The 56,025-nt window shown below is 58.3% G+C and carries 57 protein-coding genes and 1 tRNA gene (1 of these 58 only partly in view); 36 read left to right on the plus strand and 22 right to left on the minus strand.

Translation table 11 applies throughout. From position 1 onward, the window contains the following. From EIEH_RS15365 to EIEH_RS20160, 4 genes are all read right to left on the minus strand, one after another. The coding region (locus EIEH_RS15365; protein ID WP_035610170.1) for a transposase at positions 1 to 270 on the minus strand (270 nt) is incomplete at its 3' end. A 274-nt stretch (positions 271 to 544) separates the two neighbouring features. Then, complete coding sequence (locus tag EIEH_RS18090; RefSeq protein ID WP_071525751.1) at positions 545 to 1,045, minus strand: hypothetical protein; 501 nt, start codon at positions 1,043 to 1,045, stop codon at positions 545 to 547. 143 nt (positions 1,046 to 1,188) lie between these two features. Further along, positions 1,189 to 2,288 (minus strand): IS3 family transposase gene (locus EIEH_RS15370; protein ID WP_107775240.1). Its coding sequence is split into 2 segments (ribosomal slippage): positions 1,189 to 2,036 and positions 2,036 to 2,288, totalling 1,101 coding nucleotides; the frame shifts between segments, so codons are not numbered across the junction. A 162-nt stretch (positions 2,289 to 2,450) separates the two neighbouring features. Continuing rightward, positions 2,451 to 2,609 carry a DUF4160 domain-containing protein gene (locus EIEH_RS20160; RefSeq protein WP_197541341.1) on the minus strand — a complete coding sequence of 53 codons (159 nt, stop codon included), beginning with the start codon at positions 2,607 to 2,609 and terminating at the stop codon, positions 2,451 to 2,453. A gap of 908 nt (positions 2,610 to 3,517) precedes the next feature. Here EIEH_RS20160 and EIEH_RS18100 point away from each other — a divergent pair. From EIEH_RS18100 to EIEH_RS15395, 6 genes are all read left to right on the plus strand, one after another. Next, positions 3,518 to 3,886 carry a hypothetical protein gene (locus tag EIEH_RS18100; protein WP_015872290.1) on the plus strand — a complete coding sequence of 123 codons (369 nt, stop codon included), beginning with the start codon at positions 3,518 to 3,520 and terminating at the stop codon, positions 3,884 to 3,886. Then, a complete protein-coding gene (locus EIEH_RS15380; protein WP_133175604.1) occupies positions 3,834 to 4,289 on the plus strand; it encodes a hypothetical protein in 456 nt (151 codons plus the stop codon). The genes EIEH_RS18100 and EIEH_RS15380 overlap by 53 nt, the downstream gene beginning before the upstream one ends. A 170-nt stretch (positions 4,290 to 4,459) precedes the next feature. After that, on the plus strand, positions 4,460 to 4,582 hold the full coding sequence (locus EIEH_RS19995; protein ID WP_015872288.1) for a hypothetical protein: 123 nt from the start codon (positions 4,460 to 4,462) through the stop codon (positions 4,580 to 4,582). A 29-nt stretch (positions 4,583 to 4,611) separates the two neighbouring features. Continuing rightward, a complete protein-coding gene (locus EIEH_RS20165; RefSeq protein ID WP_081490058.1) occupies positions 4,612 to 4,722 on the plus strand; it encodes a VENN motif pre-toxin domain-containing protein in 111 nt (36 codons plus the stop codon). Between the two features lie 905 nt (positions 4,723 to 5,627). Continuing rightward, positions 5,628 to 5,849 (plus strand): hypothetical protein, encoded by a 222-nt coding sequence (locus EIEH_RS15390; protein ID WP_035610176.1) that lies wholly within the window; start codon positions 5,628 to 5,630, stop codon positions 5,847 to 5,849. A gap of 13 nt (positions 5,850 to 5,862) precedes the next feature. Continuing rightward, on the plus strand, positions 5,863 to 6,408 hold the full coding sequence (locus EIEH_RS15395; protein WP_015872284.1) for an Ail/Lom family outer membrane beta-barrel protein: 546 nt from the start codon (positions 5,863 to 5,865) through the stop codon (positions 6,406 to 6,408). Between the two features lie 329 nt (positions 6,409 to 6,737). Here EIEH_RS15395 and srmB read toward each other — a convergent pair whose 3' ends face one another. After that, on the minus strand, positions 6,738 to 8,084 hold the full coding sequence (srmB, locus tag EIEH_RS15400; RefSeq protein WP_015872283.1) for an ATP-dependent RNA helicase SrmB: 1,347 nt from the start codon (positions 8,082 to 8,084) through the stop codon (positions 6,738 to 6,740). Positions 8,085 to 8,343: 259 nt separating this feature from the next. On the opposite strand from srmB, the gene EIEH_RS15405 reads away from it, so the two are divergent. The 13 genes from EIEH_RS15405 (at position 8,344) to acpS (ending at position 20,505) form a co-directional block, all read left to right on the plus strand. Further along, positions 8,344 to 9,087, plus strand: a complete 744-nt coding sequence (locus EIEH_RS15405) for a tRNA1(Val) (adenine(37)-N6)-methyltransferase (RefSeq protein WP_015872282.1) — start codon at positions 8,344 to 8,346, stop codon at positions 9,085 to 9,087. A gap of 239 nt (positions 9,088 to 9,326) precedes the next feature. Beyond that, on the plus strand, positions 9,327 to 10,697 hold the full coding sequence (gene brnQ, locus EIEH_RS15410) for a branched-chain amino acid transport system II carrier protein (protein WP_015872281.1): 1,371 nt from the start codon (positions 9,327 to 9,329) through the stop codon (positions 10,695 to 10,697). Positions 10,698 to 11,068: 371 nt separating this feature from the next. After that, positions 11,069 to 11,644, plus strand: a complete 576-nt coding sequence (rpoE, locus tag EIEH_RS15415; RefSeq protein WP_015872280.1) for an RNA polymerase sigma factor RpoE — start codon at positions 11,069 to 11,071, stop codon at positions 11,642 to 11,644. A gap of 30 nt (positions 11,645 to 11,674) precedes the next feature. Further along, entirely contained in the window at positions 11,675 to 12,313 is a 639-nt protein-coding gene (gene rseA / locus EIEH_RS15420; RefSeq protein ID WP_015872279.1) for an anti-sigma-E factor RseA, read from the plus strand. Next, positions 12,313 to 13,266, plus strand: coding sequence for a sigma-E factor regulatory protein RseB (rseB, locus tag EIEH_RS15425; RefSeq protein ID WP_015872278.1), 954 nt, complete (start codon positions 12,313 to 12,315; stop codon positions 13,264 to 13,266). The genes rseA and rseB overlap by 1 nt, the downstream gene beginning before the upstream one ends. A 7-nt stretch (positions 13,267 to 13,273) precedes the next feature. Then, positions 13,274 to 13,750: a SoxR-reducing system protein RseC gene (gene rseC, locus EIEH_RS15430; protein WP_015872277.1), complete on the plus strand. Its 477-nt coding sequence runs from the start codon at positions 13,274 to 13,276 to the stop codon at positions 13,748 to 13,750. 139 nt (positions 13,751 to 13,889) lie between these two features. Then, complete coding sequence (gene lepA / locus EIEH_RS15435; protein ID WP_015872276.1) at positions 13,890 to 15,683, plus strand: translation elongation factor 4; 1,794 nt, start codon at positions 13,890 to 13,892, stop codon at positions 15,681 to 15,683. A 73-nt stretch (positions 15,684 to 15,756) separates the two neighbouring features. Continuing rightward, the gene (lepB, locus tag EIEH_RS15440; RefSeq protein ID WP_015872275.1) at positions 15,757 to 16,731 is read left to right on the plus strand and encodes a signal peptidase I; all 975 of its coding nucleotides are present in this window, start codon (positions 15,757 to 15,759) and stop codon (positions 16,729 to 16,731) included. 177 nt (positions 16,732 to 16,908) lie between these two features. Then, entirely contained in the window at positions 16,909 to 17,589 is a 681-nt protein-coding gene (gene rnc / locus EIEH_RS15445; protein ID WP_015872274.1) for a ribonuclease III, read from the plus strand. Then, positions 17,586 to 18,491, plus strand: coding sequence for a GTPase Era (gene era / locus EIEH_RS15450; protein WP_012849548.1), 906 nt, complete (start codon positions 17,586 to 17,588; stop codon positions 18,489 to 18,491). The genes rnc and era overlap by 4 nt, the downstream gene beginning before the upstream one ends. A gap of 8 nt (positions 18,492 to 18,499) precedes the next feature. Next, positions 18,500 to 19,228 carry a DNA repair protein RecO gene (gene recO, locus EIEH_RS15455; RefSeq protein WP_015872273.1) on the plus strand — a complete coding sequence of 243 codons (729 nt, stop codon included), beginning with the start codon at positions 18,500 to 18,502 and terminating at the stop codon, positions 19,226 to 19,228. A 165-nt stretch (positions 19,229 to 19,393) separates the two neighbouring features. Next, positions 19,394 to 20,125, plus strand: coding sequence for a pyridoxine 5'-phosphate synthase (gene pdxJ / locus EIEH_RS15460; RefSeq protein WP_015872272.1), 732 nt, complete (start codon positions 19,394 to 19,396; stop codon positions 20,123 to 20,125). Further along, complete coding sequence (acpS, locus tag EIEH_RS15465) at positions 20,125 to 20,505, plus strand: holo-ACP synthase (RefSeq protein ID WP_015872271.1); 381 nt, start codon at positions 20,125 to 20,127, stop codon at positions 20,503 to 20,505. Before pdxJ ends, acpS begins: the two co-directional genes overlap by 1 nt. A 62-nt stretch (positions 20,506 to 20,567) precedes the next feature. On the opposite strand, the gene barA is transcribed toward acpS, so the two are convergent. Next, positions 20,568 to 23,324, minus strand: a complete 2,757-nt coding sequence (gene barA / locus EIEH_RS15470) for a two-component sensor histidine kinase BarA (RefSeq protein ID WP_015872270.1) — start codon at positions 23,322 to 23,324, stop codon at positions 20,568 to 20,570. Between the two features lie 83 nt (positions 23,325 to 23,407). Here barA and rlmD point away from each other — a divergent pair, with 83 nt between their 5' ends. The 5 genes from rlmD to eno all read left to right on the plus strand — a co-directional run bounded on the left by rlmD (position 23,408) and on the right by eno (position 31,176). Beyond that, on the plus strand, positions 23,408 to 24,724 hold the full coding sequence (rlmD, locus tag EIEH_RS15475) for a 23S rRNA (uracil(1939)-C(5))-methyltransferase RlmD (RefSeq protein WP_015872269.1): 1,317 nt from the start codon (positions 23,408 to 23,410) through the stop codon (positions 24,722 to 24,724). 35 nt (positions 24,725 to 24,759) lie between these two features. Next, entirely contained in the window at positions 24,760 to 27,006 is a 2,247-nt protein-coding gene (gene relA / locus EIEH_RS15480) for a GTP diphosphokinase (RefSeq protein WP_015872268.1), read from the plus strand. Positions 27,007 to 27,101: 95 nt separating this feature from the next. Next, positions 27,102 to 27,896, plus strand: coding sequence for a nucleoside triphosphate pyrophosphohydrolase (mazG, locus tag EIEH_RS15485; RefSeq protein ID WP_015872267.1), 795 nt, complete (start codon positions 27,102 to 27,104; stop codon positions 27,894 to 27,896). 260 nt (positions 27,897 to 28,156) lie between these two features. Continuing rightward, entirely contained in the window at positions 28,157 to 29,794 is a 1,638-nt protein-coding gene (pyrG, locus tag EIEH_RS15490) for a glutamine hydrolyzing CTP synthase (protein WP_015872266.1), read from the plus strand. An 80-nt stretch (positions 29,795 to 29,874) separates the two neighbouring features. Continuing rightward, positions 29,875 to 31,176, plus strand: coding sequence for a phosphopyruvate hydratase (gene eno, locus EIEH_RS15495; protein ID WP_015872265.1), 1,302 nt, complete (start codon positions 29,875 to 29,877; stop codon positions 31,174 to 31,176). Positions 31,177 to 31,241: 65 nt separating this feature from the next. On the opposite strand, the gene EIEH_RS15500 is transcribed toward eno, so the two are convergent. From EIEH_RS15500 to tesA, 7 genes are all read right to left on the minus strand, one after another. Further along, a complete protein-coding gene (locus EIEH_RS15500) occupies positions 31,242 to 31,463 on the minus strand; it encodes an HP1242/YdcH family protein (RefSeq protein WP_015872264.1) in 222 nt (73 codons plus the stop codon). Between the two features lie 160 nt (positions 31,464 to 31,623). Then, entirely contained in the window at positions 31,624 to 32,739 is a 1,116-nt protein-coding gene (locus tag EIEH_RS15505; RefSeq protein ID WP_015872263.1) for a M20 family metallopeptidase, read from the minus strand. A 16-nt stretch (positions 32,740 to 32,755) separates the two neighbouring features. Further along, entirely contained in the window at positions 32,756 to 33,232 is a 477-nt protein-coding gene (locus EIEH_RS15510) for a YjiG family protein (protein WP_015462165.1), read from the minus strand. Beyond that, positions 33,232 to 33,972, minus strand: a complete 741-nt coding sequence (locus tag EIEH_RS15515; protein ID WP_015872262.1) for a nucleoside recognition domain-containing protein — start codon at positions 33,970 to 33,972, stop codon at positions 33,232 to 33,234. The genes EIEH_RS15510 and EIEH_RS15515 overlap by 1 nt, the downstream gene beginning before the upstream one ends. A 279-nt stretch (positions 33,973 to 34,251) precedes the next feature. Then, the gene (locus tag EIEH_RS15520; protein WP_015872261.1) at positions 34,252 to 35,106 is read right to left on the minus strand and encodes a co-chaperone YbbN; all 855 of its coding nucleotides are present in this window, start codon (positions 35,104 to 35,106) and stop codon (positions 34,252 to 34,254) included. A 66-nt stretch (positions 35,107 to 35,172) separates the two neighbouring features. Continuing rightward, entirely contained in the window at positions 35,173 to 35,958 is a 786-nt protein-coding gene (locus EIEH_RS15525; RefSeq protein WP_015872260.1) for an SDR family oxidoreductase, read from the minus strand. 42 nt (positions 35,959 to 36,000) lie between these two features. Continuing rightward, entirely contained in the window at positions 36,001 to 36,663 is a 663-nt protein-coding gene (gene tesA, locus EIEH_RS15530; protein WP_015872259.1) for a multifunctional acyl-CoA thioesterase I/protease I/lysophospholipase L1, read from the minus strand. Here tesA and ybbA point away from each other — a divergent pair. Further along, entirely contained in the window at positions 36,631 to 37,317 is a 687-nt protein-coding gene (gene ybbA, locus EIEH_RS15535) for a putative ABC transporter ATP-binding protein YbbA (protein WP_015872258.1), read from the plus strand. The two genes, tesA and ybbA, sit on opposite strands and share 33 nt — an antisense overlap. Then, positions 37,314 to 39,716 (plus strand): putative ABC transporter permease subunit YbbP, encoded by a 2,403-nt coding sequence (gene ybbP, locus EIEH_RS15540; RefSeq protein ID WP_015872257.1) that lies wholly within the window; start codon positions 37,314 to 37,316, stop codon positions 39,714 to 39,716. The genes ybbA and ybbP overlap by 4 nt, the downstream gene beginning before the upstream one ends. Positions 39,717 to 39,719: 3 nt before the next feature. On the opposite strand, the gene purK is transcribed toward ybbP, so the two are convergent. Both purK and purE read right to left on the minus strand, forming a co-directional pair. Beyond that, positions 39,720 to 40,790, minus strand: coding sequence for a 5-(carboxyamino)imidazole ribonucleotide synthase (gene purK / locus EIEH_RS15545; RefSeq protein ID WP_015872256.1), 1,071 nt, complete (start codon positions 40,788 to 40,790; stop codon positions 39,720 to 39,722). Then, positions 40,787 to 41,296, minus strand: coding sequence for a 5-(carboxyamino)imidazole ribonucleotide mutase (gene purE, locus EIEH_RS15550; protein ID WP_015872255.1), 510 nt, complete (start codon positions 41,294 to 41,296; stop codon positions 40,787 to 40,789). The genes purK and purE overlap by 4 nt, the downstream gene beginning before the upstream one ends. Positions 41,297 to 41,876: 580 nt before the next feature. Here purE and EIEH_RS15555 point away from each other — a divergent pair. Beyond that, on the plus strand, positions 41,877 to 42,143 hold the full coding sequence (locus tag EIEH_RS15555) for a hypothetical protein (protein ID WP_128574067.1): 267 nt from the start codon (positions 41,877 to 41,879) through the stop codon (positions 42,141 to 42,143). A gap of 81 nt (positions 42,144 to 42,224) precedes the next feature. On the opposite strand, the gene lpxH is transcribed toward EIEH_RS15555, so the two are convergent. Both lpxH and ppiB read right to left on the minus strand, forming a co-directional pair. Beyond that, the gene (gene lpxH, locus EIEH_RS15560; RefSeq protein ID WP_015872253.1) at positions 42,225 to 43,004 is read right to left on the minus strand and encodes a UDP-2,3-diacylglucosamine diphosphatase; all 780 of its coding nucleotides are present in this window, start codon (positions 43,002 to 43,004) and stop codon (positions 42,225 to 42,227) included. Positions 43,005 to 43,012: 8 nt separating this feature from the next. Further along, on the minus strand, positions 43,013 to 43,507 hold the full coding sequence (ppiB, locus tag EIEH_RS15565) for a peptidylprolyl isomerase B (RefSeq protein ID WP_015872252.1): 495 nt from the start codon (positions 43,505 to 43,507) through the stop codon (positions 43,013 to 43,015). Positions 43,508 to 43,695: 188 nt separating this feature from the next. On the opposite strand from ppiB, the gene cysS reads away from it, so the two are divergent. Continuing rightward, entirely contained in the window at positions 43,696 to 45,081 is a 1,386-nt protein-coding gene (gene cysS, locus EIEH_RS15570; RefSeq protein ID WP_015872251.1) for a cysteine--tRNA ligase, read from the plus strand. A 63-nt stretch (positions 45,082 to 45,144) separates the two neighbouring features. Here the strand turns inward: cysS and ybcJ are convergent, their stop codons facing one another. Both ybcJ and folD read right to left on the minus strand, forming a co-directional pair. Beyond that, complete coding sequence (gene ybcJ / locus EIEH_RS15575; RefSeq protein WP_015872250.1) at positions 45,145 to 45,357, minus strand: ribosome-associated protein YbcJ; 213 nt, start codon at positions 45,355 to 45,357, stop codon at positions 45,145 to 45,147. Between the two features lie 108 nt (positions 45,358 to 45,465). Beyond that, positions 45,466 to 46,323 (minus strand): bifunctional methylenetetrahydrofolate dehydrogenase/methenyltetrahydrofolate cyclohydrolase FolD, encoded by an 858-nt coding sequence (gene folD / locus EIEH_RS15580; RefSeq protein ID WP_015872249.1) that lies wholly within the window; start codon positions 46,321 to 46,323, stop codon positions 45,466 to 45,468. Between the two features lie 198 nt (positions 46,324 to 46,521). Here folD and EIEH_RS15585 point away from each other — a divergent pair. Next, positions 46,522 to 46,598, plus strand: a tRNA-Arg gene (locus EIEH_RS15585). Between the two features lie 492 nt (positions 46,599 to 47,090). Here EIEH_RS15585 and EIEH_RS15590 read toward each other — a convergent pair. After that, the gene (locus EIEH_RS15590) at positions 47,091 to 47,384 is read right to left on the minus strand and encodes a hypothetical protein (RefSeq protein WP_035610181.1); all 294 of its coding nucleotides are present in this window, start codon (positions 47,382 to 47,384) and stop codon (positions 47,091 to 47,093) included. A 393-nt stretch (positions 47,385 to 47,777) separates the two neighbouring features. Between EIEH_RS15590 and EIEH_RS15595 the strand changes: the two genes are divergently transcribed. Both EIEH_RS15595 and EIEH_RS15600 read left to right on the plus strand, forming a co-directional pair. Then, the gene (locus EIEH_RS15595) at positions 47,778 to 49,043 is read left to right on the plus strand and encodes a chloride channel protein (RefSeq protein ID WP_015872247.1); all 1,266 of its coding nucleotides are present in this window, start codon (positions 47,778 to 47,780) and stop codon (positions 49,041 to 49,043) included. 385 nt (positions 49,044 to 49,428) lie between these two features. Then, positions 49,429 to 49,761: an HdeA/HdeB family chaperone gene (locus EIEH_RS15600; protein WP_015872246.1), complete on the plus strand. Its 333-nt coding sequence runs from the start codon at positions 49,429 to 49,431 to the stop codon at positions 49,759 to 49,761. A 116-nt stretch (positions 49,762 to 49,877) separates the two neighbouring features. Here EIEH_RS15600 and gss read toward each other — a convergent pair whose 3' ends face one another. After that, positions 49,878 to 51,752 carry a bifunctional glutathionylspermidine amidase/synthase gene (gene gss, locus EIEH_RS15605; protein WP_015872245.1) on the minus strand — a complete coding sequence of 625 codons (1,875 nt, stop codon included), beginning with the start codon at positions 51,750 to 51,752 and terminating at the stop codon, positions 49,878 to 49,880. A gap of 484 nt (positions 51,753 to 52,236) precedes the next feature. Here gss and pagP point away from each other — a divergent pair, with 484 nt between their 5' ends. The 5 genes from pagP to EIEH_RS15625 all read left to right on the plus strand — a co-directional run bounded on the left by pagP (position 52,237) and on the right by EIEH_RS15625 (position 54,958). Then, the gene (gene pagP / locus EIEH_RS15610) at positions 52,237 to 52,794 is read left to right on the plus strand and encodes a lipid IV(A) palmitoyltransferase PagP (RefSeq protein WP_050977470.1); all 558 of its coding nucleotides are present in this window, start codon (positions 52,237 to 52,239) and stop codon (positions 52,792 to 52,794) included. A gap of 152 nt (positions 52,795 to 52,946) precedes the next feature. Then, positions 52,947 to 53,759 carry a response regulator gene (locus EIEH_RS19865; RefSeq protein WP_015872241.1) on the plus strand — a complete coding sequence of 271 codons (813 nt, stop codon included), beginning with the start codon at positions 52,947 to 52,949 and terminating at the stop codon, positions 53,757 to 53,759. Then, positions 53,725 to 54,192: a SpoIIE family protein phosphatase gene (locus tag EIEH_RS19870; RefSeq protein WP_226092348.1), complete on the plus strand. Its 468-nt coding sequence runs from the start codon at positions 53,725 to 53,727 to the stop codon at positions 54,190 to 54,192. The genes EIEH_RS19865 and EIEH_RS19870 overlap by 35 nt, the downstream gene beginning before the upstream one ends. After that, positions 54,189 to 54,542 carry an STAS domain-containing protein gene (locus EIEH_RS15620; RefSeq protein WP_015872239.1) on the plus strand — a complete coding sequence of 118 codons (354 nt, stop codon included), beginning with the start codon at positions 54,189 to 54,191 and terminating at the stop codon, positions 54,540 to 54,542. The genes EIEH_RS19870 and EIEH_RS15620 overlap by 4 nt, the downstream gene beginning before the upstream one ends. Continuing rightward, positions 54,539 to 54,958: an ATP-binding protein gene (locus EIEH_RS15625; protein ID WP_015872238.1), complete on the plus strand. Its 420-nt coding sequence runs from the start codon at positions 54,539 to 54,541 to the stop codon at positions 54,956 to 54,958. Before EIEH_RS15620 ends, EIEH_RS15625 begins: the two co-directional genes overlap by 4 nt. A gap of 234 nt (positions 54,959 to 55,192) precedes the next feature. Here the strand turns inward: EIEH_RS15625 and EIEH_RS15630 are convergent, their stop codons facing one another. Continuing rightward, on the minus strand, positions 55,193 to 56,025 hold the final stretch of the coding sequence (locus EIEH_RS15630) for a potassium transporter Kup (protein WP_015872237.1). The gene runs 1,048 nt beyond the window's last position; 833 of the gene's 1,881 nt are visible here — the last part of the coding sequence; its start codon lies off the right edge, out of view; the stop codon is at positions 55,193 to 55,195.

Consider the following 56,025-nt stretch of genomic DNA (forward strand, 5'->3'; position numbering starts at 1 on the left):
TGGTTCGAAAGAGCCATCACGATCACGCGGCGTGCGTAGTTCCAGAGGGCCATCACCGGTGGTAACGGTCTTTGTGGAATAGCCATTGCGGGAGTTGGCACCCGGTTTAGGCTGATTTTTATCGTAGCCCAGATGGTGGGACATTTCGGCGTTGAGAGCCGCCTCAACGCTGATTTTCTTCAGCAGGCGATCGAACTGGCTGAGATCGTCAGGGGTTTTGAGATTTTTGGCCAGTTCGTTAGCCAGAGCCTGCAACTGTTTTTCGTTCATAAAGTAACCTGCTTTTGATGTTGGATTGAACATATCAAAATCAGGCAATTACACAAATTTATGTACAGGCTCGGATAGAACCAGGCTATTTTTAACCGCCAGTGATCCCGGCATCAGCGTCGGGATCGTTTTATCAGCCGCTACACTTACCCAATAAGAGAAAATGGATTTGCTGTTAATTGCAGTATAACAAAAAGTTAATATTTTCTTTCATCTTATCATGCTCATACCATATTACTGCCGCAGCACGACGCTGTGGCGAATTAATAATTTATTATTCACACTCATCTTGTCCAAATGTTTTGTATGTGGGGAAGTGAAAATTATCGTTATATAGATACCTAAATGCCGAAACTTCAGGTAATAGATTTCTTCTGTTACCCCAATTATAGACATGTGTCTCTAGCGGAATATCATTACTGACGGTATTTATGTTTGAAGAGTTCAATGCGGGAGAGTGCGTGAAGATGAGTAGCTTTTCTGCTACAGAGATCTGCTCGCTCCACTCCTTATCGGAAACTTCCTCATTTCCAGCAAATCGTCCAACATAAAATTTTAGTTCATTTTCATCTTGCACATATCCCCATTTGGCATGTTGAGGAATACGAACGCCAAATGTTTGATATGTGGCTTGACCTATGTATAATAAGACGTTTGAACCATAAACCGTATGAACTCCATAGGCTTGGTATAGGCCATAGTCTTTTCCAGAGTTCATGTTCTTAATTTGTTCTAGTGAGTATGGGCCATTCCATTGGATATGTATCTTTTTCATATTATTAGCATTAACCTTCGCTATAATTGTTTATTGATTCGATATAATCGATTTTTGTAATTTGTTTGTGAGGTAAAGTGTGGTTTTTTATGCGCTAGTTGTTCTCACTTTTGATCTCCCCCCAATATTAGGGCATGGCTAAATCAGAGATCCGGGCCTTTTTGCAGGATTTGGATGAATTCCTCCGGAGTCTGGTTATTTAACGATGAATGGGGTCTGCTTCGATTATATTCCTGTCGCCACTGCTCGATCTTTTCCTGCGCATCGTCCAGTGACAGGAACCAATGAACGTTCAGACACTCATCCCGAACACTGCCGTTAAATGACTCGATCAGCGCATTATCCGTCGGTTTTCCCGGCCGTGAGAAGTCCATTGTTATACCATTTTCATATGCCCAGTGATCCAGCGCTTTAGATATAAATTCACTGCCATTGTCTGTCTGAAGCCGTTCGGGAACCCGCTGTCTTAACGCTTTTAAACGCGCCATCACCGTGACGACATCTTCCCCACGTAGCCCCTGACCTACATGGATCGCCAGGCACTCACGACTAAAATTATCGACTACAGTCAATGCACGGATACGGCGTCCGTTGAACAGATTATCAGCAACGAAGTCCATGCTCCAGCACTGGTCTATGGCCGTCACTTCCGGACGGACGCTTCTCTGCCGGGCTGTCACATGCCGTCGGGGGCGTTTCGTCCGTAAATTCAGACCTTCCTGACAATAAATTCGGTGTGTTTTCTTATGATTAATCAGCCAACCTTCGCGGCGTAGAAGAATATGAATACGCTGAACTCCGTAGCGAATGCGGGTTTCAGCTATTTCCCTTATCCGTAAGGTGACGGCCCGATCATCACGGCAGCTACGATAGTTATACACCGTGCGGCTTTGCATCATCAGACGGCAACCCCGACGTAACCCGATACGGTAGGCCTCCAACAGCCAGGCGATGGCCTCGCGCTTCTGCGCCGGCCTTAGAACTTTTTTTTGATAACCTCCTGCAGCATCTCTTTGTCCAAACTTAAATCTGCCACCAGACGTTTCAAACGTAGATTTTCTTCCTCGAGCTGGCGCAAACGACGCAATTCGGTTACGCCCATGCCGCCAAACTTTTTTTTCCAATTGTAAAAAGTGGCCTCAGAAATTCCCATCTTTCTGCAGACTTCCTCCACTCGAGTGCCGGTTTCGGCCTGTTTCAGAGCAAAAGCAACCTGTTCCTCGGTATAACGTGTCTTTTTCATGCCAGATAACCTTCTTTTTTCAGGAAAATGAAGGCCGAAAGCTCTACTTTACACTGGTCCTTAACAAAGGGAAGAGATCACTAAGACTTCAGCCACTGAAATGTTTACTCCAAGCTGCTCTGATTTCATCGTCATGTTTCCTAACACTTTGCTCTAACTTGCTCAGGTTAACGATTGAACGGTTATAGCTGGTGGTTGGTTTTTAATCCAGAATTTTGCCTCTCCAACCTTACCCACTACGTGGATGTGCGTTTTTTGCTCTTCGCGGGAGGAGAAGAAATAGAAGCGAAACCCTTTCTCGTTATATACCGCTGGACCCATGATGTTTTCTGATAACTTAAACCAGAATGGTAATTTACCATATATGGTAAATATTGCTGATTTGGCATCACACTTTCATCCAGTGCGTTCAGCATCATCTTTTTTGATGACGGGCGGTCAAATTACCACCGCTGATTTTTCAGCGTAATGATAAATTCAAGCGGTGTCCGATCGTTGTCAATACCGTAGCCAGCGGGTCAAAACTGCAAATATGGCATCCCTGCGTGGAGGGGGGAGCACCGCCCTGAAGGTCGTGTAAGATCAGAGTGTGCTTGCCGGGGCTGCCATGGGCGAAATCGTGGGTATGCTGGCGACAGAGATTGGCAGAAACCGGTCGATAAACTGAGCGAGAAACAGACGGTCTCGCCCCTGGCTGCAGCCTTATAGGACACGCCGGGGGCTCCGTTTGTGACCGTGGTTCAGTCGGGTAAGACGACGGTTTGGAATGACTATTTTGGCTTGAGTTAGTCACTCTGACATTAATTATCTCTGGTGACGCTCATCTGAATAATAATAAATAATTATGCTTACTTAGACACCAATGTGATATCACAATAGACAAGCCTCCAAAAACGCTGTATTTAAGAGTGGGTTCACTTAGTTATCCGGCGTTCCCGGGAGAGATCGGGGGAGAGTGGGGAAAACCGGAAATCGGGGGCAGCATGGTGGGGCGGTCTTATGAACCCGGCAACGTGGCTGAAGGTTTTGCCGACACCCACGGCTTTATAGGCAGTCAGCTGCCCGGATTTTATAAGTCAGAAGAAAGCGCCTCCCACGGTCGGGGGCTAATGACGAATGTTGTCGCAGATGCTTGGGCGGCGCGACCATTCCGCTGGCGGCACGTTTTGTCGTGAGTGGAGTCGTCTCATCAGAATTGCTGAAATTTATTTTTGCGACGGAGAAATAAGATGAAAAGAATTTTACCGTTGGCAGCAGTATGCCTGTTGGCAGGTTGTCAGACTTTCTTTATCGGCAGCGGTATGGATTCAACCAATAATACCTCTGTGCCTTATATTCAGAGAATCCAGAAAGCCGACACGGTTGGTCATACTGATCCAGAACAACGTAAAATGGATATTTATGCCTGTGGAGTAGGGCCTTCTGCAGATTTAAATGATAAGCGCTGGCAGCCAGCTAATGGATATCCAAATCTTTCTGTAAAAGACAGGGCTGGAAAAAGGGATAAGCTAGAACATTGCATGGAAGGTAAAGGGTATATTGTATTTGGCTTTGAAGAATGTGGATCACAAAAAGACCCAACCGGGCTGTGCAATTAGCGGCCTGAATTTCGGCATTCTGGGTTACTTGGCTGAATTCTGTGTGGCTGATGCCAATCATAATGGACGCGCCTGCGGTATGACGCAGTCAGCCGTCTCTGACGGCGCGATCATCGTGCATGATCGGGCTAACCAGCAGCAGAATGTCGACACGCTGGCGCGTGATATTATCCGTGTATACTGGTCCTATCCCCTACCTTTAACAAGGATAAAACGCAGGCGTGCCTGCTGCAGGTCTCACCTGATTGGTGAGATAGGTAATCAGGTGGCAGGTATTGCGCGGAGACAGGGTGAGATTGCCGGTGAGAAAACGAAACGTGATCCGGCAGCCCTGATTCAGGCCCATACCGAGCCGGCAGCTACCGACAAACCGCTCATCGGGCAGAATATGGCTGGTGTATAGCACCGGCAGGGCGTCTTCGGGAATGGGAAAATACCAACAGGGTATTCAGGCGGCCACTGCGGCGACATCCCATATATTGCAGATGTGGTGAAAGCGATGACTACAGGCCGATCACTGGAGAGTTGAATAAGACTGCAACTATAGCGGTCCATACGGTGGTGAACGCCGCCATGAAGGTCGCACAAGGTCAGAGCGCGCTTTCCGGGGCTGCCACGGGCGAAATCGTGGGTATGCTGGCGATAGAGATATACCAGAAACCGGTCGATAAACTGAGCGAGAAGCAGACGGTTTAGTCCCCGGTGACTGTTGTGCTGCCGGACTTATTGGCTGTCTTATAGGCAATGCTGGGGATTCCGTTTTGACCATGGCCCGGTCGAGCAAGGCGGCGGTTGAGAATAACGCTCTGGGATTTAACCAGTCATGTCGATATTAATCATTCCTAGTGATGAGCTGCAGAATAATAATAATTTGTTATGCCTATTTAGATACCAATGCAATATCGCAATATGACATGCCATTAAAAACGCTGTATTATCATATCTCAGTTCATTTGTTAGCCAGCCAATAACCAGCTGGCATTTATTTTATTATCTATCCGTTGTGGGTAATAGGGTAATAGGGTAAGAGATTTTCTCTTTTCTCTGATTAGCACAATACACATAATTTCTAAGAAATGCAGATTGCTCTGCGTCAGCATGAACAAGGGCAACGGGGTTAAAAAAGGCAACACCGCTACGTCACGCGGATAGAACGCTGAATGCGCGCCTGAACCACTACACAGAAAGGTGTATAGATAGGGAGGATTTGTGGTGGCGAATGTTAGTAATAACCTGAACCTAAAAGCCTATCCCAGTAGGCATATATTGTTGCAGCCCGTTTGGATACAGGCAGCGAGCAACAACCGGAGCATACACGCAGTATATGAAAATGATGAGCACAGCCCCGGCCCGAAATGGTAAATCAAATAGCAGAATGGGATAGTCCCTAAGCAGTGAGCAGTTCATTGATAATTATAAAACCAGACAAGCTCGCCTCTGCGCTGGGGGAGCATCGGTTTCGCCGCCAGCCGCGATAAGATGCAGCGTACGTATGCCTCGCTAGATAGCGATACCGGTATTTTTACCGCTAAAGGCGGTTTTGATATCACCGTGGATAATCATACCCAGCGGGACGGGGGGTTATCGCCTCTACCGTCAGCGGTAACAACAATAGAACAATAGGTTGGAGACAGGCATGCGCGGCTGGACGGATATCCGTAACGAAAGTAAAACATCCGATGATCGCCATACCGTAGTGATGTTGGGCCGAGTGGGGGGGTGAGGTGATGAAAACCGCGACGTGACGTCGGCTATCGGGACCGTGCAGGCGGAGGATGTTCATCGTCAGATAAGTAAGTATATCGGTGATAAACAGGCTACGGCTCGCCTGGAGTTAAGGGAAGATTTGGACAGTCAGGATGAGGTGAAACGCCAGTGGGCGCTGGAGAATATTTACAACCTACGGTATCAGCGGCGTTTATTTGGCTGGTATTGCACGATTTATGCGGAGAATTATCAATAATAAGGAGATGATAATGAAAAAAATGTTGGTTATACCGTTGATTGCAGCGGGTTTTATGGTGAGTACTCTGGCATTGGCGGAGACGCAAACCGTCTCTCTGGGTTACGCGCATATCAAGCCTCAGGAAGAAAAGGCCTTGAACGGTGCAATACTTGGCTATCGGTATGAGTTTGACGATGACTGGGGCGTGTTGGGCAATGTTACCTTTGCCAAAGGTGACACAAAAGAAACCGACGATTTCGCTAAAGGCGATTTTAAATATTATTCACTGATGGCCGGGCCAACTTACCGGATTAATGAATACATCAGCGTATACGGCCAGCTGGGTCTGGCCTACTTCAACGCCAAATTTGAAGCCAATTATGACGATGGCTATAGCGAACACAGCAGCGCCTCAGTTACAGCGCTGGGCTGGGGGGCAGGATTCATTGTGAACCCGATGGATAATCTGGCCATTACTGTAGGTTATGAAGGAAGCCGGTTCAACTTCAATGGAGATAACGACGGCAGTAAGGTTTCAACCAATGGCTTTAACGTGAGCCTGGGATACCGTTTCTGATACTGATAGTACGTTGTTGGTAACAGGGTGAAGACCCATACGCAATAGCAAGGCAACGCATTGCGTGCTACGCAGGCAGTCTTCGCGGCTGCCTGTCGGATAAGGTGATCCAACGTAATCTCATTCTGGTAACACTTTTAAAAGCGTTATCTCGGTTATCTTGATATAATGATTGAGATTTATGTCATGTAACATAGCGTTACGCTACGGTCATCATGAAACACTACGTAGATCACAACTCTCTATGTCCGCCTTTATTTATGGGGGAGCCATCAGGTCTAAGGCTCCTTTTTTATCGCCCGCATCGCGCGGGCGGCGGTGACACGGGCTTATTCGCCGCTATCCTCGGCGCCCGCGGTGGCGGGATTGCTCTGGGCGTTGGGCTGGCGGCGTTTTCCGATGTTTTTACTGTCGCGGTGGCGCACTTTGGTCTTGACCTTTTTCTTCTGCTCGTCGAGCTTTTTCTGCGCCCGCTTGGCCTGCACCTTCTTCGACGGTTTACCCTTGTTCTTCAGGCTCGGCGCTTTGGTTTCCGGGCGCAGATTATCGACGACGCGTGACTTCAACGGTTCCTGCACATAGCGGCTCACCTTGCCGAGCAGCAGCTGGTCGTGTGCCTCGATCAGGGAGATGGCGGTGCCCTTACGCCCGGCGCGTGCGGTACGCCCGATGCGGTGCAGGTAGACATCGGCGCTGCGTGGCATGTCAAAGTTGAACACGTGGCTGATATCCGGAATATCCAGACCGCGGGCGGCGACGTCGGTGGCGACCAGCACGTTGACCCGGCCGTCCAGCATGCGCTTAATGGCCTCGTTACGCTTGGCCTGCACCATTTCGCCCTCCAGGAAACAGGCCTGGATACCGGCCTGATGCAGCCAGGTGACCAGCTCATGCACGCGCTCACGCTTGCGCACAAAGATAACGGACTTGGTGACGTCCGGCTGGCGCAGCAGATTACACAGCAGGGCGGTCTTGTGTTTCAGGCTATCGGCACGATAGTACCACTGCTGGATCTTCTTACGCTCACGGCGCGGCGGCTCGGCGCTGACGTCAACGGGATCGTTGAGCAGGCGAGCGGCAAAGTCGTGAACCGCGTCGGACTCCAGGGTGGCGGAGAACAGCAGGGTCTGCCGACGCCAGCGGGTTTCGGCGGAGACGGTTTCGATGTCGCTGGCAAAGCCCATGTCCAGCATGCGGTCAGCTTCATCGAGGATCAGGGTCTCTACCGCCCGGCAGTCAAAGTTCTCTTCTTTGATATACTGCAACAGACGCCCCGGCGTGGCGACCACCAGATCCTGGTTGGTGTTAAAGATCTCGGCGTGGTTAATATAGGAAACGCCGCCGGTGATGGTGGTGATGTCCAGGCTGGTGTGGCGTGCCAGCTCCCGGGCCTGATCGGCCACTTGCATGGCAAGTTCGCGGGTCGGCGTCAGGATCAGAACGCGCGGCGGGCCGGACTTCTTACGCGGGAAGTCGAGCAGGTGCTGCAGCGCGGGCAGCAGGAAGGCGGCGGTCTTGCCGGTTCCTGTTGGTGCGGAACCCAAAACGTCCCGTCCGTCCATGGCGGGCGGGATGGCGGCGATCTGGATGGCGGTCGGGCGCTCATAGCCTTTGTCGCGCAGGGCGTCGAGCAGGCGCTCGTCGAGTTCGAGTTCGGAAAAGTTGGTTGCTGTCATGGTCTACCTCTGCTTGGGGCGCAGATTATAGACGGGTTGGCGACTATATTCATCCATTAAAGCGCGATGTGCGCCTCCCCCATGCCCTGCAGCGCAGCCGCCGCGTCGTCTGCAGGGCTGTGCTGGTCTGCCTTTATTACACTGACTACACTGCAGTCGCGCAGTCGCGCAGTCGCGCAGGCGCGGCGATGGCCATTCCTTTTTTACGGCGGCGCGGGTATGTTATGCGCGTTACTCTCTCAGTCCCAAGGAGCCTGCTGTGCCGCATCCGCCCTCCGCCGCGCTGTCCCTGCCGCGCAACGGATTTACCCTCAAGCGTTTCTTTGTCGCCCACGATCGCTGTGAAATGAAGGTCGGTACCGACAGCATTATGCTTGGGGCCTGGCTACCCCTGCGCGGCGATGAGCGGCATATTCTGGATATCGGCAGCGGCAGTGGGGTGCTGGCGCTGATGATGGCGCAGCGCAGTACGGCGCAGGTCGACGGCGTGGAGATCGAGCCCGGCGCGGCGACACAGGGGCAGGAGAATTTTCTGGCTTCGCCCTGGCCGACGCGGCTGACCATGCATACGCTCTCTCTGCAGGCGTTTAGCGCCGGGTGCGGACGACGCTATGATCTGATCGTCAGTAATCCGCCCTACTTTGCGCCGGGCGTCGCCTGTCGTACGGCGGCCCGGGCGACGGCGCGCTATACGGACTCGCTGGATCACGCGGCGCTGCTGCGACATGCCGCCGAGTTGAGCTGCGAAGACGGGCGTCTGGCGCTGGTACTGCCGGTCGAGGCCGCCGAGTCGGTGGTCAGCAAGGGGATGACGCACGGTTGGCATCTGCTGCGCCGGACAGCGGTGCGCGATCGCGCCGATAAGCCGGTGCGCCGGACGCTGTTGTTGTTTGGACGCATCCCCGCGGCCGTACAGTCGAATACACTGGATATTCGCGATGATTCCAGCGAATACTCCTGCATCTTTCGCAACATGACGAAAGATTTCTACCTTTTCTTCTAGTGCTGTTGCTTTAATTAGCACGATATTCCAATATTCCTCTTGGGGCAGGCGTATCCTGCCCATAATATCCTGGCCTGAGGGTAGGGGTATTTAAGGGATTCAGGGACAAATCCAATACATCGCACCCGCTTTATTGCCACATACCTGAGTTTACTTCTGGACAGACAGCATTTTAATGCGGTACCCCCGTGCGTTTCTGCGGCGTAGACGGTTGGGTAAGCGAGATAAGAGGGCAGAATATGCAACAACGTTTATCGATGGCTGACACTCTGGGGCTGGGATTAATGACCTTTGCCTTTTTTCTGGGCGCCGGAAACATTATTTTTCCGCCGCTGGAAGGCCAAATGGCCGGTGAAAATGTGCTGTATGCCATGGGCGGCTTCCTACTGACCGCAGTCGGTCTGCCGCTGGTTTCCATTATCGCCGTCGCCAGCGCCGGCGGCGGCCTGCCGGCGATGACCCGCGATTTACCGCGCGGTACTGGCACTTTTGCCGCCGTGCTGCTGTTTATCATCATCGGGCCGGCCTTTGCCGCGCCGCGTACCGGTCTGGTAGCCTTTGAAATGGCGATCCGTCCGCTGCTGGGCAGTCAGGGCGAAAGCGCACTGCAGGTAGGTGCCGTGACCCTGGACGGGGTACAGATGGCCGTTACGGCGCTGTTCTTTGTCGTAACGCTGGCGCTGGCCTGGAGCCGCGGCAAGCTGATCGACAGCGTGGGCAAGTTGTTGACGCCGATGTTGTTCCTGCTGCTGGTCGTGCTGGCGCTCGGGGTGCTGCTGCGCCCGCAGGGTGAGATCGTTGCTCCGGTCGAGGCCTATCAGACCATGGCCTTCAGCAAGGGCTTTATCGGTGGCTATAACACCATGGATACCTTCGCCGCGCTGATGTTTGGCATGCTGCTGGTGGACGTGCTGCGCGGTAAAGGGGTCACTGCGCCGCGCGCCTGCTTCCGCTATCTGAGCATTGCCGGAGTGATCGCGGCTATCGGTCTGGCTTTTGTCTATGTTTCCCTGTTTTGGCTGGGGGCGACCTCGTCTGGCGTTGCTCCGGGTGCGAGCAACGGTGGGGTGGTGCTCGCGGCCTATGTACAGGCGCTGTTCGGACAGCCGGGGCAGTGGATCCTGTCACTGGTGGTGCTGCTGGCCTGTCTGACCACGGCGGTGGGGTTGGTGAGCGCCTGCGCCGACTACTTCTCAACCCTGACGCCGCTGCGCTACCGTCAGTGGGTAGTGTTGCTGTGTGCGATCTGTGCAGTGGTGGCCAACGTGGGATTAAGTCGTTTGATTGCCCTGTCGGTGCCGGTGCTGATGGCGCTCTATCCGCTGGCTATCGCTTTGGTGGTGCTGACCTTCATCCGTCGCTGGCTACGTAACCCGGTAGTGGGCTACCGCTTGGTGATGCTGGTTGCGCTGTTGTGCAGCCTGATGGATGGCGCCCGCGCCGCCGGCGCCGAGAGCGGTTGGCTGGGCGAGCTGTTGGCATGGCAGATGCGTACCATGCCTCTGGCCGCTGATGGTATGGCCTGGGTACTGCCGTCTACGCTGGCGCTGCTGGTTGCGCTGCTGTTGCCGGCGGGAGCCCGCAACGCCGGCGCGCCGCAGGCCGCCTGAGTCAGGTCGCTGTTTCTGGAAAACCGTCGGGCGCCTCAAGGGCGTCCGATTTTTTTGTCTCTTGTCCCCCGTCTATGCCCTGAATTTTGTTGCCGCCGCGGTCAGGGTGCAGCCGAATGAGAAAAATCGTGTTAGGCTGTTACATTATGTCATTCAGTGCCGAGGCGTATCGATTCTGCATCGGGTGGCGGAGTACTGTCAGGCGGAGGCCAGCGCTCCAGCCTAGGGGTAGATCGCTTGCCCGCAGGATAAAAATAATGGGCAGGGAACTTTTGGGCGCGTATGAATTCTAATTGCAGGCTTGCTCAGTTTTTTGACGACTGGCGATATATTTCATGCGTGGAGGCAGATTTGGGGAGACATTACCTCGAATGAGCGAGCAGTTAACAGATCAGGTATTGGTCGAACGCGTTCAGAAGGGTGACAAGAAGGCGTTTAATCTGCTGGTAGCGCGTTACCAGAATAAGGTCGCGAGCTTGGTGTCCCGTTATGTTCCGCCCGGTGATGTGCCAGATGTGACGCAGGAGTCGTTCATCAAGGCCTATCGCGCTCTGGCGTCGTTCCGCGGTGACAGTGCGTTTTATACCTGGCTCTATCGTATTGCCGTGAATACGGCTAAAAATTATCTGGTTGCTCAGGGGCGCCGCCCACCGTCCAGCGACGTGGACGCCGTCGAGGCCGAAAACTTTGAAGGCGCCAGCGCGCTGAAAGAAATTTCGAACCCCGAGAACTTAATGTTGTCAGATGAGCTAAAGAAGATCGTTTTTCGCACCATTGAGTCGTTGCCAGAGGATTTGCGCCTGGCGATTACGCTTAGGGAGCTGGATGGTCTCAGCTATGAAGAGATAGCGGCTATCATGGACTGCCCGGTCGGTACGGTACGTTCACGTATCTTCCGCGCCAGGGAAGCGATCGACAGTAAAGTTCAGCCGCTGATTCAGCGTTAGTCATGCGGACACAGCAAAGGGTATTAAGGCATGCAGAAAGAAAAACTTTCGGCTCTCATGGATGGTGAATTGCTGGACAGTGAGCTGATGGGCTCCCTGAGCAGTGACCTTGAGTTGCAACACACCTGGCAGCGTTACCATCTGATCCGTGACACTCTGCGGGGTGACATGGGTGAGACGGTACAGATTGATATTACCGATCGAATTGCAGCCGCACTGGACGATGAGCCGGTGTGCCTGGTGCCCGGTGCAATTCCTGAATCTCAGCCACAGCCCTCCGCCTGGCAGCGTATGCCGTTCTGGCATAAGGTGCGTCCCTGGCTGGGGCAGATCTCCCAGATGGGGATCGCCGCCGGGGTTTCGCTGGCGGTCCTGTTGGGGGTTCAGCACTATAACCGTCCCGCAGACGGTGTTTCCGATCCGGAGTCTCCGGTCTTCAATACCTTGCCGTTGGGTGGTCAGGCATCGCCGGTCAGCTTCGGTGTACCGAATGAAGGTAGCAATGCCCAGCAGCAGATTCAGCAACAGCGCAAGCGCATCAATGCGATCCTGCAGGATTATGAGCTGCAGCGTCGTCTCCACGCTGAACAGCTGCAGACCCAGGATAGCAACGTGCAGGCGTCTATCCAGGTGCCCGGTACGCAGTCATTAGGAACTCAGCAGCAGTAATGAAGCACATTTGGTTTGCTCTTAGTCTGTTGACTGGCAGCCTATTTATCTCCTTTTCCGCTCTGGCCCAGGATACTGCGCCGGGGCTGATGCTTCAGGAGATGAACAAGGCCAGCCAGTCACTCAATTACGAACTGGCGTTCATCAATATCACCAAGCAGGGCGCCGAGTCGCTGCGCTATCGTCATGCACTGGAAAACCAACAGGTTTTGGCACAGCTGCTGCAAATGGATGGCCCGCGGCGCGAGGTGGTGCTGCGTGGCAATGAGGTCAGCTACTTCGAGCCGGGTCTGGAGCCCTTTACCCTGACTGGCGATCACATTGTTGATGCGCTGCCGTCGGTGATTTTTGCTGATATTAACCAGCTGACACCCTACTATAATTTTATCTCCGTCGGACGTGCCCGCGTCGCCGATCGCCCCTGTGAGGTGATCCGGGTGGTGTCGCGCGACGGTATGCGCTTTAGCTATATCGTCTGGATCGATGAGGAGTCCAAGCTGCCGCTGCGGGTGGATTTGCTCGACCGTGACGGTGGGACTCTGGAGCAGTTTCGGGTCATCGCTTTCGACGTGGGACAGCAGGTAGCCAATGAGATGCGCAGTTTTAGCCGTCTGACTCTGCCGCCGCTGCTGCGTCTGCCACCCGCTGAGCACGTCAGCTTCAACTGGCGCACCACTTGGGTGCCTGATGGTTTTAAAGAGGTTTCCCGCAGCCGCCGAACTCTGCCTTCCCTGTCCGAACCCGTTGAGTCCTGCCTGTACAGCGATGGGCTGTTCAGCTTTTCCGTCAACATCAGTCCGACAACCGGCGACAGCCGCGACGATCAGTTCTTGCGTCAGGGGCGGCGAACCATTCATACCGAAACCCGCAATAACACCGAAATCAGCGTGGTGGGTGAGCTGCCGCCGATGACCGCCAAGCGCATCGCTGCGTCTGTCCGTTTCAGCCGGTAATGCCACGATGATGCGTGAGTGGGCAACGGTGATCAGCTGGCGGCAGGGGGAAGCTCTGCTGCAGTGCGAGTCGCATGCCGGGTGCAGCGGCTGTCGGGCCCGTCAGGGGTGCGGCAGCGCGGCGCTGGCCGAGCTGGGGCCGCAGACCCGGCATCAGCTGAGGTTGGCCGTTAGCCAGCCGCTGCAGCCGGGGCAGCGGGTTGAAATCGGCCTGCAGGAGGCCAGCGTGCTACGCTCTGCGCTGTTGGTTTATATTACGCCATTGGTCGGGCTGCTGGGCGGCGGTGGCGGCGGTCAACTGTGGCTTGGATCGGACGGCGCCAGCGCGCTCGGTGCGCTGATCGGCGGCGTGCTCGGTTTTGCCTTGGCGCGCAGTTTGGCGCGCCGTATGGTGCAGGGCGAGGCCTACCAACCGGTACTGCTGCAGGTGGCGCTGCCGCCTACCCAGCTGCGCAGCATAACGAATCCACCCAATCGCGAGTGAAGCGCTAGGTTTTGGCCTATGGGCTGTGTAAAATGCAGCGATTCGGCGCCTGGCGCCACTTAACCCAAATCATCGCTTTGAGCCCGTCCGCGTGTCCTTAGGCGAGTAATTCAGAAATCATCAGGCATATATATTAATAATGAAGAACATACGTAATTTCTCCATTATCGCGCACATTGACCACGGTAAGTCGACGCTGTCTGACCGTATCATCCAGCTCTGCGGCGGTCTGTCTGACCGTGAGATGGAGGCCCAGGTTCTGGACTCCATGGATCTGGAGCGCGAACGCGGTATCACCATCAAGGCGCAGAGCGTCACGCTCGACTATAAGGCGCAGGATGGGCAGGTGTATCAGCTCAACTTTATCGATACGCCGGGACACGTGGATTTCTCTTATGAGGTCTCCCGTTCGCTGGCCGCCTGTGAGGGGGCGCTGCTGGTGGTTGACGCCGGGCAGGGGGTCGAAGCTCAGACCCTGGCCAACTGCTATACCGCCATTGAGATGGATCTGGAGGTGGTCCCGGTGTTGAACAAGATCGACCTGCCCGCCGCCGATCCGGATCGCGTGGCGCAGGAGATCGAAGACATCGTTGGTATTGATGCTACCGATGCGGTGCGTTGTTCGGCCAAGACCGGGGTCGGTGTCGGCGATGTGCTGGAGCGTCTGGTGCGCGATATTCCAGCACCGGAAGGAGAGCCAGAGGCGCCGCTGCAGGCGCTGATTATCGACTCTTGGTTCGATAACTATCTGGGCGTTGTATCGCTGATCCGCATTAAGAACGGTACGTTGCGTAAGGGCGATAAGGTCAAGGTGATGACCACCGGGCAGACCTATAACGCCGATCGCCTAGGGATCTTTACCCCGAAACAGGTCGACCGTGACGTACTGAACTGCGGTGAGGTCGGCTGGCTGGTTTGCGCCATCAAGGATATTCACGGTGCGCCGGTTGGCGATACTCTGACCTTGGCCCGCAATCCGGCGGACGTCGCCCTGCCGGGCTTTAAGAAGGTGAAGCCGCAGGTTTACGCCGGGCTGTTCCCGGTCAGCTCCGACGACTACGATGCCTTCCGTGATGCGTTGGGCAAGCTGAGCCTGAATGACGCCTCGTTGTTCTATGAGCCGGAAACCTCAACGGCGCTGGGCTTCGGCTTCCGCTGTGGCTTCCTGGGTCTGCTGCACATGGAGATCATTCAGGAGCGTCTGGAGCGTGAATACGATCTGGATCTGATCACCACCGCGCCGACGGTGGTGTATGAGGTGGAGACCACCCGTAACGAAGTGATCTACGTAGACAGCCCCTCCAAGCTGCCGGCGGTGAACAATATTCAGGAGCTGCGCGAGCCGATCGCCGAGTGCCACATGCTGCTGCCGCAGGAGTTCCTGGGCAACGTGATTACGCTCTGTATTGAGAAGCGTGGCGTGCAGACCAATATGGTCTACCATGGTAATCAGGTGGCGCTGACCTATGAAATTCCGATGGCTGAGGTGGTGCTGGACTTCTTTGACCGCCTGAAGTCTACCTCGCGCGGCTATGCGTCGCTGGATTACGGCTTTAAGCGCTTCCAGGCCTCGGATATGGTGCGGGTTGATGTGATGGTCAACAGCGAGCGCGTCGATGCGCTGGCGCTGATCACCCACCGCGCTAACGCCAACGTGCGTGGCCGTGAGCTGGTCGAGAAGATGAAAGAGCTGATCCCGCGTCAGCAGTTTGACATCGCCATTCAGGCGGCGATCGGCAACCAGATCATCGCTCGATCCACGGTGAAGCAGCTGCGTAAGAACGTACTGGCCAAGTGTTATGGCGGCGATGTCAGCCGTAAGAAGAAGCTGCTGCAGAAGCAGAAAGAGGGTAAGAAACGCATGAAGCAGATCGGTAACGTTGAGCTGCCGCAGGAAGCGTTCCTGGCCATTCTACACGTCGGTAAGGACTGATCGTTAGCCTGTCGGGCGCGGTGGATACCGCGCCCGCTGCGTTTATAAGCATTGATTTTAAGGAGTAATGGACATGGCAAATATGTTTGCCTTGATCCTGGTTATCGCCACGCTGGTAACCGGTATCGTGTGGTGCATCGACCGTTTCAAACTGGCACCGGCGCGGCGTGCCCGCCTGGCACAGATTAACAGCCAGACCGAGCAGGGGCTGGATGCGCAGAGCGCCCGTCAGGCCGTCAAGGCGCCGGGCTGGATCGAGTCCTGCGTATCGGTGTTCCCGGTGCTGGCCCTGGTATTGGTGATCCGTTCCTTTATCTACGAACCGTTCCAGATCCCCTCCGGTTCGATGATGCCGACGCTGCTGATCGGCGATTTTATTCTGGTGGAGAAGTTTGCCTACGGGCTGAAGGATCCGGTGACCCAGACCACCCTGATCCCGACCGGGCACCCCAAGCGCGGCGATATCGTGGTGTTCAAGTATCCGCTCGATCCGCGCCTGGACTATATTAAGCGTGCCATCGGTCTGCCGGGCGACAAGGTGGTGTATGACCCCTACAGCAAAGAGCTGACGGTGTATCCGGCCTGCCAGAAGGGTGAGCGTTGCGAGCGGCGGTTGCCGATCACCTACAGTCCGTCGCACCCGAGCGAGTGGGTGCAGACCTTTAACCAGATGAGCAGCAATGAGCCGAGCAGTGGTTTCCATCAGTATCCCATCGACGAGAGTGTGCCGAACGGCTACCGGATGTATCAGCGTCAGGAGACGTTGGGTACGGTGAGTCACAACATCCTGACGGTGCCACAGGCGCAAGACATGGTCTCCCGCTACTACCAGCAACCGGGGCAGCCACTGGGGACCTGGGTCGTCCCGCCGGGCCACTACTTTATGATGGGTGATAACCGAGATAACAGCGCCGACAGCCGTTACTGGGGCTTTGTGCCGGAGAAAAATCTGGTGGGTCAAGCCACGGCTATCTGGATGAGCTTTAAGAAACAGGAAGGCCAGTGGCCAACTGGCGTCCGGCTGGATCGGATTGGTGGAATTCATTAAATAACCCCCGTAATTACGCAGCAATCTCCGGTCAGTCGTTGTAGAATATTTCCGTGACACGTTTGGCCCCCCGCGCGGGGGCCACTGCAAACGAAACAGCTTTGGATTGGCTTATGGCAAGGCAGGCCTGTTCCGTATGCTGCGGTTTTTGACGCATTCTGAATTTATTGGTATCTCATGAACCCCATCGTAATAAACCGGCTTCAGCGTAAGCTGGGCTACACTTTTAGACAGCATGATCTGCTGATGCAGGCGTTGACCCACCGCAGCGCCAGCAGTAAACATAATGAACGGCTTGAGTTTCTGGGTGACTCGATCCTGAGTTTTGTGATTGCTAACGCGCTCTATCACCGCTTCCCGCGCGTGGATGAAGGCGATATGAGCCGGATGCGCGCCACGCTGGTGCGCGGCAACACCCTGGCCGAAATGGCGCGCGAGTTCGATCTGGGCGAGTGTCTGCGTCTGGGGCCGGGAGAGTTGAAGAGCGGTGGTTTTCGCCGTGAGTCTATCCTGGCGGATACCGTAGAGGCGCTGATCGGCGGTATTTTCCTCGACAGCGATATTCAGACCATTGAGCGTCTGATCCTCGACTGGTATCGCTCCCGCCTGGAGGAGATCAGCCCGGGCGACAAGCAGAAAGATCCCAAGACACGTTTACAGGAGTTTCTGCAGGGGCGCCATCTACCGCTGCCCTCCTATCTGGTGGTACAGGTGCGCGGTGAGGCGCACGACCAGGAGTTTACCATTCACTGCCAGGTCAGCGGGCTGTCCGCGCCGGTAGTTGGTGTCGGCTCCAGCCGGCGCAAGGCCGAGCAGGCCGCCGCCGAGCAGGCGTTAAAACAGTTGGAGCTTGAATGAGCGAAGAAAAAACCTACTGCGGCTTTATTGCCATCGTTGGCCGTCCCAATGTCGGTAAGTCAACGTTACTGAACCAGTTGCTGGGGCAAAAAATTTCCATCACCTCGCGTAAGCCGCAGACCACCCGTCACCGCATTATGGGTATCCATACGGAAGGTCCGTACCAGGCTATCTATGTTGATACCCCGGGGCTGCACATTGAGGAGAAACGGGCCATTAACCGCCTGATGAACCGTGCGGCCAGCAGCTCCATCGGCGATGTCGAACTGGTGATTTTTGTGGTGGAAGGCACCCACTGGACGCCGGATGATGAGATGGTGCTCAACAAGCTGCGCGACCTGAAGTGCCCGGTGATCCTGGCGATCAACAAGGTAGACAACGTGGTCGACAAGACTGCACTGCTGCCGCACATTCAGTTCTTGAGCCAGCAGATGAACTTTTTGGACGTGGTGCCGATCTCGGCAGAGAAGGGCACCAACGTGGACGCTATTGCCCGCATCGTGCGCCAGCGCCTGCCGCAGGCGGAGCACCATTTCCCTGAGGAGTACATCACCGATCGCTCCCAGCGTTTTATGGCCTCTGAGATCATCCGTGAAAAGCTGATGCGCTTCCTCGGCGAGGAGCTGCCCTACTCGGTCACCGTAGAGATCGAACGCTTTGCGCCAAACGAGCGCGGTGGCTATGACATCCACGGTCTGATCCTGGTGGAGCGCGATGGCCAGAAGAAGATGGTCATCGGCAACAAAGGTAGCAAGATCAAAACCATTGGTATCGAAGCGCGCCAGGACATGGAGGCGATGTTTGATGCCAAGGTGCATCTTGAGCTGTGGGTTAAGGTGAAATCCGGCTGGGCGGACGATGAACGTGCGCTGCGTAGCCTGGGTTACGTCGACGATCTGTAAACCGTACCATGGACGGCTGGCAACGCGCCTTCGTGCTGCACGCACGGCCCTACAGTGAAACCAGCCTGATGCTGGACACGTTCACCGAGGGGCATGGCCGGGTACGTCTGCTGGCCAAAGGGGCGCGCAGCCGTCGCTCTTTGCTTAAGGGGGCGCTGCAGCCCTTTACGCCGCTGCTGATCCGCTGGGGCGGCCGGGGCGAGGTAAAGACCCTGCGCAGCGCCGAGGCCGTCTCCCTGGCGCTGCCGCTCAGCGGCATCACTCTCTACAGCGGCCTGTACGTCAACGAACTGCTGGCGCGGGTGCTGGAGCAGGAGACCTGCTACAACGCTCTGTTCTTCGATTACCTGCACTGCATTCAACATCTGGCCGCCCACGCGGGCTCACCGGAGCCTGCGCTGCGCCGCTTTGAGCTGGCGCTTCTGGCTCAGCTGGGCTACGGCGTCGACTTTTTGCACTGTGCGGGCAGTGGTGAACCGGTAGCCGATACAATGACCTACCGTTACCGTGCAGAGAAGGGATTTATTGCCAGCCTGGTGGTGGATCAGCTCAGCTTCACCGGACGCGATCTGAAAGCGCTGGCCAGCCGCGAATTCCCCGATGGTGCAACCCTGCGCGCCGCCAAGCGCTTTACCCGCATGGCGTTAAAGCCCTACCTGGGCGGTAAGCCACTGAAAAGTCGTGAGCTGTTCCGTCAATTTTCCCCGCGTCGCCCGGCTTCGCCGGGTATCTCCTGACGTCGGCTGTCCCCCTGCTTTCCCCGCCGCTGTCCTGCCCGCGGCGGCGCGCGCGGCGTTACACTGCATCAGGCCAGTCCGGCGGCGCTTGTCAGCTGCCCATTGGCGGGTAATATGATGTCTGATAACCGGGGTATCCCGACCGATCATCCTTGAGGAGCTGTCATGGCCGATATTCTGCTGGGCGTTAACATCGATCACATCGCGACCCTGCGCAACGCGCGCGGGACTCAGTATCCCGATCCGGTCCAGGCGGCCTTTGTCGCCGAGCAGGCCGGAGCGGACGGTATCACCGTACACCTGCGCGAGGATCGCCGTCATATTACCGATCGCGATGTTCAGCTGCTGCGCCAGACCATCCAGACCCGGATGAATCTAGAAATGGCGGTGACCGAGGAGATGGTGGCGATCGCCTGTGAGCTGCGGCCGCACTTCTGCTGCCTGGTGCCGGAAAAGCGCCAGGAGGTGACCACCGAGGGGGGGCTGGATGTGGCCGGTCAGCGCGACAAGATCGCGGCAGCGGTGGCGCGCCTTAGCGCTGCCGGTATCCAGGTGTCGCTGTTTATCGATCCCGATGAGCGCCAGATTGAGGCTGCGGTGGCTGTCGGCGCGCCTTACATTGAGATCCACACCGGCGCCTATGCCGATGCGCCCAGTGCGTTGGCGCAGGCGGCGGAATTGGAGCGGATTGCCGCGGCGGCGTGCTTTGCGCACGCGAGGGGCCTGAAAGTCAACGCCGGGCACGGCCTGACCTACCATAATGTGCAGGCAGTCGCCGCCCTGCCGCAGATGCATGAGCTGAACATAGGCCACAGCATCATTGGCCGTGCGGCCCTCGATGGGCTGAATCTGGCGGTGCGCGATATGAAACGGCTGCTGCTGGATGCGCGTCGCTGATGGCTATTCTGGGGCTGGGCACCGATATCGTCGAGATCGCCCGCATCGCGGCGGTGGTTGAACGCAGTGGCGATCAGCTGGCGCGGCGTGTGCTGGCGCCGGCGGAGTGGCAACAGTATCTGACGCATGCTCAGCGGGTGCGCTATCTGGCTAAACGTTTCGCCGTCAAAGAGGCGGCGGCCAAGGCGCTGGGGACCGGTATCCGTCAGGGATTGGCCTTTGCCCAGTTTGAGGTGGCCAATGATACGCTGGGTAAGCCACGGCTGATCCTGCACGGACGTGCAGCCGAACTGGCCGCCGACTTGGGGATCGCCTCGCTGCACGTATCGCTGGCCGATGAGCGGCGCTATGCCTGTGCGACGGTGATAGCGGAGGGGTGATCCCCGGGCGCAGGGCGGGCGCGCTGACGGCGCATAGACGGCGGGCCTTGGCCCGCCGTTTTTTATTGTCCGTCGCCCGGTGGTGTGAGGTAGTCCCGGGCCGCGCGGGTTACGTTGTCCATTTCATCCAGCAGCTCCAGCCACTCCGGATCCAGATCGCTGGCCGGTGTGCCGTGACGCAGCTGCTGTTCCAGATAGTGGCACAGCCTGCGCAGGCGCGGCACCCCGCTGTAACTGCTGCTGCCGTGCAGCTTATGGATCAGGCTGCACAGGTCACCGTCCTGATCGCCCGCCAGCTGGCGGGTGATCTGCTCGCGTACCTGGGGCAGGAATTCGATCAGCATCTGTAGCATGTCGCGCGCCAGATCCGCTTTGTTGGCCGCCTGGCGCAGCGCGAGCCCCCAGTCGAGGGAAACATCGGGGTCATCCGACGTCTGCGGGGCGGGTGCACTGGCTGCTGTGCTGGGGCGCTCACCGCTGTAGCGGTTGAGTAGCTGGCGTAACATATTTTCGTCGATCGGCTTGGCCAGATAGTCATCCATGCCGGCACGCAGTAAACGCTCTCGCTCACCGTTAATTGCATGGGCGGTGACGGCGATAATCGGCGTGGTGACGTGGCGCGACTGCTGACGTAGCAGCTCCGTGGTGCGGATACCGTCCATCTCCGGCATCTGAATATCCATCAGAATAATATCAAGATGGCGATCGCGCGCCGCCGCCAGCGCCTCTTCGCCGCTGTGACACAGCAGGATATGCTGCACCAGCTCGCCGAGCAGGGCGCCGATGAGTTTCAGGTTGGCCGGGTTATCGTCTACTGCCATCACCGTCAGCGGCAGGCGGGCGCCGTGCGGCGAGATCACCTGTGGCGCCCGCAGTGGCAGGGCGTTGTCCAGCAGGGCGGGCAGCAGTCGGCTGCTGGCGAGCGGCTTGAACAGACAGCTGCGGATGCCTGCAGCCTTTAAGGTATCGCTGTCGTGCAGAGTGTGGCTGGGCAGCGCCAGGATCACCCGGTCGGCCAGGCGCAGCGCCAGGCTCAGCTTCTCCTGCATCGACTCCGTACTGAGAGAGGTCTTGACCGGCAAGCCGAACAGCAGGATATCGTAGTGGCTATCCGGGATCACCTGGGTAAACTGCGGGCAGTAGGTGACCTGCAGCGGCGTGACCTTCAGCATATCGAGGGTACACTGTGCCGCCACCGGGTTACTTTCGATGTACAGCAGAGTCTGACCCTGCAGCCGCTCCACCGGCAGGCTGGCGGGGGGGGCGTTATGGTTCAGCTCCAGGCGGATATGGAACCAGAAGGTCGACCCTTTGTGGGGCTGGCTGTGGAAGGCGATATCGCCGCCCATTTCGTTGATCAGTTTCTGGGTGATCACCAGCCCCAGGCCGGTGCCGCCGTGGCGGCGGGTGATGCTGGCATCCGCCTGGCGGAAAGCCTGGAACAGCTGGGACTGCTGACGCTCGGAGATGCCGATGCCGGTGTCGTGCACCTGTATCTCCAGCTCCACGGCCTGGCTGGTCTGGCTACGCAGCTCGATGCGGATGTCGATATTGCCCTTTTCGGTAAATTTAATCGCGTTGCCCAGCAGGTTAGTCAGCACTTGCTGCAAGCGCATCGGATCTCCCAGGACATGTTCCGGCACGTCGTTGTGTACGTTCAGCGTCAGCTCCAGCCCCTTGTCATGGGCGCTGGGGGCCAGCAGGGTCGCCACCTCGTCAATGGTTTCACGCAGCATAAACGGGATGTGCTCCAGCACCAGTTTACCGGCCTCCAGCTTGGAGAAGTCCAGCACGTCGTTGATGATGGTCAGCAGGTTGTTGGCCGAGCGTTCAATAGTGTGCAGGTAGTCTATCTGGGTTGCGCTCAGCGGCGTTTTCATTACCTGGCGGGTGAAACCGATCACGCCGTTAAGCGGAGTGCGCAGCTCGTGGGACATGTTGGCCAGGAATTCGGACTTGATGCGTGCGGCCTCTTGGGCGCGTTTCTTGGCCAGGTCCAGCTCGACGTTCTGGATCTCCATCTGCTCCAGGGTCTCGCGCAGGTCGGAGGTGGCCTGATCAATGTTCTGCTGCATCTCCTCATGGTAGGCGGTCAGCGACATGGCCATGGAGTTGATACCATTTTTCAGCATGTCCAGCTCGCCCAGCATGTGCCCCTCTACGCGGCTATCCAGCTGGCCGCGGCGGATGCGATCGACGGTGTTGACCATGTTGCGGATGGGGCCGGTGACATCGCGCATCAGACGGTAGGAGAACAGCAGGGCAATGCACATGCTGATCAGCAGCAACAGCGTGGCGACAAACACCTCTTTATACTGCTGCAGGCGCACCGAGCGCAGATCCAGCTCGATGGCGATATAGCCCATCGGCGCGCTGACGGCGCTTTTATCTTCTTCCAGGCGGTTTTCGGCGATGATCGGGGTTCGTAGGATCAGCGCGTCACCGCGTTTGCTCAGCATCAGATCTGTCAGCGGTGGACTGCCATCCGGCAGTTGCAGCATGGCATAGTTATGGTGATAGTTTGAGGTAACGAACAGATTATTCTGACTGTCAAAGACTGCAATGGTGCGCACAATGTCCGAGTGACGCCGATGCAACAGGTCGATTAGCTGGCGCACCGCCTCTCGGTTACGGAGGGTCATGCCGTATTCGGTGGCGACGGCCAGTGGTTCGATGATGCTGGCACCGGCGTCGACCAGCTGATCCTGCAGTTCATTGTAGCGGTGCACGACGAAGAAAGTGCTGAGCAGCAGCCCGATCAGCAGCGTCGGGGCCAGGGTCAGGATCATCATGCGTGCCCGCAGGCTGTATTTGGTCATGGCGTTCCGATGTGGGAGAATTGGCGGCAAACTATTATTGGGGTAAGCCCCGGCTTAACCCACCGCACAGATAAGCAATCGACATGGCTCAATTTTACACACCGGGGCGCCGTACCGCGACCCGGAAAATCCTGATTGTGACCGCAACCGATCTGGATGCCTTTGGCCAGGGGGTGGCTCGCGAGCAGGGCAAGACGCTGTTTATCAGCGGGCTGCTGCCCGGTGAGCAGGCTGAGGTTATCCTGAGCGAGGAGAAACGTCACTTTGCCCGCGGACGGGTTACGCGTTTAATCAGTCACAGCCCACAGAGGGTTGCGCCGCGTTGTCCTCACGCTGGCGTCTGTGGTGGCTGTCAGCAGCAGCATGCGGCGATCGCCCTACAGCAGCAGAGCAAGTCGCAGGCGCTGCAGCGTCTGATGGCGCGTGAGACCGGGGTGGATATTGCGCCGCAGGTGATCGCCGGAGAGCCTTATGGCTACCGGCGGCGGGCCCGTTTTGGGCTACAGTTTAACGTGAAAACGCAGCGGGTGGTGCTGGGGTTCCGTCAGGCGGCCTCTAACGATCTGGTGGCCCTGAAAGCCTGCCCGGTGTTGGCGCCCGCGCTGGAAGCGCTGCTGCTGCCGCTGGGCGAATGCCTGTCGGCGTTACGTGCGCGGCGCCGTCTGGGACACCTGGAGCTGGTGCTGGCCGACAATGGGCCGCTGATGGTGTTGCGCCATCTGGACCCGCTCTCTTTGTCGGATCGGGAGGCTCTGAGCGCCTTTGCCCGCCAGCGCGGACTCACGCTGTACCTGAGCGACGGCGGCGCACCGCAGCGCCTGCTTGGCGAGGCACCCTATTACCAGATAGACGGGAGCCGCCTGGATTTTAACCCGCAGGATTTTATCCAGGTGAATGCCGCGGTAAATGCGCAGATGGTCGGACAGGCTCTGGCCTGGCTGGATGTCAGGGCTGATGAGCGCGTGCTGGATCTGTTCTGCGGCATGGGTAACTTTACCCTGCCGCTGGCGCGCCTCGCCCTGCGGGTGGTGGGCGTCGAGGGGGTTCCCGGGCTGGTGGCGACGGCGCAGAATAATGCACGTAACAACGGGCTGAGTAATGTAGAATTCTTCCATCAGAATCTGGAGGAGGACGTGACGCGTCAGGCCTGGGCGTCGCAGGGATTTGACAAGATTTTGCTCGATCCGGCGCGTGCCGGCGCCCCCGGGGTGATGCAGCATATCGTTCGCCTGGCGCCGCGTCGGGTAGTCTATGTCTCCTGTAACCCGACCACGCTGGCCCGGGACAGTCAGACGCTGCTGCAGGGCGGCTATCGGTTGACGCGTTTATGTATGCTGGACATGTTTCCCCACACGGGGCATTTGGAGTCGATGGCGCTGTTTGAATCTGCGGCGCAATAGGCATTTGATAGGCAGTAGTCGAGAGGGAGAGAACCATGGTCGCGGTAAGAAGTGCTCATTTGAATACGGCTGGTGAATTTGTCCCCGAGCAGTGGGTGGCAAGCCTGAACCTGTCCAATTCTGAGTCGTGTGAGCGTCTCACCGCCACCTGGCGCTATTGTCAGGAGAAGACCGCCGGTAACGCCGCGGCGCCGCTGCTGTTGTGGCGCGGCGTTGAAATGGTCGAGATCCTCTCTACCCTGAGCATGGATAATGACAGTATGCGCGCCGCGCTGCTGTTTCCGCTGGTGGATGGCGCGGTGATCGATGATGCCCGGGTGCGCGAGGACTTTGGTCTGGGCATCGCCGATCTGGTGCGCGGTGTGCTGGAGATGGACGCCATTCGTCAGCTGAAGGCTACCCAGGATGGGGCCGTCGGATCGGAGCAGGTGGACAATATCCGCCGGATGCTGCTGGCTATCGTAGAGGACTTCCGCTGCGTGGTGATCAAGCTGGCGGAGCGCATTGCCCACCTGCGCGAGGTGAAGGATGCGCCGGAAGAGGAGCGCGTGCTGGCGGCCAAGGAGAGCTTCAATATCTATGCCCCGTTGGCCAACCGTCTGGGGATCGGCCAGCTGAAGTGGGAGCTGGAGGACTTTTGCTTCCGCTACCTGCATCCGGAGGAGTATAAGCGCATTGCCAAGCTGCTGCATGAGCGGCGCATCGACCGCGAGCAGTTTATCGATGACTTTGTGCGCGATCTGCGCAGGGCAATGGCCGAGGAGGGGATCAAGGCGGATATCTACGGTCGCCCCAAGCATATCTACAGCATCTGGCGCAAGATGCAGAAGAAGTCGTTGGCCTTTGACGAGTTGTTCGACGTGCGCGCGGTGCGGGTGGTGGTCGATCGCCTGCAGGACTGCTACGCGGCGCTGGGGATAGTGCATACTCACTACCGTCACCTGCCCAGCGAGTTCGATGACTACGTCGCTAACCCCAAGCCCAACGGCTACCAGTCGATCCATACGGTGGTGCTCGGGCCGCACGGCAAGACGCTGGAGATCCAGATCCGTACCCGCCAGATGCACGAGGATGCCGAGCTCGGCGTGGCGGCGCACTGGAAGTACAAAGAGGGGCCGCAGGCGGGCGGCCGCTCCGGCTACGATAACCGTATCGCCTGGCTGCGCAAGCTGCTGGCCTGGCAGGAGGAGATGGCCGACAGCGGCGAGATGATCGATGAGGTGAGAAGTCAGGTGCTGGACGATCGGGTGTATGTCTTTACCCCCAAAGGCGACGTTATCGATCTGCCCGCCGGCTCCACGCCCCTCGACTTTGCCTACCATATTCACAGCGACGTCGGCCACCGCTGTATCGGCGCCAAGATCGGCGGGCGGATCGTCCCCTTTACCTACCAGCTGCAGATGGGCGATCAGGTGGATATCATCACCCAGAAGCAGCCTAACCCGAGCCGTGACTGGCTGAATCCCAACCTGGGGTATGTCACCACCAGCCGCGGGCGCGCCAAGATCCACAATTGGTTCCGTAAGCTCGATCGCGATAAGAATATCCAGGCCGGGCGCCAGATCCTGGATGACGAGCTGGCCCGTCTGGGGATCAGCCTGAAAGAGGCGGAAAAGCTGCTGCTGCCGCGCTACAACGTGCATACCCTGGACGAAGTGCTGGCCGCCATTGGCGGCGGCGATATCCGCCTGAACCAGATGGTCAACTTCCTGCAGGGCAAGATCAACAAGCCCAGCGCGGAGGAGGCCGATCGCGAGGCGCTGAAGCAGCTGACCCAGAAGGGGCAGTCCAGCGTGCGCAGCGACAAGAGCAGCGGCCGGGTGGTGGTCGAAGGGGTCGGTAACCTGATGCACCACATCGCCCGCTGCTGTCAGCCGATCCCCGGCGATGAGATCGTCGGTTTCATTACCCAGGGGCGCGGGATCTCCATTCATCGCGCCGACTGTGACCAGCTGGACGAGCTGCGCCGCCACGCGCCGGAGCGGATCATTGACGCGGTATGGGGTGAGAGCTACTCCAGCGGCTATTCGCTGGTGGTGCGGGTGACCGCCAACGATCGCAGCGGGCTGCTGCGCGACATCACCACCATTCTGGCCAACGAAAAGGTCAATGTGTTGGGGGTTGCCAGCCGCAGCGACACCAGGCAGCAGATGGCGACTATCGATATGGAGATAGAGATCTATAACCTGCAGGTGCTGGGTCGGGTGCTGGCCAAGCTGAATCAGCTGCCGGACGTGCTGGATGCGCGTCGTCTGAACGGCGGACGCGGCGGCGCGGAGTAAGCACGGGGCCTCCTGACCACGATCTGAAGCGCCGACCCGGGTAGGGGCGGCAGGCGTCGCGTGCGGCGCCCCATTTTTCTGTTGGAATAACATCGATGACCACATCTGCCATACAACGACTGTTGATGATTATGCGTACGCTGCGCGATCCGCAGCGGGGCTGTCCTTGGGATCTGCGTCAAACTTTTGCCACAATCGCCCCTTATACGCTGGAAGAAACCTATGAAGTGCTTGACACGATTCAGCGCAACGATTTCAATGGACTTAAAGAAGAGTTAGGCGACCTGTTGTTTCAGGTGGTGTTCCATGCGCAGATGGCCCGGGAGCAGGGGTTATTCAGCTTTGACGACCTGTGCCAAAGCATCTGTGACAAGCTGGAGCGCCGCCATCCCCACGTGTTCGACGCGGAGTATGACGGGACGGCGCAGGCTTCCGTGGCGCGCTGGGAGCAGCGCAAGCAGCGGGAGCGGGCGCAAAAGGCGATGGACTCCGTGCTGGATGACATTCCGCAGGCGCTGCCGGCGCTGATGCGCGCTGACAAGATCCAGCGGCGCTGCGCTTCGGTGGGATTTGACTGGGACACCCTGGGGCCGGTGCTGGACAAGGTTTACGAAGAAATAGATGAAGTGATGGATGAGGCGCAGCAGGCGGTGGTGGATCAGGCCCGTCTGAGTGAGGAGGTGGGGGACCTGCTGTTCGCCACGGTCAATCTGGCGCGTCATCTCGGCTGCCGTGCAGAAACCACGCTGCAGGAGGCCAACCGTAAGTTTGAACGTCGTTTCCGTGCGGTCGAGCAGGCGATAAGCGCCGGTGGACAGACGTTGGAAAGCGCCACGCTGGAAGAGATGGAGGCGGTGTGGCAGCAGGTAAAACAGCAGGAAAAACAGTAGGGTGGCACGCCGCGTCGGCGGGGGTTTTCCGTTTTGTTTTGGCTGTTTGATGCGCTGCGGCAGAGAATAATGGGATTTTTGGGTATTTTTTCTCTATATCCTTTTGTTTCAGAAGTAAAAGAAGATTATTGCAGGCGGTGTTTTAGCGCAGAAAACAGCGCGGACGGGATCAGATCGTTTGTGGCAAATAAAACCTTCGGGTATACTACTGTCCCGTCCTGGTTCTTCCATCGTCTTTAAACCTAACTCTCAGGTTCAGCATGACAACGAATTATATTTTTGTGACCGGCGGGGTCGTATCCTCTCTGGGTAAAGGCATTGCCGCAGCCTCCCTGGCGGCCATTCTTGAAGCCCGTGGCCTCAATGTATCCATGATGAAGCTCGATCCGTACATCAACGTCGATCCGGGTACCATGAGTCCGATCCAGCACGGGGAAGTTTTCGTTACCGAAGACGGCGCGGAAACCGATCTGGACCTGGGTCACTATGAGCGCTTCATCCGCACCAAAATGTCCCGTCGCAATAACTTTACCACCGGACGTATCTACTCCGATGTGCTGCGTAAAGAGCGTCGCGGCGACTATCTGGGCGCCACCGTTCAGGTGATCCCGCATATCACTAACGCCATCAAAGAGCGCATCCTGGAAGGGGGCGAGGGCCACGACGTGGTTCTGGTTGAGATCGGTGGCACCGTCGGTGATATCGAATCGCTGCCGTTCCTGGAGGCCATCCGCCAGCTGGCGGTCGACGTTGGTCGTGAGCACACCATGTTCATGCACCTGACCCTGGTACCGTACATGGCGGCCGCCGGTGAGGTGAAGACCAAGCCGACCCAGCACTCCGTGAAAGAGCTGCTCTCTATCGGTATCCAGCCGGACGTGCTTATCTGCCGCTCCGACCGCGCCATTCCGGCCAACGAACGCGCAAAGATCGCGCTGTTCTGTAACGTACCGGAGAAAGCGGTTATCTCCCTGAAAGACGTGGATTCCATCTACAAGATCCCGGGGCTGCTCAAGTCGCAGGGGCTGGATGAGTTTATCTGCAAACGTTTCAATCTGGCTTGCCCGGCGGCGGATCTCTCCGAGTGGGAACAGGTTATTTTTGAAGAGGCCAACCCGGCCGGAGAAGTGACTATCGGTATGGTCGGCAAGTATGTCGAGCTGCCGGACGCCTATAAGTCAGTGATCGAAGCGCTGAAGCACGGTGGGTTGAAAAACCGCGTCAGCGTTAATATCAAACTGATCGACTCACAGAATGTTGAAACCAAAGGCACCGAGATCCTCAAAGATCTGGATGCCATCCTGGTGCCGGGCGGTTTCGGCTATCGCGGCATTGAAGGGAAGATCGCCACCGCACGCTATGCGCGCGAAAACAATATCCCGTATCTGGGTATCTGCCTGGGGATGCAGGTTGCCCTGATGGAGTTTGCCCGCAATGTGGCGGGCATGGAAGATGCCAACTCAACGGAGTTCATGCCGGACTGCAAATACCCGGTCGTAGCGTTGATTACTGAGTGGCGTGATGAAGAAGGTAACGTTGAAATGCGCAGCGAAGACAGTGATCTGGGCGGCACCATGCGCCTGGGTGGTCAGCAGTGCAATCTGGTGGACGGTACGCTGGCGCGCCAGCTGTACGGTGCGCCGAGCATTGTGGAGCGTCACCGTCATCGCTACGAAGTGAACAACATGCTGCTGAAGCCGATCGAAGCCGCGGGTCTGCGCGTCTCCGGCCGTTCAGCGGACCATAGCCTGGTGGAGATCATCGAGCTGCCTAACCACCCGTGGTTCGTCGCCTCGCAGTTCCACCCGGAGTTCACCTCCACCCCGCGTGATGGACACCCGCTGTTCTCCGGCTTTGTTAAGGCGGCGGCGGAATACCAGAAACGTCAGGTGAAATAAGTGATTATGGGCAGGCGCGGGACTTGGGTTCCGCGTCTGTCGTCTGGAGTTTTAGTTTAACTTGTATCGAGGAAAACCTAATGTCCAAAATCGTTAAAGTTATCGGTCGCGAAATCATCGACTCCCGCGGTAACCCGACTGTAGAAGCCGAAGTTCATCTGGAAGGCGGTTTCGTCGGTATGGCTGCTGCGCCGTCAGGTGCTTCTACCGGTTCCCGCGAAGCGCTGGAGTTGCGCGACGGTGACAAGTCACGTTTCCTGGGTAAAGGCGTTCTGAAAGCGGTTTCCGCCGTTAATGGCCCGATCGCTGAAGTCATCATCGGTAAAGACGCCAAAGATCAGGCAAACATCGACCAGATCATGATTGAGCTGGACGGCACTGAAAACAAATCCAAGTTTGGTGCCAACGCCATTCTGGCGGTTTCCCTGGCCAACGCTAAAGCAGCCGCTGCCGCTAAAGGCATGCCGCTGTACGCTCACATCGCCGAGCTGAACGGTACTCCGGGCAAATACTCCATGCCGCTGCCGATGATGAACATCATCAACGGCGGTGAGCACGCCGACAACAACGTCGACATCCAGGAGTTTATGATTCAGCCGGTTGGCGCTAAGACCCTGAAAGAAGCGGTACGCATCGGTTCTGAAGTGTTCCACAACCTGGCTAAGGTGCTGAAGTCTAAAGGCATGAACACCGCTGTGGGCGACGAAGGCGGCTACGCGCCGAACCTGGAGTCCAACGCGGCAGCGCTGGCGGCCATCAAGGAAGCCGTTGAGAAAGCCGGTTACGTGCTGGGTAAAGACGTTACCCTGGCGATGGACTGCGCCGCCTCTGAGTTCTACAACAAAGAAACCGGTATGTATGAACTGAAAGGCGAAGGCAAATCCTTCACCTCCAACGAGTTCACCCACTACCTGGAAGGTCTGACCAAAGAGTACCCGATCGTTTCTATCGAAGACGGTCTGGACGAGTCTGACTGGGATGGCTTCGCTTATCAGACCAAAGTGATGGGTGGCAAGCTGCAGCTGGTGGGTGACGATCTGTTCGTGACCAACACCAAGATCCTGAAAGAGGGCATCGAGAAAGGCATCGCTAACTCCATCCTGATCAAGTTCAACCAGATCGGTTCTCTGACCGAAACCCTGGCTGCTATCAAGATGGCGAAAGACGCTGGCTACACCGCCGTTATCTCTCACCGTTCAGGTGAAACCGAAGATGCGACCATCGCCGATCTGGCGGTAGGTACCGCGGCTGGCCAGATCAAGACCGGTTCCATGAGCCGTTCTGATCGCGTAGCCAAGTACAACCAGCTGATCCGTATCGAAGAAGCGCTGGGCGCGGCTGCACCGTTCAACGGTCTGAAAGAAGTGAAAGGCCAGCATTAATCTGCCGCTTTTCTGATGTAAAAAACCCGCCATCCGGCGGGTTTTTTATGTCCGTGGTGTAACGGTTAACTGATCGCCTCTTCAGTGAGCAGGATTTGATACAGCTCATCCTTGATCCGCAGTTTTTCGCGCTTCATCTCTGAAATTTGCTCGTTGAAGGCTGCGCCGGGTCTGTTTTCAGCCCTCCTAATCTCATGGTCGAGCTGGTTATGCTCATGGAACAGGGTGGCAAATCGGACGTCTTCGGTTTTCAGACGGGAGATAAGATCACGATACTCTGGGAACATAAGCCCTCCTTTTGGTCAGAACCCATGCCTACTATGACACAGAAGCGCTGTTTGTTTTGTAACCAGTGTCTCAGGTTGCCGGTGAAGTTTACCGGGCATTAAGATGATAAAAATAAGGGGCCGCAGAGTGCGGCCCCTTGGGGTATGACACAGTAGAGCGTTACAGCCCGGCGATCACCCGGCGTAGCAGACGAATGCGCGGGGCGACGCTCTCCAGCTCCAGGTATTCGGCCGGGCTGTGGAAACCGGCACCGATAGGGCCAAAGCCATCCAGTGACGGGATCCCCAGCGCCGCGGTGTGGTTGGCATCAGAGCCGCCGCCCACCGCCTGCCAGGTGATGGCGATCCCCTCTTCCCGCCCGGCCTGTTCGACGCGGGCCATCAGGGCTTCGGTATCGCTTGACGGCGCCATGGCCGGGGTGTGGGCATCCTGCTGCAGCGTGCAGCTGACGCCGTCCAGGAACGGCTGCTGACAGCGGGCCTGCAGCGCCTGATTGACGCGCTGATACTCATCGTTGCACCAGAAGCGCAGATCGACCACTGCCTGAGCGTGGTCGGGCACGATGTTCGCCGCGTCGCCGCCGCTGATCACCCCGACGTTGAGTGTGGTGCCCTTGTCGCTGTCCGCCAGTTGGTTGACGGCGATGATGGCGTGGGCCAGGGCGGTGATCGCCGAGCGTCCCCTCTCCGGATCGTTGCCGGCGTGGGCGGCGACGCCCTGCAAGCTGAGGCGATAGCGGGCCATGCCTTTCCGGGCCTTGACCAGGGATCCATCGGCACGCGCTGATTCACACACCAGAACACAGCCGCTGCGCTTGGCCAGCTCGCCAATCCAGGCGTGGGAGTGGACGGAACCGGTCTCTTCATCCGGGTTCATGGCGACGGCGATGCGCAGGCGCTGACGATCGCTCTCTTCCAGACCACGTAGTGCCCACAGTATATTGAGCAGACCGCTCTTCATATCCGAGACGCCCGGCCCGTAGGCGCGGCCATCACGTACGCTCAGCGGACGCTCGGCGGCGGTGCCCGGTGGGAAGACGGTGTCCAGATGGCCGACCAGCAGCACATCGTAGCGATCGGCTTGCGGCTGATTGGTGACAAAGACCCCCGGCCCGACCTGGTCGCCCAGATCGACCTGCTCCGCGTGCCAGCCAGCGTCGCGGTACAGGCCGGTAAAGACATCAGCGACCCGGGCGACCCCGTCGCGGGTCTGGGTACCGCAGTCGACGTTGACTACGCTGCGCAGTTCGTCCAGATACTGTTCCAGTTGTATCATCCTATCTCTCCCTGAGTTACAGAATTACGCGCATGAGCAGCATGGCGATGAAGGCGTTGATGACGGAGATGCCGATCATCACCGGAATACGTTTGGCGGCGGTGCCAATAACGCCGAGGATACGCCCGGCATACTGGATCTGGGAGCCCATCAGGTAGATGGCCGGCGCCAGAATCGCCAGATGGGTCCCGGTGAGGATACCCTGGTCGAACAGTGCCACGGCAACGCCCACGCCACCGCCCATGGACATCCAACCACCGATCAGTACGGCAGCGGCCTCACCCGGCAGGCCAAACAGCCCCATCAGCGGGCCAAATACCAGTGCCATCCCTTTCAGGGCGCCGGTGATCTCCAGCGCCTTGATCAGCACAAAGGCCATCAAGACGTTGGGCAGGGTGCTGGTGGTGGCAATATTCCAGCCTTTACGCGCACCGGCGACAAAGACGTCGGTGATCATCGGCTTCGATGCGGAGGTAGAAATAGGTGCAGACATTAGGCTTCTCCCTGTGCCGGATGGGTTGCAGTTTTGGCGCTGTTACGTGTCGTAAGGCGCAGGTACAGGCGCATCAGGTTGGCGCCGAAGATTTTCATCACGAACATCACCGCCACACACAGGCCAATGGAGGTCGGTACCGCCGGGGTGCCGTCGAGGGTCATCAGGGTGAACAGCACCGCGCCGGAGGAGAAGAAGTTGGTGATCATGGCACCGGCGGAGAACTGGAACATGGTGAAGACGTCACGTTCGTGCTCGGCGATCTGCCCTTCGTCGGAGAGGTTGCGGGTCAGCGAGGCACCGACGTCGGTGCTCTGCAGTGAGCCGATCATCGCCAGACCGGCGGCGCCGGGGATCCCCAGCAGCGGACGCAGCAACGGCGTCAGTAACTTACGGGCCGCATTGAGCGCGCCGTAGTGCTCCAGCACGTTAATCATTCCCAGTGCGAACATCACCGCCGGGATCAGACCAAAGGCGAACAGAAAGCCGTCCATTGCGCCGGAGCCGCCCTTGCCGCGGAAGGTGCTGGTGGCGGCATTCACTGCGTCGCCGGCGCTGCTGACGCCGCTGACCACCTTACCAAATGCACCGTTGAGGGTGGTGAAGTCAAAAACGCCGTACCATTCTTTTCCGCCCAGCAGGCCGGAGAAAAATACCATTGCGAAGATCAGCGCGACATAGGCACCGAAGCCGACGCGCTGTTCAGTGGGCGGGGCGCTGGGTGGGATTGGACTACTCATGGAACATTTCCTTATGCCAGGTGTGAAGTGTTACAAAAGACAAGAATATGAATATTCAGTAATGCTTTTTTAGAATATATGACTTGGAGCAATAAAAGTATTGGTTATTTATACGACTAATTAATAATTTGAGATATCGCACGTGGAAAAATCGGAATTCCGTGCTAACAGTTCGGAATAGCGGAAATGTTACCGGGAGCCTGTGCACGGGTGACGGCCATAAAAAATCCCTGTCGGCGTCAGCGGGCAGGGATTGCGGGGAGGTGCCGAGCGCGGCGATCAGTACATCAGGGAGTAGAGCTGGCGGCGGAACTTAGCGGCCAGCGCGTCGCCGGTGCCCAGGGCGGCCAGAATGTCCATCAGCGTCTTGCGGGCTGCACCGTCACCGGCGGCCAGATCGTGACGCAGGTGATCCATCAGCAGGGTCAGCGCCTCTTCGTTGCGTCCGACCTGATGCAGCTGTAGGGCCAGCTGGACGGCCAGCGCCACGTTCTGTGGCTGTTCGGCGACCTGCAGCTGCAGCTGCTGGATTTCCGGGGTGTCGGCGGCCTGCTTCATCAGCTCGATCTGGGCGATCAGGCTCTGGTAGTGGGTGTCCTGATCCTGCAGCGGAACGGTGGTCAGCAGGGTGCTGGCCTCGTCGCTGCGGTTCAGGGCGATCAGGGTTTCGGCCAGCGCCAGCGTGATATCACTGCGGGTCGGCGCCAGGGCGTGGGCCTCTTTCAGCAGCGGCAGGGCCTCCGCCATATTGCCGGCGGCCATCAGCTCCGCTGCCTGGGCGGCCTTTAGCTCTTCTGGCTTGGGCAGAACCCGGGCCAACAGATCGCGGATCTGCTCTTCCGGCTGCGGTCCCTGAAAACCATCGAGCGGCTGACCATCCTTAAACAGATAGACCGTCGGGATGGCGCGCAGCCCGAACTGGGATGCCAGCATCTGTTCGGCGTCGCAGTCGACCTTGGCCAGGATGAACTGCCCGGCGTACTCGGTGGCCAGCTTTTCCAGCACCGGCGTGAGCTGTTCACAGTGTTGGCTGCGGGCAGACCAAAAGTAAAACAGCACCGGCACCGACATGGATTGCTCCAGCGTCTGGTGCAGGTTGGCTTCGGTAATATTGACTACGGTGGCGTTGATCATGGTGATTTCTCTCGATCCCTTCGGCTAGATAAAACGGATATGGGGGCGGTGGCGGCAATTACAAGGTCAGTGTGCCGTCGAGTGGCCACTCAGAATGCGATCCAGCGCGCGGCCCGGCAGGATCCGCCGCAGCAGGCTGAGCACATGAGCGATGACGGTGACCGGATAGCGCAGGCGCGGACGCGGACTCTCCAGCGCGTGGCGCAACTTGGGCAGCACCGCCTCCGGGGTCAGGGTGAAGCGGGCGGCGATGCCGGGGTTGGTCACCGGCCTGGTGCTGTCGCACTGGTGCACGTTGTGGGTAAAGCGCGAGCGGATGGGGCCGGGCTCGATCAGGGAGACGTGTACCCCGCTGCCACGCAGCTCCATGCGCAGCGCATCCGACCAGCCCTCCAGCGCATACTTGCTGGCGGCATAGGCGCCGCGTCCGGGGGTTGCCACGATACCCATGATGGAGCTGGTCTGGATGATGCGCCCCTCGCCCTGGGCCAGCATCGCCGGCAGCAGCAGCCGGGTCAGCTGATGGGTGCCGAACAGGTTGGTGGCAAACTGGCGCTCCAGCCCCTCGCGGCTGATCTGGCTGAGGGGCCCATAGAGACCGAAGCCGCCGTTATTGAACAGGGCATACAGACGCCCGCCGGTCAGCGCCAGCACCCGACGGGCGGCCTGCTCTACGCTGTCGGCGCTGTCGAGATCCAGCGTGATGCCCTCCATCCCCATGGCCTCCATCGCCGCGACGTCCTCCGCTTTACGGCAGGCGGCCAGCACCCGGTAGCCCCGCTGGTGCAGATCCTTGGCCGCCGCCAGTCCGATGCCGCTGGAACAGCCGGTGATTAAGATGGCTTTTTGCATAAGTTTACCTAAGTTGCCCTGTTAGTCGCTGAATATTCATGTTTAATTAATAGACGGCGCGCCGTCCTCCGCGCGCGTTAGCTGCGGCAGCAGGCGCTGCGCCATCCAGTCGGCGATAAATGGCTGGGCCAGCGCGTTGGGGTGCAGGCCGTCATTCTGGATCCAGTCGGGATGGCCGACCACCGCCTCCATATAAAACGGCAGCAGTGTAGCGTTAAAGCGCGCTGCCAGCTGAGGGTAGATAGCCGCAAAGGCGTCGCCGTAGCGCCGGCCGTAGTTGGGCGGCAGGCGGATCTGCATCAGCAGCGGCGTGGCGCCAGTCTGCTGCACCTGTCCGATGACAGCGGACAGCGTCGCGGCGATGGCGTCAGGAGCAACGCCGCGTAGCCCATCGTTGGCCCCCAGCTCAATCAGCACCCAGCGCGGCCGGTGCTGCTGCAGCAGCGCCGGCAGGCGCAGCAGGCCCTGCCCGGCGGTATCGCCGCTGATGCTGGCGTTGATCACCGTCAGCGGCGGGGTACGCCGCTGCCATTGCTGTGCCAGACGTGCGACCCAGCCCTGCTGCTCCGGCAGGCGATAGGCGGCGCTCAGGCTGTCCCCCAGCACCAGCAGTGTATCGGCACGGGCTGCCGTCAGGCCACACAGGATCATGACCACTATCAGGAGTATCCGATGCCAGCGCAAAACGTCATTGAAGTTCATCATGTCGCCAAACGGGTTGGTGAGGGTGAAAACCAGATCTCCATCCTTACTGCTGTCGACCTGGTTGTCAAACGCGGACAGAGCCTGGCGCTGATCGGTGAGTCGGGATCGGGAAAATCGACGCTGCTGGGGATCTTGGCCGGGCTGGACGATGCCAGCGATGGCGAGGTGCGTCTGCTGGGGTACCCCCTGTCACAGCTGGATGAAGAGGGGCGCGCCGCCCTGCGCGCCCGCGATATCGGCTTTGTGTTTCAATCTTTTATGCTGGTGCCGACCCTGACGGCGCTGGAGAACGTACAGCTGCCCGCGCTGCTGCGCGGCGAGGGGGAGCGCGACAGCCGCCAGCGTGCCGCGGCGCTGCTGACGCAGCTGGGGCTGGGGCAGCGTCTGCAACACCTGCCGGCCCAGCTCTCCGGCGGCGAGCAGCAGCGGGTCGCGCTGGCGCGCGCCTTCAGCGCCCGGCCGCAGATCCTGTTTGCCGATGAACCGACCGGCAACCTGGATCGCCAGACCGGCGAGCGTATTGCCGATCTGCTGTTTGAGCTGAACCAGCGCCAGGCGACGACGCTGGTGCTGGTGACCCACGATGTTCAGCTGGCGGCACGCTGCCAGCGGCGTCTGCGGCTGGTGGACGGAACGCTGCGGGAGGTCGCGTGATCCGACGCTGGTTCTGGCGTGAATGGCGTACGCCGTCGCTGCTGATCGTCTGGCTGGCGTTGGCGCTGGCGGTGGCCTGCGTGCTGGCGCTGGGGCGCATTGGCGATCGTCTGGATCAGGGGCTGCAGCGGCAGGGGCGCGAGGCGATCGCCGCCGATCGGGTGCTGCGCAGCTATACGCCGGTGCCGGAGGCGTGGCTGGCACAGGGGCGGCAGGAGGGGATCCGGATCAGCCGGCAGTGGGTGTTTTCTACCATGGCGTTTGCCGGTGGCCGACTGCAGCTGGCGGAGGTGAAGGCGGTGGACGACGCCTACCCGCTGTATGGGCGGCTGGAGACGCGCCCGTCGCGCCAGATGCCGCGCCCCGGCGAGGCGCTGGTCGCGCCACGGCTGATGGCGCAGCTGGATCTGCGCCCCGGCGATGCCGTGGAGGTGGGGGATATAACGCTGCGGGTGGCCGGCGAGGTCGACCGGGAGCCGGACGGCGGGTTCAGTCTGCTGAGCAGCGCGCCCAGGATGCTGATCGCGCTGGCGGACGCCGAGCGCAGCGGAGTGGTGCAGCCGGGTAGCCGGGTGAGCTACCGCTATGGACTGGCCGGCAGCAGCGAGGCGCTGGCGCGCTATGACGCCTATCTGACGCCGCGCTTGCAGGCGGATCAGCGTCTGACTAAGGCCGCACAGGGCTCGAACGTGTTGGCGCGTACCCTGCAGCGGGCGCAGCAGTTTCTGCTGCTGTCGGCGTTGCTGACGCTACTGCTGGCCATGGCCGCCGTCAGCGTGGCGATGGGGCACTACTGCCGCAGTCGCCATGAGCTGATGGCGCTCTTGAAGACGCTGGGCGCCGGGCGGCGTCTGCTGCTGAAGTGGGTGGTCGGACAGTGGCTATGGCTGCTGGGATCGTCGCTGCTGGTGGGGGCGGGGCTGGGGCTGCTGGTCGAGCGGGGGCTGCTGTGGCTATTGACACCGCTGCTGCCCGCCACGCTGCCGTCGCCCGGCCTCTGGCCCTGGCTGTGGGCGTTAGGCGGTATTCCGCTGGTCGCCCTGTTGGCCGGTTTACGTCCTTACCGTCAATTGTTGGCGGCGCCTCCGCTGCGGGTGCTGCGTGCCGATGCCCTGAGTCCGCTCTGGCCTTTACGCTATTACCTGCCATTGATAGCGCTGCTGCTGGGCGCCGGGCTGCTGTGGCTGGTCGGCACCAGCGCGCTGATCTGGTCGCTGCTGCTGGGGATGGCTCTGCTGGCCCTGCTGTTGGCGCTGTGCGGCTGGCTGGGGCTGTGGAGCGTGCGCCGACTGGCGCCGGGCAGCCTGACGCTGCGTCTGGCGCTGGGGCGTCTGCTGCGCCAGCCGGGGGCAACCCTGAGCCAGCTGGCGGCCTTTTCACTCTCCTTCATGCTGCTGGCTCTGCTGCTGATGCTGCGCGGCGATCTGCTCGATCGCTGGCGTCAGCAGCTGCCGCCGGACAGCCCCAACTACTTTCTGTTCAACATCAGCGAGGCGCAGCGCGAGCCGTTGCAGGCGTTCCTGCAGTCGCACGGCGTTGCTCCACAGACGTTTTATCCCATTGCGTTGGCGCGCCTGACGGCGATCAACGGACGCCCGCCGGTGGTGCAGGGGGGCGATGAGTCCCTGAACCGTGAGCTGAACCTTACCTGGCTGGCGTCGCTGCCGCCTGGAAACCCGCTGCTGGCAGGAAAGTGGCCGCCGGGTGTGGGGGGCGTCTCCGTGGAGCAGGGGGTGGCTGAGCGTCTGGGAGTGATGCTGGGCGACAGCCTGACGTTTAGCGGCGACAGTCGGCAGTTCAATGCCCGGGTAACCAGCCTGCGGCGGGTGGACTGGGAGAGCCTGCGCCCCAACTTTTACTTCATCTTCCCACCCGGTGGGCTGGAGGGGCAGCCGCAAAGCTGGCTGACCAGCCTGCGCTATGACGGCGATACGCGGTTCTTGGCTGAGCTGAACCGCCGCTTTCCGACCCTGACGCTGGTGGATATGGGGGCTCTGCTGCTGCAGGCGCGCCAGATACTGGATCAGGTGGGGCGGGCGCTGGAGGTGATGGTGCTGCTGGTGGTGTTGTGTGGGGTACTGCTGCTGTTGGCGCAGGTGCAGGTGGGAATGGATCAGCGCCGTCAGGAGCTGCAGATTTACCGGATCTTGGGCGCATCGCGGCGGGTGCTGCGGCGCACCCTGTATGCCGAGTTCATGCTGCTGGGGCTTGCCGCAGGCACGGTGGCCGCCGCTGCCGCCGAGGGGGCGCTGTGGCTGCTGCAGCGGCAGGTATTTGACTTTCCCTGGCAGCCCGCCTGGTCGGTGTGGCTACTGCTGCCGCCGGGTGCTGCGCTGCTGTTAGGGGGGTGTGGCGCCGGGTTGGGGAGAGGGCTGCTGCGCCGCCCCCCTGCGCGCTGACGCTCAGCTCAGCCGTGTACTGGCCCAGGCCAGGATGTCCCGGTACTCTGCCGGCAGCTGGCCGCGCAGGGTATCCAGGGCGCTGACCAGCCGCTGGGATTGAAAGTGGTTCAGGTTGAGGTGGCCCACCTTGCGTCCCGGATGGACCGCCTTATCATACCAGTGCAGGTGTACCAGCGGGCCATCCAACCACGCGTTATTCAGCGCGGTGCCGATCAGGTTGATCATCACGGAGGGGGTGGAGACATCCGGGTGCGGCAAAGGCAGGCCAAGCAGTGCACGCAGGTGCAGCTCAAACTGGCTTATCGAAGCGCCGTTCTGTGTCCAATGCCCGCTGTTGTGTACGCGCGGTGCCAGTTCGTTAATCAGCAGCGTGTCATCATCCACCACGAAACACTCCATCGCCATGACGCCGACGTACTCCAGATGCTGCATGATGCGCTGTAGCATCATCTGCGCCTTCTCCTGTAGAAAGCTTTCCGGCTGTGGAAAGACCAGGCTGGCGCGCAGAATGCCCTCCTGGTGCAGGTTATGGGTGAGGGGATAGAAGACGCAGCGGCCATCCTGAGCGCGGGCGCCGATCAGTGAGACCTCGCCGATGAAGTTTATCCCTTGCTCGACGATACACTGCCCGTAGATCTCGTCATCAAGCTGGGTTTCATTGCCGGGACGAATATGCCATTGACCGCGTCCGTCATAGCCGCCGGTGCGGCGTTTGACGATGGCCAGCGGGCCGAGACGTTCAAGCAGGGCGGGCCACTGTTCTGGCGCGGCCAGCAGCGCCCAGGGCGCCGTCGGCAGGCCCAGTTCGTCCAGCAATTGCTTTTGGCTGTAGCGATCGGCCAGCAGTGGGAAGATGTCGCGGTTGATAAAGCCCGGGTGGCGGGCCAATTCGCGGGTCAGTGGCGTATCGGGCCAGCGCTCGATTTCGGCACTGATCACCGCCTGCCGCCAGGGGACGCTGTGCGGATCGGCCTCGATACCCACCGGGTAGACCGGGATCCCCAGCGGCTCTCCGGCCTGACGCAGCATGCGCCCCAGCTGACCGTCGCCCAGTACGCAAACCGGCTTCATGCGTCCTCCCGCGGGTCGGGGTGGTTGAGTACCTCATCTGTCTGCGCCTGGCGCCAGGTGGTCAGGCGGCGGCTCAAGTCTGCATCATGCAGTGCCAGGATCTGGGCGGCCAGCAGGGCGGCATTGGCCGCCCCCGCCTTGCCGATGGCCAGAGTGCCAACCGGAATGCCGCGCGGCATCTGTACTATCGAGTAGAGGCTGTCGACGCCGCTCAGCGCGGCGCTCTGTACCGGTACGCCCAGCACCGGCAGCAGAGTCTTGGCCGCCAGCATGCCGGGCAGGTGGGCTGCGCCGCCGGCGCCGGCGATGATCACCTGCAGCCCGCGCGCCGCAGCCTGTTCGGCAAAGTGAAACAGCTTATCCGGGGTACGGTGTGCTGATACCACCTCAATGTGGCAGGGCAGTTCAAGCTGAGTCAGAATTTCGGCGGCGAACTGCAGGGTGGTCCAATCGCTTTTGGACCCCATGACGATGGCGATCCTGGCCGGTGCGGCGCTGGCGGACATGAATGGTGTACTCCTCTAACCCGGTGGCGGTGAATGGCCACCCGATCCCGGCGGCCTTACAAATTAAGAGGGAAAAGCATAGCATAGCTTTTTAGACGAGGAAAACGTTTGCGTATTCGCTGGGAGGGGGGACATCAGTGCTGTTACGTTATCGGTTAGCGTAATGCGTTGACAACATCTACTCTAAAAGCAGTCGTCCATGGAGGGGGGCTTTGGCTGCCTTAACCGTTCAACGGCAGAGAGAGTCTGAGGCAAGACTGTAGCAATCAGATCCGCCAATCACCTAAAGGTTCGATGTATTCGACAAGAGCCATTGCCGCGGTTATCTACAAAGCTGGACACAATGCAGATAACCGTGATCGGCCATGTAATCACGAGAGCGATTAAGAGCCTATCCCATTAGGCTATTTGATTTGCCATTGTGGTTTTGGACCGTGCTCACAATCTTTACATACTGCGTGTACGCTCCGGTTGTTGCGTGCTGTCCGTGTCCAAACTGGCTGCAACAATATATGCCTACTGGGATGGATTGCGAATGCAGAATGATGTTGTTTTATTTTAGTTAATCCGCGATAGCGGAATGGCAATGTTGTCTCTGGATGCGCTGTACCTCTACCGATGGAAGGCGAAAGATGTCGTCCCGTCCGGCCCGGTGATGGCGCTGAGCATGACCATGACCGCCGCGGGAGCGCTGGACGAGGCGGACCTGGCTATCGGCAGGGTCCGTCCAGAGGGCGTAGTGACGCGCGTCGGTGAGTTTTGCGTGCTGCTGTACCGCACAGGCGCGCGGTGGCCGGGCGGATCTGTCGCGCGGTGGCGGCGCGGGGCAATACTCCGCCGGGTATGACCCTCAGCTTCGCTGGTTTTGTCTGCGGGAAGGACAGGATGAGCACCGGACGGGCATGGTGCAGGCAGACATAACGTTGTATCAGACCAGGTTGGCGGAGCGCAATCGCGTCGTGATGATCTCGTCCTCGGCGGGGTGAGCAGGCAGCTCGATCAGATGTATCCCCTGTGCATCGACCCGGATCATCGAACCGTGGGTATGCCAGGCACCCAGTACCGCACGCAGGGCGCAACGGCCATCGTCGAGACTGAAGTGGTGCAGGGCCGGGCGGTGGGTATGGCCGTGGATCATGCGCTGAACGCCGTGGCGCCGCAGGGTGGCGCAGACCGTCTCCTGGTTGACGTCCATGATGGTCATCGCCTTGGCGCTGTTGCTGCGCTGGCTCTGTTGGCGCATGCCGACGGCGATCTTCAGGCGCAGGCGCAGGGGAAGGCGGCGGAACAGCCATTGTAGCAGGGGGTTGTGAACCCGGCGTCGGTAGCGCTGGTAGTCGCGATCGTCGCTACACAGGGTATCGCCGTGCAGCAGCAGAATAGGCTGACCGTACAGCGTAATGATCTGTTCGTCGGGCAGCAGGGTCATGCCGCAGCGCTTGGCATAGGACTTACCCAGTAAAAAATCGCGGTTGCCGCAGATGAAGTAACAGGGAACGCCGTTGTCGCTCAGCTGGCGCAGCGCCCCGGCGACTTGCCGGTGCAGTGGCTGGGGGTCATCATCACCTATCCAGTAGTCGAAAAAGTCGCCCAGAATGTACAGGGCTTCTGCCTTGGGGGCCTCTTCGGCAAGAAAACGCAGAAAACCGGCGGTGATCGCCGGTTCCTGTTGGCTGAGGTGTAAATCAGCGATGAACAGCGTTGCCATCCGGGCGATTATTCGCTCACGGTAACGCTTTGGATGATCACGTCTTCACGCGGAACATCCTGGTGCATGCCGTTACGGCCGGTGGAGACGCCCTTGATCTTGTCGACCACGTCCATGCCTTCCGCCACTTCGGCGAATACGGCATAGCCCCAGCCGTCCGGGCGCTCGGAGCGGAAGTTGAGGAAGTCGTTATCAACGACGTTGATGAAGAACTGGGCGGTGGCAGAGTGCGGATCGTTGGTGCGCGCCATGGATAGCGTGCCGCGGGTATTCTTCAGGCCATTGTTGGCTTCATTCTTGATCGGTGCCTTGGTGGCTTTCTGTTTCATGCCCGGCTCGAAACCGCCGCCCTGGATCATGAAGCCATCGATCACGCGGTGAAAGATGGTGTTGTCGTAGAAGCCGTCACGGCAGTATTCCAGGAAGTTGGCAACGGTAGCCGGCGCTTTGTCGTCAAAGGTTTTGATGACGATGTCACCATGATTGGTGTGGAAAGTAACCATAACAATAATCCTGTTTTATGATGATTGAAGCAAGCGGAATGATTGTAGCCGATGCCCCTGCCGCTGGCACCTCTTTCTCCGGGAATATTCGCCGGGCGCCGCTCCCGGGCTTCATTCTCTCCGGGCGCTGCGTTAGTATAACCTTTACGTTTTTATCCTGTTATCAGCAACTATCACGGATACCCCCGATGCTTAAAATCTTTAATACACTCAGTCGCCAGAAAGAGGAATTTAAACCCATCCATGCCGGTGAAGTCGGTATGTATGTGTGTGGGGTAACCATTTACGACCTGTGTCACATCGGTCACGGCCGTACCTTTGTCTGTTTCGACGTGGTGGCCCGCTACCTGCGCTATCTGGGCTACAGGCTGAAGTATGTGCGTAACGTCACCGATGTGGACGATAAAATCATCAAGCGTGCGCTGGAGAACCAAGAGAGCTGTGAGCAGCTGACCGAGCGTATGCTGGCAGAGATGCATCGCGATTTCGATGCCCTGAATATCGCCCGTCCCGACGTAGAGCCGCGGGCGACCCACCATATCGCCGAGATCATCGCGCTGGTGGAGCAGCTGATCGCCCGCGATCATGCCTATGTGGCCAGCAACGGCGACGTGATGTTCGCCGTCGATACCGATCCGGACTACGGCGTGCTGTCGCGTCAGGATCTGGAGCAGCTGCAGGCCGGTGCGCGGGTGGAGGTGGCCGACGTGAAGCGCAACCCGATGGACTTTGTGCTGTGGAAGATGTCCAAGCCGGGCGAGCCGAGCTGGCCGTCACCGTGGGGCGAAGGGCGTCCCGGCTGGCACATCGAGTGCTCGGCGATGAACTGCAAGCAGCTGGGATCGCACTTTGATATTCACGGCGGTGGCTCGGATCTGATGTTCCCGCACCATGAAAACGAGATCGCCCAGTCGACCTGCGCCCACGACGGCGCCTACGTCAACTGCTGGATGCACTCTGGCATGGTGATGATCGATCGCGAGAAGATGTCCAAGTCGCTGGGCAACTTCTTCACCATTCGCGACGTGTTGGCGCACTATGACGCGGAGACGGTGCGTTACTTCCTGATGTCCGGCCACTACCGCAGCCAGCTGAACTACAGCGAAGAGAACCTGAAGCAGGCGCGTGCGGCGCTGGAGCGTCTGTATACCGCGTTGCGCGGTACCGATGTCGCGGCGCAGCCGACGGCAGATGAGACCTTTACCACTCGCTTCCGGGCGGCGATGGATGATGACTTCAACACGCCGGAGGCCTACTCGGTACTGTTTGACATGGCGCGTGAGATCAACCGCCTGAAAGGGGAAGATATGGCGCAGGCGAATGCGCTGGCGGCCCAGATGCGCGGTCTGGCCCACGTACTGGGGCTGTTGGAGCAGACGCCGGAGCACTTCCTGCAGAGCGGCGCCGCGGCAGGCGATGACGAGGTTGCGCAGATCGAGGCGCTGATCAGGCAGCGCAACGACGCCCGCGCCGCCAAGGCATGGGCGCTTGCCGATGAGGCGCGTGACAGCCTGAATGCGATGGGGATCGTGCTGGAGGATGGGCCGCAGGGTACCACCTGGCGGCGTAAGTAAGGCCGGGCGATAATGCGCAAAAAGCCGGACCCGGGTCCGGCTTTTTTACGTCTGGCGTTCAGCTTAGGCGATGACGCGCGCCTGCTGCCCGGCGAAGTCGACCAGCTGGCCTGCGACAATCTTTGCGCGCTTGCGCGTTTCGACCGCGCCGTCGACCTTAACCTGCCCCTCGGCAATCAGGTTTTTGGCCTGGGCGCCGCTGTCGCACCAGCCCTGCAGCTTCAGCAGATCGCACAGCTCGACGTGCGGATGATTGTCCAGATGGAAAGTTTGCATGGTCTTTTCTCTTGCCTTAAAAATTAACCGCCGCGCGGGCGGACACGCCGCTATTGTGCCAGTCTGCAGCGCCCGGCGCACGGGAAAGCTGCGTCTGGGGTCGGGGGCTTAGTCGTCGTGAAACGCCTCACAGGCCTGCAGGGTGTTCTGCATCAGGGTGGCGACGGTCATCGGCCCGACGCCGCCGGGGACCGGGGTGATCCAGCTGGCGCGCTGGGCGGCACCGGTAAAGTCGACGTCGCCGACCACCTTACCGCTCTCCAGCCGATTGATGCCGACATCGATCACCACTGCGCCGGGCTTGACCCATTCGCCGGGGATAAAGCCGGGTTTACCGACGGCGGCGACGATCAGATCGGCGCGCTCGACGTGCTGCTGCAGGTTACGGGTGCGACTGTGGGTGATGGTGGTGGTGCAGCCGGCCAGCAGCAGCTCCAGCGCCATCGGTCTTCCCACGATGTTGGAGGCGCCAACCATCACGGCATCCATCCCCTGGGTCTCGATGCCGCAGCGCTCCAGCAGGGTAATGATGCCGCGCGGGGTGCAGGGACGGAGCTTGGGGGTGCGCTGGCACAGGCGCCCCAGATTGTAGGGGTGAAAGCCATCCACGTCTTTGTCCGGATGGATGCGTTCCAGCACCCGGCTGTTATCGATGCCGGCGGGCAGCGGCAGCTGTACCAGAATGCCATCGATGGCCGCGTCGGCGTTGAGCGTATCGATCAGCGCAAGCAGCTGGGCCTCATCGGTGCTGTCCGGCAGTGCATAGGAACGGGAGAGAAAACCGACCTCTTCACAGGCGCGCTGCTTGCTGCCGACGTAGATCCGGGAGGCCGGATCGTCACCGACCATGATGACCGCCAGTCCCGGTGCCCGTTTGCCGTCCGCCAGGCGTTGTCGCACCCGTGCCGCCACTTCACTTCTGACTTGTCGCGCAATCGTTTTCCCATCAATAATTTTTGCTGCCATGGTGAGTTGATCCATCCTGGTTATGTTGCGGGGATGGCACTATTGTCGCAAATGGCTGGCTTGCTGTCAGGTGAATATTGATCTTAATCAAGGCCTGATGTATGTGTTTTACCGTGAAAGGCATTGACTCACCCGAGTTGGGCCGTATAATCCAATTCCGCCTGAAACATCAGGCAGATGCACCGGTTACCTTTCGATGCGCCCTTAGCTCAGTCGGATAGAGCAACGGCCTTCTAAGCCGTGGGTCGCAGGTTCGAATCCTGCAGGGCGCACCAATAATACGTCTAGTCAGTTTTCTCAATGTCTATAAAATCACATAAAATCAGTAAGATAATCGAGAACGTTGTCTCGTGGTGCCGCGCGTGGGCGATTGAAATCTCACCGTGCCGGGGTGTGTTCCGTGCAGCGATAAAAGCGATGTTTCCATGTGGTGTCGTGTCTGCCACCGTTGACTTGCCGTCTGTTGGGCAGCGATAGGAAAGGTCTACGCTGCGTCGATGATAGCGTCGTTTACTGTGTGTGGCGCCACCGATCCGGAAAATTTCACCAAAGGGGGCTCACTGACCGTGAATTCGTGGTATCACCTTCACGCGACATTATTGTGCTGGAGACTGGATAATGGAATTGCTCTGGAAGCTGCAATATTATTGATAGGGTATCTGGCTGTGATGATAATGAATCGTCAGACGTGCCACGCTCTGCTGATTGATAAATCCTCTTATAGTAGAATAATACCCCATCGCGTTCAGCGATGGGGTTATTACCGGTTAGGCTATCTTTTCAAAATTTCCGATAGCATACTTGGCAGAGCCCTCTCTTTTCTTCAGCGCACCGGGGTGGCTGGCATCAATATAGCAGGTGCCCTTTGCACCAAAGCCTTTGCTATCAGGAAGGTCTGCCCAGGTTAATACAACGGCTTGATCTTGTGGGTCAATAACACCAAAGCCTACGTTATGGCAGCCGTTGCCCGAGCCGGAAACAAACACTGAATTTCCATCTTGCGTAATATGATAGGTCATTCCATCGCCATGACATAACCATTTTCCAGTTAAATTCTGCATATGAGCTTCCTTTGGGGATAGAGAAGTTTTCCTACTCAATTAACGTTGTGGTGCACGCAGCTATATAAGGAATAGCATAGGCAAGGGTAAAGCGTAGTGATTTTATCCTCACAAAAGTTGTCATGGGTCAAGTTTGTTTACTTGTGATTTTTTATTTATGGTTCACCAGGTGGTTTTGCTGTGACATATACAGCATAGCTGTATGCCATTATTTATAGGCCTCAGCGTGGTTATTTTCCCTTGGCACTGAACAACCATGTTTTATTATAAATATATGGATGGAGGGTCCTGTTTTCTGCGGTGTAAGAAAAGATAACAATATTGACGCGGTGGCGACAGGATAGTCTGGCGCAGGCTGTGCTATTGTCACTCACTGTGATGAGTCGACAGCGGATGGTGACGGTGAATAAGCAGGGTGACATATTCCATTGGCGGCGTTGGGGCCGTTTTACGTTGGCGATGCTGTTGACGGGGGGGATCGCCGGAGTGGCGGGGTGGCTGGTTGCCCTGCTGCTGCACAGCGTGCAGCACCTTGTCTATGGCTATAGCCTGGATGCGGTCATCAGCAGTGAGTCTTTTCTGCAGGGGGTCAGCGATGCGGCGCCGTGGCGCCGCTTTACGGTGCTGATGGCGGCGGGCGGCGTGGCCGGCATAGGGTGGTACGGGCTGTACCGTTATGGGCGCTGTCTGGTCAGCGTGCGCGATGCGCTACGCGCATCTTCACCGCGGATGCCGCCGCGGGAAAGCATGCTGCATGCCGCGCTGCAGGTGATTACGGTCGGTATGGGATCGCCGCTGGGGAGGGAGTCTGCGCCGCGGGAGCTGGGGGCCTTGGGCGCGGAGCGCCTGGCCTTTGTGCTGGGTGTGACGCAGCAGCAGACACGTACGCTGATCGCCTGTGGCGCCGGGGCCGGCCTGGCTGCGGTATACAATGTGCCGCTGGCCGGCGCTCTGTTTACGCTGGAGGTGCTATTGAAGAGCTGGCGAGCGAGGGCAGTGATCCCGGCGCTGGTCTGCTGCGTAATTGCGACGCTGGTTGCCCGGATTGGGCTGGGGGATGAGTATCAATATCATATGCCTGGTTATCGGGTGACGGAGGGCCTGCTCCTTTGGTCGCTGCTGTTTGGCCCACTGTTTGGCGGTGCGGGGGTGCTGTTTGCCCGTTTGGGGCGTCTGGCTGAAGCTCATTCTACGCGTGATGTCCGATTGATTAGGGAGAATCTGTTGGCCTTTCTGCTGCTGGCGCTGCTCAGCCTGTGGTTACCGCAATTGCCCGGTAATGGAAAAGGGGCTGCTTGGCTCAGCTTTAATAGCGATGTGGGCATTACGTTAGCCTGGTTGCTGCTGTGTGTGAAGGTGGTGGTACAGATGGCGGCGCTGCGGGCGGGGGCGCGCGGAGGGTTGATGACGCCGGCGTTGGCTAACGGGGCGCTGTTGGCCTGCATATTGGGGAGCCTGTGGCTGAAGCTATGGCCGGGCACCGCACTGGGGGCATTTGCCGTCGTCGGCGCCGGGGCGTTTTTATCTGCCTCGATGGGAATGCCACTGACCGCTCTGCTGCTGGTACTCGAGCTAACCCATATTAGCACAGACTTTCTGCTACCGTTGCTATTGGCTATCATTGGTGCGACGGTAGCGCGTCGCCTGCTGGGATCATAGACGGGAGAGTCTTGTTCTGGATGCCGTCTCAGCGTGAAAAAAGCGGCGGTAGCAGCTATCCCGTGCCGTGCGGATTTATATCGAGAAATGTTGCGTCTCGTCGATTTAAAATAAAATTATACAATATGTGCGGGGGAAGGTATTTATTTTGATTTATTGTCAATAAGTGCTCTGCTTTATAATCTCATGAATTAAAAAACAGATTATGGCTATCATCTTTTTCTATGATCTATTTGTGGTGTTGCTCTAGTGTCCGTAAATATGTACGGGGAATGGTTTTTTTTTACTGTTTTTTATTATCCAAGAAAAGTAAAAATGATATTTATAGAGGCGGTTGTATCGACTGCATCGTCTAGTGAGAATATTACTTAATAAGGAGTTTGCAATGAAAAATAAAAAAACATTTATGGGTGGCCCGGTACTGGTGCTGACTCTGGTTCTAGCTGGAAACGCCTATGCCCAGGAACTGACGATGACCACGGTAACCACGCCGGAAACCATGACTTGCCATGAGTTTACCCAGATGAACCCGAAAGCGATGACGCCGGTTATGGTCTGGGTGACCAATAAGGACCGCGACTATAAAAACGGCGATTATGTTGATTGGCGGACGGTGCAGACGGTAATGGTACCGAAGGTGATTAAAGTCTGTAAAAAAGAGCCGGGTAAGAAAATTGTCGAATTCCGTAATCAGATCCAGGAGCTGGTTTCAGAATAAGGCCTGACGCGTGTGCTCTCTGCGCGGCCCGGCGTGTGTCATCGCCAGTCTTTTGCTGGAGCAGGCTCTCTGTCGCGCTTAAGCCCGCCGAATGTGGCGGGCTGGGCAGGTGTGGTTTACTTCAGAAAATCACTGTCTTTGAGCACGATAAGCGGTTCGATATCACTCTCTTTCTTGATCACCAAAGAACTGTCTGCGCGCAGGCAGGCACCGCCGTAGCTACCGCCTACGGTAAAGGTACAGACCTGGATATGTTTGTCCGCTACCTGTGGCAGGCACCATAGCTGTTGGTAAATATTTTTCTGATCGTGGAATTTCCCGCTGGTGGTATCGAGCACCTCCTCATGGCGGCTGACCAGATCGATATTACTGCCACAGCGTCCGGCTATCGGCTTAACGGCATAGCCGCTGCGGATCAGCTCCGGCGTCGGCTCAAAATCGGTATCCAACAGATAGCGGTGGTGGGGGAACAGCGACCACAGGATCGGGAGGATCGCCTTGTTACCGGGGATGACGGTCCACAGCGGTTCGAACACCATGATTTCAGGACGCAGCAGAACGTCGATCAGCCGCACCTGCTTTTCCGGCTGGCCGGTGCGGATTGGCACTGCGGCATATTCGGTGTCGCTGACCTCCCGCACCTGCTCCAGGGCCGTTTCCCACGCCCAGGTTTTCCAAACGCAGTTAACCAAGCGTCCATCCTCGTCGATAAGTTGACCGGTGGTGTCCCAGCGCAGCGATGCCAGCCCTTTGACTATCTTGCTATCGAAACCGGCCTGCGATAGCGTCCGCTGCATAAAGAGCGCGTGATAGCTCTCTTCAATATCGTTATCCTGCATGATGTGGACAAACGGGCGGGCATGACTGTGGCGCCAGGCACCGGCCAGTTCATTGAGCAGATCCTCGCCCGGGTTGTATCCCGGAACCCCGTCGCCCTGCTTTGCCCACCGTTGCAGGATCAGCGCAGCCTCCGTATGGCAGGACGCCGAGTCTGCATTATATTCGTAGACCTTCAGCCCTCGCTCATCCATACAGAAATCCATGCGTCCGGTGATCATGCAGTGGCGGCGCTGTTGCCAAGAGAGGCGCAGACGTGGCCAGAGGATCTTGGGAATATCGAACAGCGCCAGCAGACTGTCATCGCGCAGCACCTTATCTGTAGCATGCAGGTACATCAGGTGCAGCTCATTGGTGGCCTTGATCAGCTCCTGCTCGGCGCTTTCGCTGATGGTGACATATTGATACGGGTTTTGGTTGATGACGTGCCCATTAGCCTGTACATAGGCTTTTTCCAGTGGGTCATTTTCATTCAGCCAGCGGCCGTCAAAGGTATTTTTATCGCTGCGCCGGGCGCCATGCAGCGCCATCATCTGTGGTGCCAGGGAGGGCTGGGGTAGACTGCCGTGGGCGTCATCAGTATGGATCATCCAGCCGAGGATTTCGGTATCGTCAAATGAGTCCAGAATGGTATAGCGGCCATGCTGTCGCTGAAGCGTGAGCTCTCGCGTCCACTGCTGTCCCGGCGGTAGCGGGGCGTGGATAACGTTTTGCTCTGCGATGCGGACCCGATCTCCCATCAGCTGGGTGATGATGGCAACGTGTCCGGTATCCTTGAACTCACCGCCTTTTTGCCAGATAAGCAGAGCACCGGCGACCGGCGCCCGCGCCGAACCGTTGGCGAAGGCCTGCAGTGGCAGCAGGCTGTCGTTAACGACCTGGCGCAGAAAACGCAGGGAGAAAATTTCATAGGCCATGCCGACGTCGGTAAAGACGACGCCATAGTTCAGAAAAAGAAAACGGCGGGCAAACTCGACGCACTGCCACTTATGGCCCATATATTCGTCGTCGATGTAGCTGCGCAGGGAGGCTTCATCGGGATAAACCCGGGGATCCAGCGTGCTATAGTTAGAAGAATAAATTGCGACGCCGCCCGGCGCATAGCCAAGCAAAGTACCGAAAGGGGCGTCCTTGTGGGTAATATCTACGCTCATGATCCTGACCTCAGTATAACGCTGCTGGAGCTGACTGGCAGGGTTGAAAAGGGTGCCATCATGGCAAGTTGCTGGCGCCAGCCAGACAGAGGTGAACTCATCATAGCACTAACTTACGGAGCGGCAATGGCACGGGCAGAAAGGGGATGGTAGCCGCGATGCGGGCGCCGGAGTCAACAAAATATAAATCTGCTACTGCGTGAGAATAATCTTATTTTATAGCATATGGATGATAACTTTCAGGGGTGGCTACATGGTGCTCTGGCTATCAAATAAATCGTAATTTGAAGGTGTTAGTGCATATTGAGAGTATTCAATATCGCGTATTTAATAATGTATTGTTATTTTCATCTGATTGATGATGTTGGTTTTTTATCAAAGGCGGCATCTCACTGACGCTATGCTATTTGTCTATAGAACGTTTGAGTTTGTATTGCTATGCTACGATTGCCTGCATTAAATAAAATAGAGCGAACCTGTTTTAGTGAAAACATATAATGAAATTATAGCCGCTTTGGTGGCATTGCCCATCCTTTTCGCTGGGGTGGCCTCTGCCGCTGAGCCTGGGGTGCTGGACACGTTACGCAACAATATTGTTCAGACCTGGCAGCAGCCGCAGCATTACGATTTGTACCTGCCGGCGATTACGTGGCATGCCCGCTTTGCCTATAGCCGGGAGAAGATCGACACCTATAATGAACGTCCGTGGGGAGCCGGTTTTGGGCAGTCCCGCTGGGATGAGAAAGGCAACTGGCACGGCCTGTACCTGATGGCGTTTAAAGACTCGTTCAATAAGTGGGAGCCGATTGGCGGTTATGGCTGGGAGGCAACCTGGCGCCCGCAGGAGGGATCGGGCTTTCATTGGGGCGCTGGCTATACCGTGGGGGTGACCATGCGTGATAACTGGCGCTATATACCGATTCCGGTGATATTACCGATGGCCTCCGTCGGCTATGGTCCGCTGACGTTGCAAATGACTTATATTCCAGGTACCTATGATAATGGCAACGTCTATTTCGCCTGGCTGAGGCTGCAGTTTTAACGTTGCGCAGGGGCGTGACTCACAGTGCGGACGGCGCCGTTTAAGGCGTGTCCAGCGATAAAATACGGCGGAAAAATTGGTGAGCCGCCGGGTTGTTATCTATCTTTGCTACAGGATTCTCGGTTATTACGTCAACGGGTGTGGCCCGGGGGATGACCATGGTAGCGGAGAGCGTCTTGCTTGCCGATACAGTATGGATTGTGGATGACTCACCGGACTATCGCCGCCTGCTGGCGATGATCCAGGCGCGCTGGCAATACCGGGTGATCGCAGCGCAGGAGAGTGAGCAGGTGCTGACGTGCCTGGCGAGTCACCGGATGCATATTGTGACGATGCCGCTGATGGAGGGGGCCGCGCTGTGCCAGGCGATCCGCACCAGAGATTACGGCTATTATATCTATCTGATTCTGCTGACTCCCCGTCAGTCGACGGAAGATATGCTGGCCGGAGTGGCGACCTGTGCCGATGGTTTCTTGACCAAATGCCTCAATCAGGGGCAGCTGCGCAGTCGTCTGCATGCTGTCCAGCGTATCATCTCTCAGGAGACCACGCTGGCGGTGCTCAATGCCATGCTGTCACGTGCCCACCAACAGATCGCGTCCGATCTACAGGCTTTCGCTGCGATGCAGCGAAAGCTGCTGACCTCTTACGGCCAAACCATTGACGGCCTCCATGCCGACGGGCTGTTTGTGACCCCGGCCTATATGTCTGACGATCTGCTGAACTACGTGCTGCTGGATGCGTATCATCCAGCGTTCTATGGTGTGGATGTGGCCGGGCACGGCGTAAGCGCTGCCATGCTGGTGCAAGAGTTTTACAGCGCGTCGCTGATCCACAGCCAGCGGTTCTCCCCGTCGGTGCAGAGGTCCGTGCTGCCGTATCGCGTGGTGAGCGAACGTAATCGTCGCTTTTCCCTGGAGCCGCTGGAGGATGGCGTCGGGCGCTATTTCACCCTGGGGGTATGAGGTGTTGGATATCCACAACGGCCAGAGTGTCCTGTGTCAGGGCGGGCATCCTACCCTGCTGTGGATCCGGGCGGACGGCAGCCTGAACGGCATTGGTGCAGGCAAGATGCCGATCGGTATGTTTGGCCGGGCAGAGTATGAGGACCATTCGCTGACACAGGATCCCAGTGATTGGCTGTGCCTGTGCAGCGAGGGTGTCAGCGGGTATGACAGTCCACAGGGCGAACTGCCCGGCGAGGTACGTCTGCGTCGCGAACAGCAGGCACAGAGCTACGCGCTGGCGGCGCATCTGCTGCAGGCGCTGGCCGCCCTCTCGTGCTGGCACTACCCCGATGAGGAGGCCCTGCGCCAGCACTTTTCCGATGATATTTCACGGTTGATGATCACCTGCGGTGCCGATGGCCTGCAGGGACGGATAGAGGGGAACATATGAATCTTGCTGTAGAGAAAGTGGATGATCTGACGATGGTATCGCCGCTGATCCGCCGCCTGGATGCGTCGGTTGTCGGGGTATTTCGTCAGAATATCGTTACGTTGGCCGTGCAGGGACATTACCGGCTGCTGCTGGGCTTCAGCCAGGTGGACTTCATTGACCGTCGCTGCCTGGGTGCGTTGTTATCGCGGCTGAGGTTGTTAAACCATCGGTGCGATCTGCTGCTGTGTGGGCTGAGTGAACATATTTTGGGCATGTTCTGTATCATCCGGATGGATCGCGCTTTTCATATCGGTACGGATCGCCAGCAGATGCTGGTGCTGCATGGCGTCTGGGGCGGTAGTCCATGAAGCTGCGCACCTATTCATTTCCGCTGGCGGCGACCCTGGATAGCCTGACACCGCTGGTGGCAGCGCTGCAGGAGTTTTTTAGCGGTGCGCCATCAGACGTTTTGTCTCAGCTGGAGCTGGCTGCCAATGAGTCCTTCAGTAATATCGTGCATCACGGTCAGGCGGGGGCGTATCCGGTTATGATAACCCTGACGCGCCATCCCCGGCATCTGGAGGTGGTGTTGCGCGATCGTGGGCAGCCGCTCCCCGATGGGGCGCTGTGGCCGACGGTGCAGGGGTACCGGATGAACGATCCGTGCTGCTGGCCGGATCACGGCCTAAGCATACTATTGATCCGTCAAATGACCGATGAGTACCACTACCGCTACAGTGCGGGGGGAAATGAGCAGCGGCTGATCAAGTATCACGGTGGGTAACAATACAGCCAGGATACATGAGTACATAAAGCAGCAGTTGAGACCGGATAAGTTGGGCGAGTAGTCATCGGATACCGTATCCTGACAGTCCGTGTACAGGCAGGTGGTGATCCATAAGATGCAAATGTCAGATCGCGAGGTGCCTGTTAGGGCGTAGCTGGAAAGTGCGCCTTATCGGAGCCGATGCCCCCCGGCTGACTACGCCGGGGGATATTTATGGTGGCGCCAATGGGCTTATAGTGCCACCACGCGGTTGATTTCGACGACCTGATCGCTGGGCAGATAATAGTAGTCAGTGACATGAGCGCTATTTCGCATCATGACGCGGAATATCTTACGCTGCCAGGTAGGGAACGCCTTGTTGCGATCCTTCATCATCAGGGATTCATGGCCGATATAGTAGGTCATCTCTCTGGGATCGCTCTGGCAGTGCTCAAAGTCAGCCCCGCTCAGCAGATGGGGAATGTTGGGGTGCTCCATAAAGCCATAGTGTGCGCTGCAGCGCCACAGATTAGGCGCTATCTGGGTCAGGGTCACTCGCTCCGTGGGGGCGACGTAGGGGATATTGTCAACCAGGATGGTCAGCAGCAGCACGTTGCGGTGCAGTGAGCCGTTGCGCTGCACGTGCAGGCGCATCACCGAGGGCACGCCGGCGGAGGAGCGGGTCAGGAACACGGCGGTGCCCGGCACCCGCGGGATATTCTGCGCCTCAATGGTATGCAGGTAGCTGGTCAGCGGGATCATGCTCTCCTGGGTTTTGCTCAGCACTATCCGGCTGCCCTTATGCCAGATCAGCATCAGGGTGAAGATGGCCAGAGCCAGCAGCAGCGGGATATATCCCCCCTCCAGCAGCTTGGTCAGGTTGGCGCACAGGAACAGCAGATCCACGCACATAAAGAATCCGGCGGCACACAGGCTGGCGGGCAGGGACCAGCGCCAGATCTCCCGCATGGCGATGAACAGCAGCGACGAGGTCAGGGTCATGGTCAGCGAGACGGCGATGCCGTAGGCTGCGGCCAGGTTTTCCGAGGTTTTGAAGAAAATAGCCAGCAGCAACGTAACGAGCA

Source organism: Edwardsiella ictaluri ATCC 33202 (assembly GCF_000264785.1).
GTDB classification, from domain to species: domain Bacteria; phylum Pseudomonadota; class Gammaproteobacteria; order Enterobacterales; family Enterobacteriaceae; genus Edwardsiella; species Edwardsiella ictaluri.

What these genes read in the sequence shown, in the direction of transcription:
- EIEH_RS18090 (WP_071525751.1), bottom strand. Translation starts at nt 1,045, where the DNA reads ATGAAAAAGATACATATCCAATGGAATGGCCCATACTCACTAGAACAA.
- EIEH_RS20160 (WP_197541341.1), bottom strand. Translation starts at nt 2,609, where the DNA reads ATGGGTCCAGCGGTATATAACGAGAAAGGGTTTCGCTTCTATTTCTTC.
- EIEH_RS18100 (WP_015872290.1), top strand. Translation starts at nt 3,518, where the DNA reads ATGAAAAGAATTTTACCGTTGGCAGCAGTATGCCTGTTGGCAGGTTGT.
- EIEH_RS19995 (WP_015872288.1), top strand. Translation starts at nt 4,460, where the DNA reads ATGAAGGTCGCACAAGGTCAGAGCGCGCTTTCCGGGGCTGCCACGGGC.
- EIEH_RS15395 (WP_015872284.1), top strand. Translation starts at nt 5,863, where the DNA reads ATGAAAAAAATGTTGGTTATACCGTTGATTGCAGCGGGTTTTATGGTG.
- srmB (WP_015872283.1), bottom strand. Translation starts at nt 8,084, where the DNA reads ATGACAGCAACCAACTTTTCCGAACTCGAACTCGACGAGCGCCTGCTC.
- brnQ (WP_015872281.1), top strand. Translation starts at nt 9,327, where the DNA reads ATGCAACAACGTTTATCGATGGCTGACACTCTGGGGCTGGGATTAATG.
- rpoE (WP_015872280.1), top strand. Translation starts at nt 11,069, where the DNA reads ATGAGCGAGCAGTTAACAGATCAGGTATTGGTCGAACGCGTTCAGAAG.
- rseA (WP_015872279.1), top strand. Translation starts at nt 11,675, where the DNA reads ATGCAGAAAGAAAAACTTTCGGCTCTCATGGATGGTGAATTGCTGGAC.
- rseB (WP_015872278.1), top strand. Translation starts at nt 12,313, where the DNA reads ATGAAGCACATTTGGTTTGCTCTTAGTCTGTTGACTGGCAGCCTATTT.
- rseC (WP_015872277.1), top strand. Translation starts at nt 13,274, where the DNA reads ATGATGCGTGAGTGGGCAACGGTGATCAGCTGGCGGCAGGGGGAAGCT.
- lepA (WP_015872276.1), top strand. Translation starts at nt 13,890, where the DNA reads ATGAAGAACATACGTAATTTCTCCATTATCGCGCACATTGACCACGGT.
- lepB (WP_015872275.1), top strand. Translation starts at nt 15,757, where the DNA reads ATGGCAAATATGTTTGCCTTGATCCTGGTTATCGCCACGCTGGTAACC.
- rnc (WP_015872274.1), top strand. Translation starts at nt 16,909, where the DNA reads ATGAACCCCATCGTAATAAACCGGCTTCAGCGTAAGCTGGGCTACACT.
- era (WP_012849548.1), top strand. Translation starts at nt 17,586, where the DNA reads ATGAGCGAAGAAAAAACCTACTGCGGCTTTATTGCCATCGTTGGCCGT.
- recO (WP_015872273.1), top strand. Translation starts at nt 18,500, where the DNA reads ATGGACGGCTGGCAACGCGCCTTCGTGCTGCACGCACGGCCCTACAGT.
- pdxJ (WP_015872272.1), top strand. Translation starts at nt 19,394, where the DNA reads ATGGCCGATATTCTGCTGGGCGTTAACATCGATCACATCGCGACCCTG.
- acpS (WP_015872271.1), top strand. Translation starts at nt 20,125, where the DNA reads ATGGCTATTCTGGGGCTGGGCACCGATATCGTCGAGATCGCCCGCATC.
- barA (WP_015872270.1), bottom strand. Translation starts at nt 23,324, where the DNA reads ATGACCAAATACAGCCTGCGGGCACGCATGATGATCCTGACCCTGGCC.
- rlmD (WP_015872269.1), top strand. Translation starts at nt 23,408, where the DNA reads ATGGCTCAATTTTACACACCGGGGCGCCGTACCGCGACCCGGAAAATC.
- relA (WP_015872268.1), top strand. Translation starts at nt 24,760, where the DNA reads ATGGTCGCGGTAAGAAGTGCTCATTTGAATACGGCTGGTGAATTTGTC.
- mazG (WP_015872267.1), top strand. Translation starts at nt 27,102, where the DNA reads ATGACCACATCTGCCATACAACGACTGTTGATGATTATGCGTACGCTG.
- pyrG (WP_015872266.1), top strand. Translation starts at nt 28,157, where the DNA reads ATGACAACGAATTATATTTTTGTGACCGGCGGGGTCGTATCCTCTCTG.
- eno (WP_015872265.1), top strand. Translation starts at nt 29,875, where the DNA reads ATGTCCAAAATCGTTAAAGTTATCGGTCGCGAAATCATCGACTCCCGC.
- EIEH_RS15500 (WP_015872264.1), bottom strand. Translation starts at nt 31,463, where the DNA reads ATGTTCCCAGAGTATCGTGATCTTATCTCCCGTCTGAAAACCGAAGAC.
- EIEH_RS15505 (WP_015872263.1), bottom strand. Translation starts at nt 32,739, where the DNA reads ATGATACAACTGGAACAGTATCTGGACGAACTGCGCAGCGTAGTCAAC.
- EIEH_RS15510 (WP_015462165.1), bottom strand. Translation starts at nt 33,232, where the DNA reads ATGTCTGCACCTATTTCTACCTCCGCATCGAAGCCGATGATCACCGAC.
- EIEH_RS15515 (WP_015872262.1), bottom strand. Translation starts at nt 33,972, where the DNA reads ATGAGTAGTCCAATCCCACCCAGCGCCCCGCCCACTGAACAGCGCGTC.
- EIEH_RS15520 (WP_015872261.1), bottom strand. Translation starts at nt 35,106, where the DNA reads ATGATCAACGCCACCGTAGTCAATATTACCGAAGCCAACCTGCACCAG.
- EIEH_RS15525 (WP_015872260.1), bottom strand. Translation starts at nt 35,958, where the DNA reads ATGCAAAAAGCCATCTTAATCACCGGCTGTTCCAGCGGCATCGGACTG.
- ybbA (WP_015872258.1), top strand. Translation starts at nt 36,631, where the DNA reads ATGCCAGCGCAAAACGTCATTGAAGTTCATCATGTCGCCAAACGGGTT.
- tesA (WP_015872259.1), bottom strand. Translation starts at nt 36,663, where the DNA reads ATGATGAACTTCAATGACGTTTTGCGCTGGCATCGGATACTCCTGATA.
- purK (WP_015872256.1), bottom strand. Translation starts at nt 40,790, where the DNA reads ATGAAGCCGGTTTGCGTACTGGGCGACGGTCAGCTGGGGCGCATGCTG.
- purE (WP_015872255.1), bottom strand. Translation starts at nt 41,296, where the DNA reads ATGTCCGCCAGCGCCGCACCGGCCAGGATCGCCATCGTCATGGGGTCC.
- EIEH_RS15555 (WP_128574067.1), top strand. Translation starts at nt 41,877, where the DNA reads ATGGCAATGTTGTCTCTGGATGCGCTGTACCTCTACCGATGGAAGGCG.
- lpxH (WP_015872253.1), bottom strand. Translation starts at nt 43,004, where the DNA reads ATGGCAACGCTGTTCATCGCTGATTTACACCTCAGCCAACAGGAACCG.
- ppiB (WP_015872252.1), bottom strand. Translation starts at nt 43,507, where the DNA reads ATGGTTACTTTCCACACCAATCATGGTGACATCGTCATCAAAACCTTT.
- cysS (WP_015872251.1), top strand. Translation starts at nt 43,696, where the DNA reads ATGCTTAAAATCTTTAATACACTCAGTCGCCAGAAAGAGGAATTTAAA.
- ybcJ (WP_015872250.1), bottom strand. Translation starts at nt 45,357, where the DNA reads ATGCAAACTTTCCATCTGGACAATCATCCGCACGTCGAGCTGTGCGAT.
- folD (WP_015872249.1), bottom strand. Translation starts at nt 46,323, where the DNA reads ATGGCAGCAAAAATTATTGATGGGAAAACGATTGCGCGACAAGTCAGA.
- EIEH_RS15590 (WP_035610181.1), bottom strand. Translation starts at nt 47,384, where the DNA reads ATGCAGAATTTAACTGGAAAATGGTTATGTCATGGCGATGGAATGACC.
- EIEH_RS15595 (WP_015872247.1), top strand. Translation starts at nt 47,778, where the DNA reads ATGGTGACGGTGAATAAGCAGGGTGACATATTCCATTGGCGGCGTTGG.
- EIEH_RS15600 (WP_015872246.1), top strand. Translation starts at nt 49,429, where the DNA reads ATGAAAAATAAAAAAACATTTATGGGTGGCCCGGTACTGGTGCTGACT.
- gss (WP_015872245.1), bottom strand. Translation starts at nt 51,752, where the DNA reads ATGAGCGTAGATATTACCCACAAGGACGCCCCTTTCGGTACTTTGCTT.
- EIEH_RS19865 (WP_015872241.1), top strand. Translation starts at nt 52,947, where the DNA reads ATGACCATGGTAGCGGAGAGCGTCTTGCTTGCCGATACAGTATGGATT.
- EIEH_RS19870 (WP_226092348.1), top strand. Translation starts at nt 53,725, where the DNA reads ATGGCGTCGGGCGCTATTTCACCCTGGGGGTATGAGGTGTTGGATATC.
- EIEH_RS15620 (WP_015872239.1), top strand. Translation starts at nt 54,189, where the DNA reads ATGAATCTTGCTGTAGAGAAAGTGGATGATCTGACGATGGTATCGCCG.
- EIEH_RS15625 (WP_015872238.1), top strand. Translation starts at nt 54,539, where the DNA reads ATGAAGCTGCGCACCTATTCATTTCCGCTGGCGGCGACCCTGGATAGC.